General features: G+C 63.1%; 49 protein-coding genes. 20 read left to right on the top strand and 29 right to left on the bottom strand.

Going from position 1 to position 57671, the window contains the following annotated elements; all coding sequences use genetic code 11:
- Nucleotides 1-96: 96 nt before the first annotated feature.
- From Q8K09_RS05005 to glcD, 5 genes are all read right to left on the bottom strand, one after another.
- Nucleotides 97-2274 carry a malate synthase G gene (locus Q8K09_RS05005; protein WP_305253884.1) on the bottom strand — a complete coding sequence of 726 codons (2178 nt, stop codon included), beginning with the start codon at nucleotides 2272-2274 and terminating at the stop codon, nucleotides 97-99.
- A gap of 111 nt (nucleotides 2275-2385) precedes the next feature.
- A complete protein-coding gene (locus Q8K09_RS05000) occupies nucleotides 2386-2787 on the bottom strand; it encodes a heme-binding protein (RefSeq protein WP_305253883.1) in 402 nt (133 codons plus the stop codon).
- Nucleotides 2788-2842: 55 nt separating this feature from the next.
- Nucleotides 2843-4060 carry a glycolate oxidase subunit GlcF gene (gene glcF / locus Q8K09_RS04995; protein ID WP_305253882.1) on the bottom strand — a complete coding sequence of 406 codons (1218 nt, stop codon included), beginning with the start codon at nucleotides 4058-4060 and terminating at the stop codon, nucleotides 2843-2845.
- Nucleotides 4061-5125, bottom strand: a complete 1065-nt coding sequence (gene glcE / locus Q8K09_RS04990) for a glycolate oxidase subunit GlcE (RefSeq protein WP_305253881.1) — start codon at nucleotides 5123-5125, stop codon at nucleotides 4061-4063.
- Entirely contained in the window at nucleotides 5125-6624 is a 1500-nt protein-coding gene (gene glcD, locus Q8K09_RS04985; RefSeq protein ID WP_305253880.1) for a glycolate oxidase subunit GlcD, read from the bottom strand. Before glcD ends, glcE begins: the two co-directional genes overlap by 1 nt.
- A gap of 255 nt (nucleotides 6625-6879) precedes the next feature.
- Between glcD and glcC the strand changes: the two genes are divergently transcribed.
- The 8 genes from glcC to Q8K09_RS04945 all read left to right on the top strand — a co-directional run bounded on the left by glcC (nucleotide 6880) and on the right by Q8K09_RS04945 (nucleotide 14894).
- Nucleotides 6880-7656, top strand: coding sequence for a transcriptional regulator GlcC (glcC, locus tag Q8K09_RS04980; protein WP_305253879.1), 777 nt, complete (start codon nucleotides 6880-6882; stop codon nucleotides 7654-7656).
- 168 nt (nucleotides 7657-7824) lie between these two features.
- Nucleotides 7825-8379 carry a chorismate lyase gene (locus tag Q8K09_RS04975; protein WP_305253878.1) on the top strand — a complete coding sequence of 185 codons (555 nt, stop codon included), beginning with the start codon at nucleotides 7825-7827 and terminating at the stop codon, nucleotides 8377-8379.
- 132 nt (nucleotides 8380-8511) lie between these two features.
- Entirely contained in the window at nucleotides 8512-9405 is an 894-nt protein-coding gene (ubiA, locus tag Q8K09_RS04970; protein ID WP_305253877.1) for a 4-hydroxybenzoate octaprenyltransferase, read from the top strand.
- Between the two features lie 215 nt (nucleotides 9406-9620).
- Complete coding sequence (locus tag Q8K09_RS04965) at nucleotides 9621-11138, top strand: RNA-binding domain-containing protein (protein ID WP_305253876.1); 1518 nt, start codon at nucleotides 9621-9623, stop codon at nucleotides 11136-11138.
- Entirely contained in the window at nucleotides 11135-11302 is a 168-nt protein-coding gene (locus Q8K09_RS04960) for a hypothetical protein (protein ID WP_305253875.1), read from the top strand. The genes Q8K09_RS04965 and Q8K09_RS04960 overlap by 4 nt, the downstream gene beginning before the upstream one ends.
- Before the next feature lie 105 nt (nucleotides 11303-11407).
- A complete protein-coding gene (gene phoB, locus Q8K09_RS04955) occupies nucleotides 11408-12097 on the top strand; it encodes a phosphate regulon transcriptional regulator PhoB (RefSeq protein WP_305253874.1) in 690 nt (229 codons plus the stop codon).
- A 40-nt stretch (nucleotides 12098-12137) separates the two neighbouring features.
- On the top strand, nucleotides 12138-13472 hold the full coding sequence (gene phoR, locus Q8K09_RS04950; protein WP_305253873.1) for a phosphate regulon sensor histidine kinase PhoR: 1335 nt from the start codon (nucleotides 12138-12140) through the stop codon (nucleotides 13470-13472).
- Nucleotides 13473-13553: 81 nt separating this feature from the next.
- Nucleotides 13554-14894: a hemolysin family protein gene (locus Q8K09_RS04945; RefSeq protein ID WP_305253872.1), complete on the top strand. Its 1341-nt coding sequence runs from the start codon at nucleotides 13554-13556 to the stop codon at nucleotides 14892-14894.
- A gap of 6 nt (nucleotides 14895-14900) precedes the next feature.
- On the opposite strand, the gene Q8K09_RS04940 is transcribed toward Q8K09_RS04945, so the two are convergent.
- From Q8K09_RS04940 to doeA, 10 genes are all read right to left on the bottom strand, one after another.
- Entirely contained in the window at nucleotides 14901-15770 is an 870-nt protein-coding gene (locus Q8K09_RS04940) for a DMT family transporter (RefSeq protein ID WP_305253871.1), read from the bottom strand.
- 52 nt (nucleotides 15771-15822) lie between these two features.
- The gene (locus Q8K09_RS04935) at nucleotides 15823-16611 is read right to left on the bottom strand and encodes an aspartate/glutamate racemase family protein (RefSeq protein WP_305253870.1); all 789 of its coding nucleotides are present in this window, start codon (nucleotides 16609-16611) and stop codon (nucleotides 15823-15825) included.
- Nucleotides 16608-17555, bottom strand: coding sequence for a cyclodeaminase (locus Q8K09_RS04930; protein ID WP_305253869.1), 948 nt, complete (start codon nucleotides 17553-17555; stop codon nucleotides 16608-16610). Before Q8K09_RS04930 ends, Q8K09_RS04935 begins: the two co-directional genes overlap by 4 nt.
- Nucleotides 17542-18537: a hydroxyectoine utilization dehydratase EutB gene (eutB, locus tag Q8K09_RS04925; RefSeq protein WP_305253868.1), complete on the bottom strand. Its 996-nt coding sequence runs from the start codon at nucleotides 18535-18537 to the stop codon at nucleotides 17542-17544. Before eutB ends, Q8K09_RS04930 begins: the two co-directional genes overlap by 14 nt.
- 65 nt (nucleotides 18538-18602) lie before the next feature.
- Nucleotides 18603-20009: an aspartate aminotransferase family protein gene (locus Q8K09_RS04920; RefSeq protein ID WP_305253867.1), complete on the bottom strand. Its 1407-nt coding sequence runs from the start codon at nucleotides 20007-20009 to the stop codon at nucleotides 18603-18605.
- Between the two features lie 74 nt (nucleotides 20010-20083).
- Nucleotides 20084-21556: an NAD-dependent succinate-semialdehyde dehydrogenase gene (locus Q8K09_RS04915; protein WP_305253866.1), complete on the bottom strand. Its 1473-nt coding sequence runs from the start codon at nucleotides 21554-21556 to the stop codon at nucleotides 20084-20086.
- Between the two features lie 222 nt (nucleotides 21557-21778).
- The gene (locus Q8K09_RS04910) at nucleotides 21779-22255 is read right to left on the bottom strand and encodes an Lrp/AsnC family transcriptional regulator (protein ID WP_305253865.1); all 477 of its coding nucleotides are present in this window, start codon (nucleotides 22253-22255) and stop codon (nucleotides 21779-21781) included.
- Nucleotides 22256-22485: 230 nt separating this feature from the next.
- Nucleotides 22486-23523, bottom strand: a complete 1038-nt coding sequence (gene dctP, locus Q8K09_RS04905; protein WP_305253864.1) for a TRAP transporter substrate-binding protein DctP — start codon at nucleotides 23521-23523, stop codon at nucleotides 22486-22488.
- Between the two features lie 56 nt (nucleotides 23524-23579).
- A complete protein-coding gene (gene doeB / locus Q8K09_RS04900) occupies nucleotides 23580-24638 on the bottom strand; it encodes a N(2)-acetyl-L-2,4-diaminobutanoate deacetylase DoeB (protein WP_305253863.1) in 1059 nt (352 codons plus the stop codon).
- A gap of 16 nt (nucleotides 24639-24654) precedes the next feature.
- Entirely contained in the window at nucleotides 24655-25842 is a 1188-nt protein-coding gene (gene doeA / locus Q8K09_RS04895) for an ectoine hydrolase DoeA (RefSeq protein ID WP_305253862.1), read from the bottom strand.
- Between the two features lie 360 nt (nucleotides 25843-26202).
- Here doeA and Q8K09_RS04890 point away from each other — a divergent pair, with 360 nt between their 5' ends.
- From Q8K09_RS04890 to Q8K09_RS04880, 3 genes are all read left to right on the top strand, one after another.
- Complete coding sequence (locus tag Q8K09_RS04890) at nucleotides 26203-27603, top strand: PLP-dependent aminotransferase family protein (RefSeq protein WP_305253861.1); 1401 nt, start codon at nucleotides 26203-26205, stop codon at nucleotides 27601-27603.
- A gap of 147 nt (nucleotides 27604-27750) precedes the next feature.
- A complete protein-coding gene (locus Q8K09_RS04885; protein WP_305253860.1) occupies nucleotides 27751-28287 on the top strand; it encodes a TRAP transporter small permease in 537 nt (178 codons plus the stop codon).
- Between the two features lie 17 nt (nucleotides 28288-28304).
- Nucleotides 28305-29582, top strand: coding sequence for a TRAP transporter large permease (locus Q8K09_RS04880; protein WP_305253891.1), 1278 nt, complete (start codon nucleotides 28305-28307; stop codon nucleotides 29580-29582).
- A 165-nt stretch (nucleotides 29583-29747) separates the two neighbouring features.
- On the opposite strand, the gene Q8K09_RS04875 is transcribed toward Q8K09_RS04880, so the two are convergent.
- The 7 genes from Q8K09_RS04875 to Q8K09_RS04845 form a co-directional block, all read right to left on the bottom strand.
- A complete protein-coding gene (locus Q8K09_RS04875; RefSeq protein WP_305253859.1) occupies nucleotides 29748-30644 on the bottom strand; it encodes a peptidoglycan DD-metalloendopeptidase family protein in 897 nt (298 codons plus the stop codon).
- A 189-nt stretch (nucleotides 30645-30833) separates the two neighbouring features.
- On the bottom strand, nucleotides 30834-31751 hold the full coding sequence (locus Q8K09_RS04870; protein WP_305253858.1) for a response regulator: 918 nt from the start codon (nucleotides 31749-31751) through the stop codon (nucleotides 30834-30836).
- A 153-nt stretch (nucleotides 31752-31904) separates the two neighbouring features.
- The gene (phoU, locus tag Q8K09_RS04865; RefSeq protein ID WP_305253857.1) at nucleotides 31905-32636 is read right to left on the bottom strand and encodes a phosphate signaling complex protein PhoU; all 732 of its coding nucleotides are present in this window, start codon (nucleotides 32634-32636) and stop codon (nucleotides 31905-31907) included.
- A 191-nt stretch (nucleotides 32637-32827) separates the two neighbouring features.
- Nucleotides 32828-33661 carry a phosphate ABC transporter ATP-binding protein PstB gene (pstB, locus tag Q8K09_RS04860; RefSeq protein WP_305253856.1) on the bottom strand — a complete coding sequence of 278 codons (834 nt, stop codon included), beginning with the start codon at nucleotides 33659-33661 and terminating at the stop codon, nucleotides 32828-32830.
- Between the two features lie 65 nt (nucleotides 33662-33726).
- Nucleotides 33727-35343, bottom strand: coding sequence for a phosphate ABC transporter permease PstA (gene pstA / locus Q8K09_RS04855; RefSeq protein ID WP_305253890.1), 1617 nt, complete (start codon nucleotides 35341-35343; stop codon nucleotides 33727-33729).
- A gap of 174 nt (nucleotides 35344-35517) precedes the next feature.
- Nucleotides 35518-37803, bottom strand: coding sequence for an ABC transporter permease subunit (locus Q8K09_RS04850; RefSeq protein ID WP_305253855.1), 2286 nt, complete (start codon nucleotides 37801-37803; stop codon nucleotides 35518-35520).
- A gap of 181 nt (nucleotides 37804-37984) precedes the next feature.
- Complete coding sequence (locus Q8K09_RS04845) at nucleotides 37985-38953, bottom strand: phosphate ABC transporter substrate-binding protein PstS family protein (protein ID WP_305253854.1); 969 nt, start codon at nucleotides 38951-38953, stop codon at nucleotides 37985-37987.
- Nucleotides 38954-39214: 261 nt separating this feature from the next.
- Between Q8K09_RS04845 and Q8K09_RS04840 the strand changes: the two genes are divergently transcribed.
- On the top strand, nucleotides 39215-39622 hold the full coding sequence (locus tag Q8K09_RS04840) for an acyl-CoA thioesterase (RefSeq protein ID WP_305253853.1): 408 nt from the start codon (nucleotides 39215-39217) through the stop codon (nucleotides 39620-39622).
- Nucleotides 39623-39812: 190 nt separating this feature from the next.
- On the opposite strand, the gene Q8K09_RS04835 is transcribed toward Q8K09_RS04840, so the two are convergent.
- Nucleotides 39813-40913 carry a TRAP transporter substrate-binding protein gene (locus Q8K09_RS04835; RefSeq protein ID WP_305253852.1) on the bottom strand — a complete coding sequence of 367 codons (1101 nt, stop codon included), beginning with the start codon at nucleotides 40911-40913 and terminating at the stop codon, nucleotides 39813-39815.
- 190 nt (nucleotides 40914-41103) lie between these two features.
- Between Q8K09_RS04835 and Q8K09_RS04830 the strand changes: the two genes are divergently transcribed.
- Nucleotides 41104-41649: a TRAP transporter small permease subunit gene (locus tag Q8K09_RS04830; protein ID WP_305253851.1), complete on the top strand. Its 546-nt coding sequence runs from the start codon at nucleotides 41104-41106 to the stop codon at nucleotides 41647-41649.
- Nucleotides 41642-43018, top strand: a complete 1377-nt coding sequence (locus Q8K09_RS04825) for a TRAP transporter large permease subunit (RefSeq protein ID WP_305253850.1) — start codon at nucleotides 41642-41644, stop codon at nucleotides 43016-43018. The genes Q8K09_RS04830 and Q8K09_RS04825 overlap by 8 nt, the downstream gene beginning before the upstream one ends.
- A 98-nt stretch (nucleotides 43019-43116) precedes the next feature.
- On the opposite strand, the gene Q8K09_RS04820 is transcribed toward Q8K09_RS04825, so the two are convergent.
- The 4 genes from Q8K09_RS04820 to Q8K09_RS04805 all read right to left on the bottom strand — a co-directional run bounded on the left by Q8K09_RS04820 (nucleotide 43117) and on the right by Q8K09_RS04805 (nucleotide 47587).
- Nucleotides 43117-44313 (bottom strand): ABC transporter permease, encoded by a 1197-nt coding sequence (locus tag Q8K09_RS04820; protein ID WP_370869485.1) that lies wholly within the window; start codon nucleotides 44311-44313, stop codon nucleotides 43117-43119.
- Between the two features lie 235 nt (nucleotides 44314-44548).
- Entirely contained in the window at nucleotides 44549-45763 is a 1215-nt protein-coding gene (locus Q8K09_RS04815) for an ABC transporter permease (protein WP_305253848.1), read from the bottom strand.
- Entirely contained in the window at nucleotides 45750-46445 is a 696-nt protein-coding gene (locus Q8K09_RS04810; RefSeq protein ID WP_305253847.1) for an ABC transporter ATP-binding protein, read from the bottom strand. The genes Q8K09_RS04815 and Q8K09_RS04810 overlap by 14 nt, the downstream gene beginning before the upstream one ends.
- Nucleotides 46442-47587: an efflux RND transporter periplasmic adaptor subunit gene (locus Q8K09_RS04805; RefSeq protein ID WP_305253846.1), complete on the bottom strand. Its 1146-nt coding sequence runs from the start codon at nucleotides 47585-47587 to the stop codon at nucleotides 46442-46444. The genes Q8K09_RS04810 and Q8K09_RS04805 overlap by 4 nt, the downstream gene beginning before the upstream one ends.
- A gap of 281 nt (nucleotides 47588-47868) precedes the next feature.
- Between Q8K09_RS04805 and Q8K09_RS04800 the strand changes: the two genes are divergently transcribed.
- Both Q8K09_RS04800 and Q8K09_RS04795 read left to right on the top strand, forming a co-directional pair.
- Nucleotides 47869-48786: a D-hexose-6-phosphate mutarotase gene (locus Q8K09_RS04800; RefSeq protein ID WP_305253845.1), complete on the top strand. Its 918-nt coding sequence runs from the start codon at nucleotides 47869-47871 to the stop codon at nucleotides 48784-48786.
- Between the two features lie 442 nt (nucleotides 48787-49228).
- Entirely contained in the window at nucleotides 49229-49612 is a 384-nt protein-coding gene (locus tag Q8K09_RS04795; protein WP_305253844.1) for a cytochrome c family protein, read from the top strand.
- Between the two features lie 19 nt (nucleotides 49613-49631).
- Here Q8K09_RS04795 and zwf read toward each other — a convergent pair whose 3' ends face one another.
- Complete coding sequence (zwf, locus tag Q8K09_RS04790; RefSeq protein ID WP_305253843.1) at nucleotides 49632-51119, bottom strand: glucose-6-phosphate dehydrogenase; 1488 nt, start codon at nucleotides 51117-51119, stop codon at nucleotides 49632-49634.
- A gap of 111 nt (nucleotides 51120-51230) precedes the next feature.
- Between zwf and hexR the strand changes: the two genes are divergently transcribed.
- Complete coding sequence (hexR, locus tag Q8K09_RS04785) at nucleotides 51231-52097, top strand: transcriptional regulator HexR (protein WP_305253842.1); 867 nt, start codon at nucleotides 51231-51233, stop codon at nucleotides 52095-52097.
- Between the two features lie 746 nt (nucleotides 52098-52843).
- The gene (locus Q8K09_RS04780) at nucleotides 52844-53068 is read left to right on the top strand and encodes a PA3496 family putative envelope integrity protein (protein ID WP_305253841.1); all 225 of its coding nucleotides are present in this window, start codon (nucleotides 52844-52846) and stop codon (nucleotides 53066-53068) included.
- On the opposite strand, the gene Q8K09_RS04775 is transcribed toward Q8K09_RS04780, so the two are convergent.
- Nucleotides 53010-53972: a LysR family transcriptional regulator gene (locus Q8K09_RS04775; protein WP_305253839.1), complete on the bottom strand. Its 963-nt coding sequence runs from the start codon at nucleotides 53970-53972 to the stop codon at nucleotides 53010-53012. The genes Q8K09_RS04780 and Q8K09_RS04775 overlap by 59 nt on opposite strands.
- Nucleotides 53973-54148: 176 nt before the next feature.
- On the opposite strand from Q8K09_RS04775, the gene Q8K09_RS04770 reads away from it, so the two are divergent.
- Entirely contained in the window at nucleotides 54149-55564 is a 1416-nt protein-coding gene (locus Q8K09_RS04770; protein ID WP_305253889.1) for an acetyl-CoA carboxylase biotin carboxylase subunit, read from the top strand.
- A 70-nt stretch (nucleotides 55565-55634) separates the two neighbouring features.
- Entirely contained in the window at nucleotides 55635-57440 is a 1806-nt protein-coding gene (gene oadA, locus Q8K09_RS04765) for a sodium-extruding oxaloacetate decarboxylase subunit alpha (RefSeq protein WP_305253838.1), read from the top strand.
- The last annotated feature ends 231 nt before the right edge of the window (nucleotides 57441-57671 follow it).

The raw sequence follows: 57671 nt of genomic DNA, 5'->3' as shown, positions 1-57671 counted from the left end.
AACCTGTCAGGCCCGCGAACACCGCGCCTGCGGCATTCATGCTCAAAAGCCCCGCACGCTTATGCGTACGGGGCTGAATATAGTTCGTCGAGGGCGTTACGCCTCCTGTTTGAAGCGTAGCCGCCAGGCGTGCAGCAGTGGCTCGGTATAGCCGCTGGGCTGTTCGCGCCCCTTGAACACCAGGTCGCTGGCGGCCTGGAACGCCGCCGAGCCGGCATAGTTGGCCGCCATTGGCCGGTACAGCGGATCACCGGCATTCTGCCCATCGACCACCCTGGCCATGCGCTGCAGGGTTTCTTCAACCTGCGCCCGCTCGACCACGCCGTGGTGCAGCCAGTTGGCAATGTGCTGGCTGGAGATGCGCAAGGTGGCGCGGTCCTCCATCAGGCCGACGTTGTGAATGTCCGGCACCTTGGAGCAACCGACGCCCTGCTCGACCCAGCGCACCACGTAACCGAGGATGCCCTGGCAGTTGTTGTCCAGTTCCTGCTGGATATCTGCCTCGCTCCAGTTGCGTTCGGCTGCCACCGGCACCGTCAGCAGGTCGTTGAGCAGGCGGTCGCGCTCGGCATTGAAATCGATGTTTTCCAGCTCGCGCTGCACCGCCTGCACATCCACCTGGTGATAGTGCAAGGCATGCAATACGGCAGCGGTCGGCGAAGGTACCCAGGCGGTGTTGGCGCCGGCCTTGGGGTGGGCGATTTTCTGTTCGAGCATGTCGGCCATCAGGTCCGGCATGGCCCACATGCCTTTGCCGATCTGTGCCCGGCCGCGCAGGCCGCAGCTGAGACCGACCAGCACGTTGTTGCGCTCGTAGGCCTGAATCCACTTAGTGCTCTTCATGTCGCCCTTGCGCAACATCGGCCCGGCCTCCATGGCCGTGTGCATCTCGTCGCCGGTGCGGTCGAGGAAGCCGGTATTGATGAAGGCCACCCGCGCGTTGGCGGCGGCGATGCAGGCCTCGAGGTTGACGCTGGTGCGCCGCTCCTCGTCCATGATGCCCATCTTCAGGGTGTTGCGCGGCAACCCGAGGAGGTCTTCGATACGGCCGAACAATTGGTCGGCGAAGGCCACTTCAAGCGGGCCGTGCATCTTCGGTTTAACGATATACACGCTGCCACTGCGCGAGTTGCCCTGACGCTTGAGGTCATGCAGGGCGATCAGGCTGGTCATCACCCCATCGAGAATGCCTTCAGGGATCTCGCGGCCTTCACCGTCGAGAATCGCCGGGTTGCTCATCAGATGGCCGACGTTGCGCACGAACAACAACGAACGGCCATGCAGGGTCAGGTTGCTGCCGTCAGCGCCGCTGTACTGGCGGTCCGGATTGAGGCGGCGGGTGATGCGCTTGCCGCCCTTGTCCAGTTCCTCGCTCAGGTCGCCCTTCATCAGGCCCAGCCAGTTGCGGTAGATCAGCACCTTGTCGTCGGCATCCACTGCGGCGACCGAGTCCTCTAAATCAAGGATGGTCGACAGCGCCGCTTCCAGCAGCAGGTCCTTGACCCCGGCGGCATCGGTCTGGCCGATCAGGCTGTTCGGGTCGATCTGGATTTCCACGTGCAGGCCGTGGTTCTTCAGCAGGATAGCGCTGGGCTGCGCCGCCTCGCCCTGGTGGCCGAGGAATTTTTCAGGCTGGCCCAGGCCGCTGTGCGTGCCATTGGCCAGACCGACCTGCAGCTGGCCGGCGACCACCTGGTAGCTGACGGCATCGGCATGCGAACCGCTGGCCAGAGGCGCCGCCTGATCGAGGAAGGCCCGGGCGAAGGCAATCACCTTGGCCCCGCGCACCTGGTTGTAGCCGGGGCCTTTGTGCGCCCCACCCTCCTCGCTGATCGCATCGGTGCCATAGAGCGCGTCATACAACGAGCCCCAGCGGGCGTTGGCGGCGTTCAGCGCGTAGCGCGCGTTCATCACCGGCACCACCAGCTGCGGGCCGGCCTGGCTGCTGATTTCACTGTCAACCTGAGCGGTGCTGGCCTGCACACTGGCCGGCGGCGCCAACAGGTAACCGATGCCGGTAAGAAAGGCGCGGTAGGCAGGCATATCCGTCACCGGCCCCGGGTGGGCGCGGTGCCAGGTATCCAGTTCGCATTGCAAACGATCGCGCTCGGCCAGCAGCGCCCGGTTTTGCGGCGCCAGTTCATGCACCAGGGCATCGAACCCCGTCCAGAACGCCTCGCGCGCCAGCCCAGTGCCCGGCAGCACTTCTTCATCGACGAAACGTTGCAGATTGGCAGCCACTTGCAGGCGCTGGATGTTCACGCGATCGGTCATCTTTGATTCTCCAATTCGGTTTTCGCCTGTCCCGCGGCAACAGCGGCGGGAATCAGGGCGGATTCGATGCTTTACGCTGACGGCTGCCGGGCAACCGCCGCACGAGTGCCTTCAGATCAGGGCGGCAACACCGGCCTTGGCGACCTGGGCGTCCTGATCGGCCTTGACCCCGGACACACCGACCGCACCAATCACCTGGCCATCGACGATCAGCGGCACACCGCCTTCGAGGGAGGTCAGCAACGGTGCGGAGAGGAAGGCGCTGCGCCCACCGTTGACCATGTCTTCGTAACCCTTGGTCTCACGCCGGCCGATGGCCGCACTGCGCGCTTTTTCGCCGGCGATGTAGGCACCGATCGGCGCGCAGCCGTCGAGGCGTTCGAGAGCCAGCGGGTGGCCACCGTCATCGACCACGGCGATGCTCACGGCCCAGTTGTGCTGCTGCGCCTCGGCGCGCGCAGCGGCAAGGATGCGGGCGACGTCGGTTTGACCAAGTACGGCTTTGCTTTGCATGTTCTTTCCTCATGATTGATGGGCGCGTAGTGCGCGAATTCGTGGCCCGTGAAGCTCAGCCCATGGCGTCCTCAACCACTTCGATCCAGTGCCGTACCGGGGTGCGGCCGGCGCCATCGAGGTGGGTCTGGCAGCCGATATTGGCGGTGACAATTACCTGCGGCTTGCCGCTTTCCAGGGCGTCCATCTTGTTGTCGCGCAACTGCCTGGACAGCTGCGGCTGAGTGATCGAGTAGGTGCCGGCCGAACCGCAACACAGGTGCCCGTCGGCCACCGCGGTGAGCTCGAAGCCCAGGCGACTGAGTACGCTTTCGACAGCGCCGCCAAGCTTCTGCGCATGCTGCAGGGTGCACGGGCAATGGAACGCCAGACGCTGCTCGCTATCTACCCCCAGGCCTTCCAGCGGCTCGCCGCGCAGCACTTCGACCAGGTCCTTGGCCAGTTCGCTGACCCGCTTGGCTTTCGCCGCGTAGCTCGGATCGTGTTCGAGCAGGTGGCCGTAATCCTTGACGAAGGCGCCGCAACCGCTGGCGGTCTGCACGATGGCTTCGGCACCCAACTCGATCACCGGCCACCAGGCATCGATATTGCGTCGGGCGCGCTGCAGGCCCTGTTCCTGGGCATTCAGGTGGTAGTCCACGGCGCCGCAGCAGCCGGCTTCACGCACATTGGTGATGCTGATGCCGAGACGATCGAGCACCCGCGCGGTGGCGGCGTTGGTGTTGGGCGACAGGCCCGCCTGCACGCAGCCTTCGAGGATCAGCACCCGACGGCCGTGCTGCACCGGCGGACGCGGCTTGGCTGGGTGGATCTGCCTGGGCAGCTTGGCCTTGAGCGCCGCCGGCAGCAGCGGCCGGAACGCTTCACCGGCCTGAACCAGGGCCTTGAACAGGGCCGGACGCGGCACCAGGGCGCGCAGGCTTTCACGCAGTACGCGCTGGCCCAGCGGACGCGGCACCGCCTGGTCGACCACCGCTCGACCGATATCCAGCAGGTTGTGGTAGTCGACCCCGGACGGGCAGGTGGTTTCGCAGTTGCGGCAGGTCAGGCAGCGGTCCAGGTGCAGCTGGGTCTTGGCGGTGACTGCATTGCCCTCCAGCACCTGCTTGATCAGGTAGATGCGCCCACGCGGGCCATCCAGCTCGTCGCCAAGCAACTGGTAGGTCGGGCAGGTGGCATTGCAGAAGCCGCAATGCACACAGCTGCGCAGGATGCTTTCGGCTTCTTCGCCGCGCGGCAGACGCTTGGCCTGTTCGGTTAAATTCGTCTGCATCTAAACCTCGGCGTACATGCGGCCGGCGTTGAAGAGCCCTTGCGGGTCGAGCTGGGTTTTCAACTGGCGGTGATAGCGCAACAACGGCGCGGACAGAGGCTGAAACGGGGTGTCGCAAACACCCGCAGTGAAGCAGGTGGCATGGCCTCCGGCAGCACTGACAATGCTGCGGATCTGCGCCGCCTCGGCACTCGATTTCAGCCAGCGCTGGGCGCCACCCCAGTCGATCAGCTGATCGCCGGGCACCGCCAGCAGCGGCGTATTGTTGGGCAGCGACAGGCGCCACAGGGGCCGTGGATCGGTGAAGAACTCCAGGTGCTGCTCGTTCAGTTGCTGCCAGTAGGTTGGGTCGAGCAGCTCGCCACCGAGGCTCTGGCGGGCGGCGGCCACCGAGCCTTCGCCGCCTTCCAGGCGCAGGTGCAGGGCGCGACCGTCATGGCTGGCAGCGCTCAGCGGCAGTGGCTGCTGGCCCCACTCGGCGAGCTTGCGCAGCGCGCTTTCAGCGTCCATCGGCAAGCGCAGGCTGAGGCATTGTCGGGGCTTGGGCAGCACCTTGAGCGATACTTCAGTGATCAGCCCCAGGCAACCGAAACTGCCCACCAGCAGGCGCGACAGGTCATAGCCGGCAACGTTCTTCATCACCTCGCCGCCGAAGCGCAGGTGCTTGCCGTGGCCAGTGATCAGGCGCGTACCCAAGACCATGTCACGCACCGAGCCGACCCAGGGCCGGCGCGGCCCGGACAGGCCCGTGGCGACCATGCCGCCGACAGTGGCACCCGCTGCAGCACCCGGCGACTCGCAGGGCAGCATCTGTCCGGCTTCATCCAGCGCCGCCTGCAATTCGGCCAGCGGCGTGCCGGCACGGGCAGTGATCACCAATTCGGTCGGGTCGTAGCTGACGATGCCACGATGAGCGCGGCTGTCGATCACCTCGCCCGCGACCTTGCGCCCGAGAAAAGCTTTGCTGTTAGCGCCCTGGATACGCAGCGCCAGCGAATTATTGAGGGCGTGGTTGACCTGTTCCAGCAACGCCGTGCTGGCATCGAAATCATGCGGCATGACCATCAGAAACGCTCCAGGTCGGGGAAAGGCAGCTTGCCGTGGTGCACATGCATGGCGCCGAACTCGGCGCAGCGATGCAAAGTCGGGATGTTCTTGCCGGGATTGAGCAGGCCCTTGGGATCGAAGGCCGCTTTCACCGCGTGGAACAGGGTCAACTCATCGCTGTTGAACTGGGCGCACATCTGGTTGATCTTCTCGCGGCCGACGCCGTGCTCGCCGGTGATGCTGCCGCCGACTTTCACGCAGAGTTCAAGGATCTTGCCGCCGATGGCTTCGGCGCGCTCCAGCTCGCCGGGCTGATTGGCATCGAACAGGATCAGCGGGTGCATATTGCCGTCGCCGGCGTGAAACACGTTGGCCACGCGCAGGCCATACTCGGCCGACAGGTCGGCGATGCCCTTGAGCACGCCCGGCAACTCGCGGCGTGGAATGGTGCCGTCCATGCAGTAGTAGTCCGGCGAGATGCGCCCGACCGCCGGGAAGGCGTTCTTGCGCCCGGCCCAGAACCTGACCCGCTCGGCCTCATCGCGGGCCAGGCGAACTTCGCTGGCACCGGCCGCCTCCAGCACCGCGCGGACTCGTTCGCAGTCGTCCTGCACGTCGGCTTCGACGCCGTCCAGTTCACACAGCAAGATGGCTTCGGCCTCGACCGGGTAGCCGGCATGGATAAAGTCTTCAACGGCGCGAATCGCGAGGTTGTCCATCATCTCCAGGCCGCCAGGGATGATGCCGGCGGCGATGATGGCGCCGACCGCACGCCCGGCTTTTTCCACCGAATCGAAACTGGCCAGCAGCACCTTGGCCACCTGCGGCTTGGGCAGCAGCTTGACCGTGACCTCGGTGATGATGCCGAGCATGCCTTCCGAGCCGGTGAACAGCGCGAGCAGATCGAAGCCCGGCGCATCCAGGGCATCCGAACCGAGGGTCATGTGCTCGCCCTCGACCGTGAGCACGTCCACCTTGAGCAGGTTGTGCACGGTCAGGCCGTATTTCAGGCAATGCACGCCGCCGGCGTTCTCGGCCACGTTGCCGCCGATCGAACAGGCGATCTGCGAAGACGGGTCCGGCGCGTAATACAGCTCATGGGGCGCGGCGGCCTGGGAAATCGCCAGGTTGCGCACCCCAGGCTGGACCCGGGCAAAGCGCCCGGCCGGATTGACCTCGATAATCTTGTTGAAGCGCGCCATCACCAGCAGGATGCCCTGCTCCAGCGGCAAGGCACCACCGGACAAACCCGTGCCTGCACCGCGCGCCACCACCGGAACACCGCGCTGGTAGCAGAGCTTGAGCAGACGCTCGACCTGCTCGATGCGCTCCGGCAGCACCACCAGCATCGGCGTGGCGGTGTAAGCCGAGAGGCCATCACATTCGTAGGGTTTGAGGTCTTCCTGGGTGTGCAGCACTTCCAGGTCAGGTAACTGCTCGCGCAATGCCGCCAGCAGGGCTGGCTTATCGACGCTGGGCAGCGGGCCGTCGACACGCTCGTCGTACAGAATGCTCATGGCAGGCTCACTCAGTGGTGTAGCGGGTGTAATCGTTATGGCGCGTCCGCACAGCGGCGCGCTGGTTGTGCAGCATGTTTAGTCCCTGGCATCCGGGGCGTCCATCGTCGACCACACTGGTATGACCAGTTTTTAAACACTCACGCGGTGCCACTTATCGAACCAGGCTTTGTCCAGCCTGGCTAACAGGCCTATATTGGTCAGCAGGGTTTCTACAAACCAAAACTGGTCCTACCAGTAACCGAGCGCCCCACAATGGATGCAGAACAGCCCGCAGTACGTCGCCAGGTCAGCGATGTGGTGGCCGAAAAGATTGAACGACTGATCGTCGATGGCGTGCTCAAGGTCGGCCAGGCCCTGCCCTCGGAACGGCGCCTGTGCGAGAAGCTGGGGATCTCCCGCTCGGCACTGCGCGAAGGGCTCAAGGTGCTGCGCGGGCGCGGCATCATCGAGACCGCCCAAGGCCGCGACTCGCGGGTCGCCACGCTGAACGGGCCACGCGATGCCAGCCCGCTGATGCACTTGTTCAGCTCGCAGCCACGCACCCTGTTCGACCTGCTCGAAGTGCGCGCCCTGCTCGAGGCCGAGTCGGCGCGTCTGGCCGCCCTGCGCGGCACCGACGCAGATTTCGTCCTGCTGACCCGGCGTTACGAAGAAATGCTTGCCGCCCACAAGGAGGCACCGAGCGAGGTCGAACCGCGCGAACATGCGCGCCTCGACCATGCCTTTCACCTGGCCATCTGCGAGGCGTCGCACAACCCGGTGCTGCTGCACACCCTGCAGTCGCTGACCGATCTGATGCTCAACTCGGTGTTCGCCTCGGTAAACAACCTCTATCACCGGCCGCTGCAGAAACGCCAGATCGACCGCCAGCATGCGCGCCTCTACCACGCGGTGATCGAGCGCCTGCCGGAACAGGCGCAGCGCGCGGCGCGCGAGCACATCCTCAGCATCCGCGACAACCTCAAGGAGATCGAGCAGGAGGAACAACGCCTGGTGCGCGCGACCATGCGCCTGGAGGGTTGGGCGTAATGGGGCGTATGGGTCAGGCGCGAAGCGGCGTTACCCATCAGCGCATGTCGGCGATGGGTATCGCTACGCTCAACCTGGGCGGCCCCACCCATCCTACGATTCGACTCGGCAAATCGCTGGCGGCACCATGCTAGACTCGCGCGCTTCCGATTCGTGGTGATTTCTGCCGTGCCCCACACCGCCCTCGCCTCTGCGCCACGCTGGCTCACCGCCAGCCAATTGCACCCGGCCCCCGCTGCCGGCGTGGGCGACTGGCTGTTCAATCAAGACTCGCTGACCCGACGCCTGACCGCGCTGTCTGCTGACAGCTTCAGCGTGACCCCGCTGACCGAGGGCTGGCAGCGCCTGCGCCGCGACGAATGCAGCGCCCTTAACGTAGCGGCCGGCAGTCAGGGCTGGGTGCGTGAGGTGTATTTGCGCGGCCACGGCCAACCCTGGGTATTTGCCCGCAGCGTGGCTGCGCGCAGCGCCCTGGAAGGCTCCGGCCTGGCCTTGGAGCAACTCGGCAGCCGCTCGCTCGGCGAACTGCTGTTCAGCGACCGCGCCTTCGAGCGAGGCGAGTTGCAGGCATGTCACTACCCGGCGCCCTGGCTGCCCGAGGAGGTGCGCGCCGAACGCCTGTGGGCGCGCCGCTCCTGTTTCAGTCGCGGCGCCCTTGGGGTGCTGGTGGTCGAAGTGTTTCTACCCGAGTTCTGGCCAGCGGCAGAAATCGCCAGTCCGTAGGGTGGATGGCCACCCCGTGGAAAACCGCGAAGCCGACGCCTCGTCGACAACAAGGTGGATGTAAAAGGCGACATCCACCCGACACGTCCTGCCCCCCGTATAATCCGCACACCCCGCACGGAGACGCGCCCGATGTACACCCGCCTGCTCAAATCGCTGAATCGCCTGCACCCTCGCGCCTGGGACTTCATCCAGTTGATGCGCCTGGAAAAACCCATCGGCATCTACTTGCTGCTGTGGCCGACGCTGTGGGCGCTGTGGGTCGCGGCCGAAGGCGTGCCGAGCGCCAAGCACCTGTTGATCTTCGTCGCCGGGGTGATCCTGATGCGCGCCGCCGGTTGCGTGATCAACGACTACGCCGACCGCAATTTCGACGGCCACGTCAAACGCACCCAGGCGCGGCCCCTGGCCAGTGGCAAGGTGACGCCGCGCGAAGCACTGCTGCTGTTCGCCGCCCTGGTGGCGCTGGCCTTTGTTCTGGTGCTGTTCACCAACACCGCGACCATCTGGCTGTCCTTTGGCGGCCTGGCCCTAGCCGCCTGCTACCCGTTCATGAAGCGCTACACCTTCTACCCGCAGGTGGTGCTCGGCGCGGCATTCTCCTGGGGCATGCCGATGGCCTTCACCGCCGAGACCGGCGGCGTACCGCCGGAGGCATGGCTGCTGTACCTCGCCAACCTGCTGTGGACGGTGGCCTACGACACCTACTACGCCATGGCCGACCGCGACGACGACCTGAAGATCGGGCTCAAATCCACCGCCATCCTGTTCGGCGACGCCGACCGCCTGATCATCGTCATCCTCCAGGGCCTGGCCCTGCTGTGTCTGCTGCTGGCCGGCGCACGCTTTGAACTGGGTCTGTATTTCCACCTCGGCCTGGTCGTGGCGGCAGCCTGCTTCGTCTGGGAATACCACAAGACCCGCAACCGCAAGCCGATGGCCTGCTTCAACGCCTTCCTGCACAACCACTGGGCCGGTTTGGCGATCTTTGTCGGGATCGTGCTGGATTACGCGCTGCGGGGGTAGGCTGGCGTTTTGCCCTGAGTCATCGGCGGGCTACTATCCAGGCTCGCCCGCCCAGTTATGCGAGACAAGGCAGTCCATGACGCCCAATCCCCAGCTCAAGCAGAATCCAGACCATGCCCCAAGGCCAATATGGGCATGAGCAGCGCCGTTTCTCTCGCAGGAGCGAGCCTGCTCCTGCAGGTTTTGTGCTCGTGCACAGCCAGCAAGGTCCGACCATGACGCCCGAACACCTGACGCGCCTGCTACGTGATGGCGAAGGGCTGACGGTCGAGTTCAAGCGCGCCCGCGAGGCGCTCAATCGCGATGTGTATGAGACCATCTGCGCCTTTCTCAACCAGCGTGGCGGCACCCTGGTGCTGGGCGTTGCGGACGATGGCAGCGTCACCGGCATCGCGCCCGAGGCCGTGGCGCAAATCCGCAAGGACCTGGCCAATACCCTGCACAACCCGCAGAAGATCAACCCGCCGATGCCGCTGGTGGCCGAACAGCTGGAGCTGGACGGGCAGACACTGCTGGTGCTCAGCGTGCCGGAAAGCTCCCAGGTGCACAGCTGCAATAACCGGGTATTCAGCCGCAACGAGGATGGCGATTTCGATATCACCGGCCGTTCGCAGCTGCTCGGCGAGCTGTACCTGCGCAAGCAGGTCGGCTACAGCGAGAACCGCATCTTCCCGTTTATTCGCCTGGACGACCTGCGCGGCGACCTGATCGAGCGGGTGCGGCATAACGTGCGCCTGCAACGCAGCGGTCATCCCTGGGCCGAGCTGGACGATCTGGAGCTGCTGAAGAGCGCACGGCTGTACCAGCGCGACTACCAGACCGGGCAGGAGGGGATTTCCCTGGCCGGCGCCCTGCTGTTCGGCCGCGACGAGGTGGTGCTGGGCGTGGTGCCGCACCACCGCACCGACGCCATCTTGCGCGTGCACGACCTGGACCGTTACGACGACCGCGACGATATCCGCAGCAACCTGCTGGAAAGCTACGACCGGCTGATGGCCTTTGTCGGTAAGCATATCGTCGACCCCTTCTACCTGGAGGGCGACCAGCGCGTCAGCTTGCGCGAGCGGATCTTCCGCGAGGTGGTGGCCAATCTGCTGATCCACCGCGAGTACCTCAACCCGTTCCCGGCCAAGCTGATCATCCAGCGCGACCGGGTGACCACGGAAAACAGCAACAACCCCCACGGCATCGGCCTGCTGCGCCCGGACGACTTCGCCCCATCGCCGAAAAACCCGGCGATCGCCCGGGTGTTCCGCGAGATGCAGTGGGCCGAGGAGCTGGGTTCCGGGGTGCGCAACCTGTTCAAGTACGCCCGCGCCTTCGGCGGCCAGGACCCGATTCTCAGCGAGGAGTCGATCTTCCGCGTGACCGTGATGTTGCCGCAGTTAGCCTTGGTCAACGGCGTTTTGCCAGCGCTCACTGGGACCGCGACCGGCTCACAGCCAGAGTCACAGCCAGAGCCAGAGCCAGAGTCACAGCCAGAGTCACAGCCAGAGTCGCTGGAGGCCAAGGTGCTGCGCTGCCTGCTCGGTGGCGCATTGAGCAAAGCGGCGCTTTCGGCCGCGCTCGGGCAAAAACGCATTTCCGGGCCGCTCAACCAGATGGTGCGCCAGCTCCTGGGCGCCGGATTGATCGAATACAGCCTGCCGGACAAACCCAATAGCCGACTGCAAAAATACCGCCTCACGCCCGCCGGGCAGGCGCATCTGAATCAGCAGAACACTTCGTTATGAGCAGCAAGACCCACGCCATCGTCTCCAAAGTCTGGAGTTTCTGTGCCACCCTGCGCGACGCCGCCAACCTGCCGGAACCGGATGACCTGGCCGAGGACATCATCGAGAACATCGAAGCCGGTCTGGCCAGCTTCCGAGAGGTACTCGCTGGCCTGACGCGGTAAACGGCTGCGGCGGCAGGCACCCGCAGCAGCCCACCTGTCATATCACTGCAATAATTCCGTTATCTAATGCCACGCATGACTGTTAAATGACTCGAGGCTGGATCCATGGTTGGCAAGAACATCCTGATCGTCGATGACGAAGCACCGATCCGCGAAATGATTGCAGTAGCCTTGGAAATGGCCGGCTACGAGTGCCTGGAAGCCGAGAATACCCAGCAGGCCCACGCCATCATCGTCGACCGCAAGCCCGACCTGATCCTGCTCGACTGGATGCTCCCCGGCACCAGCGGCATCGAACTGGCGCGCCGCCTCAAGCGCGACGAACTGACCTGCGACATCCCGATCATCATGCTCACTGCCAAGGGCGAGGAGGACAACAAGATCCAGGGCCTGGAAGTCGGTGCCGATGACTACATCACCAAGCCATTCTCGCCGCGCGAACTGGTCGCCCGCCTGAAAGCCGTGTTGCGTCGCGCCGGGCCGAGCGACAGCGAAGGAACCATCGAAGTCGGCGGCCTGCTGCTCGACCCCGTCAGCCACCGCGTGACCATCGACGGCAAGCCCGCCGAAATGGGCCCCACCGAATACCGCCTGCTGCAATTCTTCATGACCCACCAGGAACGCGCCTATACCCGCGGCCAGTTGCTCGACCAGGTCTGGGGCGGCAACGTCTACGTCGAGGAGCGCACCGTTGACGTGCATATCCGCCGCCTGCGCAAGGCGCTCGGTGAGGTCTACGAGAATCTGGTGCAGACCGTGCGCGGCACCGGCTATCGTTTCTCCACTAAAAGCTAGTAGCCCCATACTGGGCTAGGATTGCCGACTGCTCGGCTCAATGGATCGATTGGCGGATGACTCCCACGTGAAACAAAACTGGCGTGGCGCTCTGGTGCGCCGCCTACTGTTGTTAATCGGCGCCTGCCTGCTGCTCGGCCTCATAACGGGCGCGTATGCCTGGGCACTGGCCGCCGGCCTGGCAGCCTACCTGGGCTGGACCCTGAAGCATCTTCTGCGCCTGCATAAATGGCTGGATGAACATAAACCAGGCGAGCAACCACCAGAGAGCGCCGGCTTATGGGGTGAGGTCTTCGACAAGATCTACCACCTGCAACGACGCAATCAGCGGGCCCGCGAGCGCCTGCAGGCAGTCATCGACCGGGTGCAGGAATCTACCGCCGCACTGAACGATGCGGTGATCATGCTCGACAACAAAGGCAACCTGGAGTGGTGGAACCGCGCAGCGGAGACCCTGCTCGGCCTGAAAACCCCACAGGACAGCAGCCAGCCAATCACCAACCTGCTGCGCGATCCGCGCTTCATCGACTACTTCGAGCGCGGCAGCTACCTCGAACCGCTGGAGCTGCCCTCACCGCTCAACGAGCGTCGGCGCCTGCAATTCCATATCACCCAGTACGGCAATGGCGAACACTTGATGCTGGTGCGAGACATCACCCGGTTGTTTCAGCTCGAGCAGATGCGCAAGGACTTCGTCGCCAACGTTTCCCACGAATTGCGCACGCCGCTGACGGTGATCTCCGGTTACCTGGAAACCCTGCTGGACAACGTCGAAGACGTCAATCCGCGCTGGTTGCGCGCGCTGCAGCAAATGCAGCAGCAAGGCGGGCGCATGCAGAACCTGCTCAATGACCTGCTGTTGCTGGCCAAACTGGAAGCCACCGACTACCCCTCAGACAACCAGCCCGTGGCAATCGATCTGCTGCTATTGAGTATACGGAGCGACGCCCAGGCGTTGTCTGGCGAACGCATGCACCGCATCAGCCTGGAGGCCGATCCGCACCTACGCCTCAAGGGCAGTGAAGCAGAGCTGCGCAGCGCCTTTTCCAACCTGGTGTTCAACGCGGTCAAGTACACCCCCAATGAAGGCGAGATTCGCATTCGCTGGTGGGGTGACGAGCAGGGCGCGCACCTCAGCGTGCAGGACAGCGGCCTGGGTATCGAGGCCAGGCACCTGCCACGCCTGACCGAACGCTTCTATCGGGTCGACTCCAGCCGCGCCAGCAACACCGGCGGCACCGGCCTGGGTCTGGCCATCGTCAAACATGTGCTGCTGCGCCATCGCGCCCACCTGGAAATCGCCAGCAAACTGGGCCAGGGCAGCGCCTTCACCTGCCACTTCCCCAACACTCAGGTGGTACGTCGCGGCGGCTAACCGGGCGCCGCGTACACGCAGCCTTGCAAAACCGCTTGCATGGCCCCACCCTCTAGCGGTCATTGGCCTACCGAAACCTTTATGGACCCTTCCACGACGCTCTCCGCCGCTAGTTTTTCTGCCGATTTCGGCCTCCTTCTCATTGCCCTGCTGCTGGTGCTGCTCAACGGCTTCTTCGTCGCCGCCGAGTTCGCCATCGCCCGGCTGCGCGCCACCAAGGTCGAGGCCCTGGCCAGCCAACACGGCTGGCGCGGGCATATCCTGCGCACCGTACACAGCCAGATGGACGCCTACCTGTCGGCCTGCCAACTGGGCATCACCCTGGCCTCCCTAGGCCTGGGCTGGATCGGCGAACCAGCCTTTGCCGAATTGCTCATCCCGCTCCTCGGCGCCATTGGGATCGAGTCCGTCAAACTGGTGCATGGCATCGCCTTCTTCACCGCCTTCGCGATTATTTCCTACCTGCACATCGTGATTGGTGGGCTGGCACCCAAGTCCTGGGCGATCCGCAAACCCGAACTACTGTCGATGTGGACGGCCGCGCCGCTGTACCTGTTCTACTGGCTCATGTACCCGGCGATCTTCCTGCTCAATGCCAGCGCCAACGCCATTCTGCGCATCGCTGGCCAGGGTGAGCCGGGGCCGCACCATGAGCATCATTACAACCGCGACGAACTCAAGCTGATCCTGCATTCCAGCCGCGCCAGCAACCCCAGCGACCAGGACATGCGCGTGCTGGCCTCCGCCGTAGAGCTCGGCGAACTGGAAGTGGTGGACTGGGCCAACTCCCGCGAAGACCTGGTCTATCTGCAACTGCACGCGCCGCTGCACGAGGTGTTCAGCGTGTTCCGCCGGCACAAGTACAGCCGCTACCCGATCTTCGACGAAGCGGCTGGCGAGTTCGTCGGCGTACTACACATCAAGGACCTGCTGCTGCACCTGTCGTTGCTGGAGATGCTGCCTTCGGCGCTGAAACTGGCCGACCTGATGCACCCGATCGAACGGGTCAGTCGGCACATGCCGCTGTCCAACCTGCTCGAGCAGTTCCGCCAGGGCGGCTCGCACTTTGCCCTGGTCGAAGAGGCCGACGGCAAGGTGATTGGCTACCTGACCATGGAGGACGTGCTCGAAGCCCTGGTCGGCGATATCCAGGACGAACACCACAAGACCGAGCGCGGCATCCTCGCCTACCAGCCAGGCAAACTGCTGGTACGCGGCGACACGCCGTTGTTCAAGGTCGAGCGCCTGCTGGGGGTCAACCTCGACCATGTCGAGGCCGAAACCCTGGCCGGGCTGATCTACGAAACCCTAAAACGCATGCCCGAGGAAGAGGAAGTGCTGGAAGTCAGCGGCCTGCGCATCATCGTCAAGAAGATGAAGGGGCCGAAGGTCCTCCTGGCCAAGGTACTCAAGCTGGATTAAAGCGGCTCAGGCAGCAACCGGCGGCGATCCACGCCGCCAACTCAGCAGACTGTGGCCAAGCAGCGCCAGGAGAATGATGCCGCCACCCAGCAATACCTGGGCGCTCGGAGCCTCGTCGAGCAACCACCAGACCCACAACGGTCCCAGCACCACTTCCAGCAGTAGCAACAACCCCACTTCGGTAGCGCTGATCCAGCGCGGGCCGAGCTGAATCAGCATGAACGCCAACGGCAGTAGCACACCAGCCATAAGTGCCAGCACCAGCCACTGCTGCACGGCGAAGCTTGGGGTGCCACCGAACACGAACCCCAGCAGCGACACCAACAGGGCACCGGGGATCAATGCCGGGCTCATGTCCACCGTCGGCTGGCTGCGTGCCAGGGTGAAGTTGCCGGCCAACAAGGTGGCGGCCACCAGTGCCAGCAAGTTACCGGTCAGACTGCTGCCCGGTGACTCATCGACGACGATCAACAGCACGCCACCCAGGCACACCAGTATCGCCAACAGCGTGCGCAGGGCCAGGCGCTCGCCCAGCCAAATCCAGGCCAAGGCTGCGGCGATCAGCGGCGACAGACTGAAGATCAACAAAGTACTGGCCGCCCCAGCCAAGCCCATGGCATGGACGAAACACAGGGTACTGAAGCAGTAGCAAAGCGCACAGCCGACGCCGGTCCAACCGCAGCGGAGAAACGCCCTGGGCAGCTCACCACGATAGCGCCAGGTCAACAGCAGGCCGAGGCCGATCGCCATCAGCAAGCCGCGCCACGCCAGGACTTGCAGGGCATCGCCGGCCAGCCAGCGCAACACCAGGGCATCCGGCGAGATCACCAGCATGCCCAGCGCGGTGAGCAACAAGCCCTTCTGTCTGTCCTGCACTTTTTTGCTTCCTTGAATGACGGGCATTGATGCAGCGCGTGCCCTTAGGCTCTCAGACCAGAAGGCAACTGTCGGCCAGCAGGCTGCCAAAGCCCTGCGGTCGGTGCACGCAGCCAGCCAGTTGCAGGGCATGCCAGAACATCGCCTGGTTGCTGGAGATCACCGGCAGTCCCAGGCTGCGCTCCAACTCACCGAGCATTCCCAGGGTACGCAGGTTGGTGCAGGCGAGAAACAACGCGTCGACCCGCTGACCGCTCAGCAGCTCGCGCGCCGCCTGCTCGATCGCCGCCTCGGGAATGCGCGGGATCTCGGCATCCTCCAGTACGGCGAAGGTGGCGAAGGCCACAACCTGGTGCCCAGCCTGCTCCAGCCCCTGATAGAGCGGGTAGTTGACCTCGCCGATGTAGGGCGTGAGTACCGCAATACGCCGCGCATCTAGACCGCGCAAAGCGGCCTTGACCGCGCTCCAGGGATTAGTCACCGGGATGCCTGGGCGCGCCTGGCTGATCAGCCGGGTTACCTGCTGTTCGCCGATCAACATGCTGCCGGAGGTACAGCCGAATGCCAGCACGTCCAGCGGCAAACCCGGCACCAGCAGCGCGCTGGACTGGGCAAGGCCTTGAGCCAGCCCCCGCAGCCCCTCGGGGGTCACCGAAGGGCTGCAGGGCGTGCGGGTGCTGTACAACTCAATCCGCTCGCCGAGTAGCTGGCGCCATTCGTTTTCCAGCGTGAAATCGCTGGCTAACTGCACCAGGCCCAGCCGCACATGCCCGTCATCGGCTGTCCGCTGGTAGGGGGAAATCCGTTGCAGTTTCTGGAAGTCGGCAAAAGAGGCACTCATGTCAGGCCCCCGAGCAGGCGCGCGGCATAGTTGGCGATTGCAGTGTCCTGCACCCCGGTGCCTGTCAGGTCGCACACCGTGATCTGCTCGGCACTGGTGCGCGCCTGACGGCCGTCGGCGATCAGACGGCCCAGTTCGAATACCTCGCGCTGCAGCCCCGGCGCGTGGTGCAGCTCGCCGAGGGCCTGTGACTGACTGAGGCGATCAACCACCACGACGTCGGCGTTGGCCAGGATGGCCGGCTCCAGCTCGTTCTTGTGCGGGTTGTCCGAGCCCATGGCGGTGACATGCACGCCCCTGGGCAGGTCGCTCCAGCGCAGCACCGGCTCGCGCGCCGGGGTGGTGGTAACCACGATGTCGGCCTGGGCACAGGCACCGGACGCACTGTCATGCACGGTCACCGGCAGGGCGTGATAGGCACGCATGTGAGTGGCATAGACCTCGGCCTTGGCCCGGTCACGGGCATACACATGCACCTCCTGGATCTCGCGCACCAGACACAAGGCGACAACCTGCAGCTCGGCCTGCAGACCGGCGCCGATCACCGCAACGCTGCGGGCCTCGGCGCGAGCCAAGTGCTTGGCGGCGATGGCGCCCGCCAGGGCCGTGCGGATGTCGGTCAGATAACCCTCGTCGAACAGCACCGCCTCGACCAGCCCGGTTCTCGCCGAGAACAGCAGCATCAGGCCATTAAGGCTGGGCAGACCGAGCGCGGGATTATCGAAGAAGCCGGGGCTGATCTTGATCGCGAAACGCGGCCAGCCACGGATGTGTGCGGTCTTCACGTCGACTTCGCCATTGCTTTCGGCAATGTTCATGCTGAGGATCGGTGGCATCTCCACCTCGCCACGACCGAGAGCGGCAAAACCAGCTTCGACCACCTCCAGAGCGGCCTGATCCAGGTTGACCCGCCTGGCAATCTGCTGACGGTTATAGATCTGCATAGGTTGACTCTCCGGCCAGGCGACGGGCCTCGGCAAAGGTTTCATGCGACAGGTTCTGCCCGCTGACCACTATGGCCACGCGCCGCCCCGACAGATCGAGGCGGTGCTGTTCGACGGCGGCGACACCGACGGCAGCAGCGCCCTCCACCAGCATTTTTTCCTCATACAGGAAGTGCAGCATGGCGCGGGCAATCTGTGCCTCGTCGACCTTGTAGCCGCGATCCATATAGCGCTGGGTCATGGCGAAGGTCCAGGCGTTGTCCAGACCGATGCCGCCGCCCAGGCTGTCGGCCAGCGAGTGCACCTCAGGCACCTGTACGGGATGCCCGATGGCGAGGCTTTCCAGCATCGCCGCACCCTGGTTCATGCTCACGCCGATCACTTCGACGGCCGGATTGATGCTCTTCACCGCCAAGCCAATACCGGCAATCAAGCCGCCCCCTGACAAGCCGGCGAAGACAAGATCGATGTCGGGCTGCTCTTCCATGATTTCCAGGCCGCAAGTGCCCTGCCCGGCGATCACCAGCGGGTGGTCGAAGGGCGGAATATAAGCCAGCCCCTGCTCGGTGCTGAGCCGGCGCGCCTCGAGATCGGCATCGTCCTGACAGGTGCCGTGAATGACCAGTTCGGCACCACTGGCGCGCAAGGCCTCAACTTTATTGGCAGGAACCAGGCGCGAGATGCACACGGTGATCGGGACGCTCAGGCGCTGCCCGGCATAGGCCAGGCCGCGGCCGAAGTTACCGGTAGACATGGTCACTACGCCACGCGCGCGCTGCGCAGCATCCAGGCCTAGCAGTGCATTGGTCGCACCACGCAGCTTGAAGGCGCCGGTCGGCTGCAGGTTATCCAGCTTTAGCCAGACCTCGCAGTTCCAGCGCCGCGACAGCGATTCGGAGCGCACCAGTGGGGTACGCAAGGCCAGCCCGGCGATGCGCCGGCGGGCCAGGTAGATATCGTGCAGGGTCAGTTGTTTGCTCATGCTTAAGTCCAGCCTGTGAACGCAGGCGGGGTCGCTTGCTGAGCGACCCCGCATTGACCTGGCGCTTACTTGGCCTGCCAGGCACCGCTGCTGATCAGCTTGTCGGTGACCTTGTTCACCGCGCGTTCCGCACGGGCGACGATGTCGTCCACTTCACCACGAGTAACCACCAGCGGCGGGGCGAAGCCGAGGATGTCGCCATGCGGCATGGCGCGGGCGATCAGGCCCTCTTCCAGGCAAGCGGCGGAGACCATCGGGCCAACCTTCAGACTCGGGTCGAAGTGCTGGCGCTTGGCCCGGTCACTGGAGAACTCCAGGGCGGCGAGCAGGCCGATGCCACGAGCTTCGCCGACCAGCGGGTGCTCGCCGAAGGTGGCCTGCATGCGCTGCTGCAAGTAGGCGCCGGTGTCGCGAGCGTTACCCGTGAGGTCCTCGCGCTCGATGATGTTCAGGTTGGCAATGGCCGCGGCGATACCCATTGGGTGACCGGAATAGGTGTAGCCGTGGCCGATGGCGCCGAACTGGTCGGTGCCCTGCTCCAGCACCTGCCACACGCGCTCGCCGACGATCACCCCGGACAGCGGCTGATAGGCCGAGGTCAGGCCCTTGGCCACGGTGATCAGGTCCGGCTTCATCTCGTAATATTGCGAGCCGAAGTCGACGCCCATGCGCCCGAAACCGCAGACCACCTCATCGGCGATCAAGAGGATGTCGTACTTGTCCAGCACCTTGCGGATTTCGGCCCAGTAGCCCTGCGGTGGCGGCACGATACCGCCAGTGCCAAGCACCGGCTCACCGATCATCGCCGCGACCGTATCCGGGCCTTCGGCGAGGATCATTTCCTCAAGTTTCTCCGCACAATAACGGGAGAAATCCAACTCGCTCATGGCATCGTCGGGGCGACGATAGTAGACCGGCGCGACGGTGTGTTTGATGCGTTCCAGCGGCAGATCGAAGTGGGCGTGGAACACCGGCAAGCCGGTCATCGAGCCGGAGGCGATGCTCGAACCGTGGTAACCGCGGTCGCGGGAGATGACCTTTTTCTTCTCCTTGCGGCCAAGGATATTGTTGTAATACCAGACCAGTTTGAGCTGGGTCTCGTTGGCGTCCGAGCCGGACATGCCGTAGTAGACCTTGCTCATGCCCTGGCCCGCGAGCTTGACGATGCGCTCGGACAGCGTGGCTAGCGCTTCAGTCGTGTGGCCGACATAGGTGTGGTAGTAGGCCAGTTGCTTGGCCTGCTCGTACATCGCCTCGGCCATCTCGGTGCGGCCGTAGCCGATGTTCACGCAGTACAAGCCAGCAAAGCCGTCGATGAATTCGTTGCCCAGCGAATCCTGGATACGAATACCTTTGGCACCGGTGATGATCCGCGCCGGGCTCTCACCGTGAGCGTGCTGCTTGAGGTGGGTTGAGGCGTGAAACACGTTTTGGCGGTCGATCTCGATGACTTTCTGAGTGTCGATGGTCATGGCATTGCCCTCATGTAATTCGTGAATGGTGTTGGTGCGGACCTCAACTGATGACCGCACGAGCGCAGTCGTTTTCAACTGCCGCTGACGCTGGGCAGACCACCCAGGCAGTAATATTTGATCTGGCTGTACTCATCGAGGCCGTGGCGCGAGCCCTCGCGGCCGAGACCGGATTGCTTGACACCACCGAAGGGCACAGCCGGACCGGTCATCTTCACCGAGTTGACGCTGACCATGCCGAACTCCAGGCCGCGCAGCAGCTGCCATACCGGACGCATGTCATAGCCATAGACATAAGCGGCCAGGCCGTACTCGGTGTCGTTGGCCTGATCGATCAGTTGCTCCAGGTTGTCCCACGCCAGCACACCGGCCACCGGGGCAAAGTTCTCTTCCCGGTAGACGCGCATGTCGGCAGTCACATCGGCCAGCAACGTCGGTATGAAGAAGTTGCGTCCCGGTGCCTGAGCCTGGTCACCGACCAGCAGGCGTGCGCCCTTGGCCACGGCGTCATCCACCAGTTCCTGGGCCTTGGCTACCGCCTTGGCGTTGATCAGCGGGCCCTGATTGACACCTCGGAGCAAGCCGTTACCCACTGTCAGCTCAGCCATTCGCCGGGCGAAGGCAGTGAGAAACGCGTCATACAGCGAGCGATGGACGAAGATGCGGTTAGCCGCCAGGCAGTCCTGGCCGGTGGTCTGGAACTTGGCGTCGATGGCGGCCTGAGCCGCCTGCTCGACGTCCATGTCTGGCAGGACGATGAAGGGCGCATTGCCGCCCAGCTCCATCGAGCATTTCTTCACCGTTGCAGCGGCCTGCTGCAACAACAGACGGCCGACCCGGGTCGAGCCGGTGAAGGACAACGCCTTGACCTTGTCGCTGGCGCAGAGCACCTGGGAGACCATTTCCGGCTCGCCGGTGATGACGTTGAACACCCCGGCGGGAAAGCCGGCGCGCTCGGCCAGTTCGGCCAGGGCCAAGGCCGAGAAGGGCGTCTCGCCGGCCGGCTTGACCAATACGCTGCAGCCCACGGCCAACGCCGCGGCAGCCTTGCGGGTGATCATTGCGCAGGGGAAGTTCCACGGTGTGATCAGGGCCACCACCCCGATCGGCTCGCGCAGACTGCCAAGCTGTGCATTGCGGATATGACTGGGAATGGTCTCGCCGTAGGCACGCCGCGCCTCCTCGGCAAACCAACGAATAAACGAGGCCGCGTAATCGATCTCGCCACGCGCTTCGTCGAGCGGTTTGCCCTGCTCCAGGGTCATCAACCGGGCCAGGTCTTCCTTGTTCTCCAGCAGCAGATCGTGCCACTTGTTGAGAATCACACCACGGGCATCCACCGACAGCGCGCGCCAAGCCGGGAAGGCAGCGTGCGCAGCATCAATGGCGTGCCCAATCTGACTGGCGTCGAGCTGGGTGCAACGACCGATGGTTTCTTCGCTGGCCGGGTCGATGACCGCTTCATCGCGCCCCTCGTGACCGGCAATCCATTTGCCGTTGACGTAGGCCAACTGGCGGACCAGGCGTGGATCTTTAAGCATATGCATGGACAGCGTCCCCTCTTCAGGTCTGGTCGCTACGCGTTCGCGGCCAGAGCGTGGTGCGTGTTTACAGCGTCCACTTTAGGGCTTGTCGGGCAGCGGTTTTTTCTCTTCAGCTGCTGGCTGGGCTGTGTTTTTTTTCTTTGCCGGTGGTTTGCCGAGGTTTTTTTCTGTACCTGGGCGCGGCACTAAATGGGCGAACGTCGCGAGAATTACAGCGCCACTCGCTTACTCGTCTTCACTGTCGAGCAATAGCGAAGGTTCGCTGTGTTTGATGGTCTTGGTGACGATGTAGGTGAAGTAGCGCTCGATGCCCAGGTCGGCCATCAGCCAGCGGTCGATCAGGCGCTGATACTGGTCGATGTCACGCGCCATGACCTTGACGATGTAGTCGATACCGCCACCAGTGGCGTAGCATTCGGTGACTTCGGGGCAGTCCTGCATGGCACATTCGAAGCGCTGAAAGGCTTCACGGCTATGCTGCTTGAGGCTGATTTCGACCATCACAGCGGCACGCTTGAACAGGTTCTCGGTATTCAGCAGAGCGCCGTAGCCGCGGATGATGCCGGCTTCTTCGAGGCGTTTGACCCGCTCCCAGCAGGGGCTGATAGACAGGTTGATGGCTTCAGCCAGGCTGGATTTGGTGATCCGCCCGTTGCTCTGCAGGATGCGCAGAATCTTCAGGTCGTATGTGTCCAGGCGCATAAACCGCTCCACGGCGAAAAAAGGCCGTACCCCGGCCAGACGCGGCGAGGTTGATCGGCATAGGTATTGCTGTGCTCAACCTGCAGCATGGGTATCGCTGCGCTCAACCCATCCTACGAGGGTGCGCACCTGTAGGCGTCCCCCTGGCTCCTGCCAAGAGCGGCGATCCGCGCGACATATAACGGAACATCGCTAGAAAAACCGGCGAGCTTACCCGCCGGCAACAGGGGTTACTGCTGTTCCAGCTCGGCGATTTCCTGCTCCAGGGCCTTGAGCGCGGCACCGGCTTCAGGGCCGGCCAGTTGCACCAGCTTCTCGCGCATCGGTTGACTGGCCTCGCGGAAGGCTGCTTGCTCTTCCTCGTTCAGGTGCACCAACTGAATGCCTGGCTTGGCCTGCTTGATCTTCTCCAGACGCTCGTTGTTGTATCGGGCCTGGGTCTCGAAGATGTAAGGCGCCAACTCATTTATGGTCTCGTCGATCAGCGTGCGTTGCTCGGCCGGCAGCCCCTGGTACCAGGATTCGCTGGACAGTACGGCGACGGTGAACTGCTGATGACCCGACCAGGTCATGACATCGTTGACCTCATAGAACTTCATTTCCTCGATGGCGAAGACCGGGTTTTCCTGGCCGTCGATCATCTTCAACTGTAGGGCGCCATAGACCTCGGAATAGGGCAGCGGCGTCGGCACAGCACCAAATGATTTGTAGGTCTCCACCAGCATCGGCGAGGCCATCACACGCATCTTCATGTTGTTGAAGTCGGCCGGCGTGCGCACCACCTTGTTGGTGGTCCAGACCATGTCGCCTTCCGGGTACATGCTCAGCAGGCGCAGGTTGCGGGTCTTCAGCTTGTCGGCGATGGGGCCATAAATGGTCGGGCTCTCAGTGAGCAGCTTGAGGTTGACCTGGTTATCCTGCGACAGCAGGTAAGGCACCGAGAACACCTGCATGCCCGGGGCGGTCGAGCCAAGAATGCCGGTCGAGCCATGAGTGAACTGCAGAACACCGTTGGCCACCAACTCGGTGAGGTCTTCAGACTCGCCCAGGGCGCCGTAGGGATAGACGGTGACGCTGATGTCACCTCCACTCTTCTCCTCCACCAGCTGTTTGAACTTCTGCGCATAGGCGTCCTGGACGCTGCCGCTGATTTCCTCCAGCGCGAACTTCCACTCTTCAGCAGCGGCCGCAAGGCCGGCCTGACTGATCAGGGTCAAACCTATCGCTGCAGCCAGACCCGCTTTTTTCAGTTTGCTTAGTGTGCTCATGGTGAGTTCTCCGCTTGCTGTTATTGTCATGAAATAGCGGCCGAGCCTGCCGGCCTTTAACCTTCTATGATGTCGGCGATCACCGCCAGGGTGTCACCGATGTCTACCAATGCGGGAAAACGTCGGGCGACCAGCAGGCCGTCCCGTTCCGCGCGATACTCCACGGCCGGCGTACCGGTACGTTCAAATGCATGCACCCGCGCCACCAGATCACCTTGCCGCAACCGGTCGCCCAGGCTGCAGGTGAGTTCGAGAATGCCGCGATGGGAGCTCTGCACGTAACAGCTGGCATCCGGCATATCCAGTTGCATCAGCGGCCCGTCCGCCAGCTCCGGTTCACCACCGAGAATCCCGGCGAACTTGAGGAAGTTGCGCACTCCACGGTCAGCCAGCGCCATGGTTTCAGGGGTGCTGGTGCCTCCGCCGCGCAACTCGGTCGTGACGAATACCTTGCCCTGAGCCTCTACCGCCGTGTCGTAGAGCGAGGCGGCGTCCAACTCGAAGAGGATCATGCTGGCGGCGGTGCCAAACAGCCGTGCGCCTTCGATGCACTTGGCTTCCTGCTGCGGATCGGGCAACCGGTGGGCAGCGGCGAACGGCAGGATGTCCAGGGTTTTGCCGCCGGAATGGATGTCCAGGGCGTAGTCGCACAACGGGATCAGGTAGCGCTGGAAGTAATCGGCTATACGCTCGGTCATGCTGCCATTGGGGCTGCCGGGGAACGAACGGTTCATGTTGCCTTTGTCGATCGGCGAGGTGCGACTGCCACTCTGCACCGCCGGGTAGTTCATCGCCGGAACTATGATCACCCGACCACGCACGTCTTCAGCGCGCAACTCATTGGCCAGCTTGAGCAAGCTGGTGATGCCCTCATATTCATCGCCGTGGTTGCCGCCGGTGAGCAGCGCGGTGGGGCCTGCGCCGTTCTTCACCACGCTGATGGGGATCATGATGCAACCCCAGGCCGACTGATCATGTGAGTACGGCAACTTGAGAAAGCCGTGCTGCACACCGTCACGGTCGAAATCAACAGTGGCGCTAAGGGTGGTTGCGCGAACCTCGGCCACGCTCGAACGCGCGCTCGCCTGCAATTCCGCTTCGGGGGAAATATTCATGGTTGCGCTACTCATCTCAGGCTTTCACAAACAACTGGCGCGGGAAGTCGCAGAGGGTTTCTACCCCGCTCTCGGTGATCAGGATGCTCTCGGTGGTCTCCAGCCCCCAGTCGTCCAGCCACAACCCCGGCATGAAGTGGAAGGTCATGCCCGGCTGCAACACCGTAGTGTCGCTCTCGCGCAGGCTCATGGTGCGCTCGCCCCAATCCGGCGGATAACTCAATCCGATCGGATAGCCGCAGCGGTTATCACCGCGGTCATAGCCGTAGCGGCGCAGGGTGCTATTCAGCTCGCGGGCGATGTCGCCGCAGGTATTGCCGGGCTTGGCCATGGCCAAGCCGGCTTCGAGACCGGCGTTGATTGCCTCCTCGGCCTTGCGAAAAGCCGCCGACGGCTCACCCAGATAAAGGGTGCGTGAAAGTGGGCAGTGGTAGCGCTTGTGGCAGCCGGCAATCTCGAAGAAGGTGCCTTCGCCTTTCTTGAAAGGCCGGTCGTCCCACGTCAGGTGCGGCGCCGAGGCATCCTTGCCGGAGGGCAGCATGGGCACGATGGCCGGGTAGTCGCCGTACTTGCCCTCGTGGCCGACACAGGCCACCCGGTAGATCTCGCCCACCAGTACGTTCTTCGGCAAGCCCGGCTCGACCATCTCGATGATCGCCCGGTGCATGTTCTCGACGATCCGCGCAGCCACGCGCATGTACTCGATTTCTTGCGCCGACTTGATCGCTCGGCACCAGTTGACCAGTCCCGTGGCATCCACCAGTTGCGCCTGCGGCAGGCCGCGCTGCAATGCCTGGTGCGACGTAGCGCTGTAGTAGTAGTTGTCCATCTCCACGCCGATCACGCCGCCAGTCAACCCCCGCGCCGGCAACACTTCCTGACACAGGTAGTCGAGTGCGTGGTGCGGCGGGTTCATCACATAGCGGTCACTGTAAGAGGCAATGTTTTCCTCTTCCAGATAGACGGTGCGCCGTGCACCATTGGCGTCGATGCCACGGCCATACCACAGCGGGTCGCCCTGCTGGCCGACCACCACGCATTGCGGCGTATAGAAAGACCAGCCGTCATAGCCGGTGAGCCAGGCCATGTTGGACGGATCATGCACGATCAGGGTCGCGATCCCGCGCTCGGCCATGGCAACACGCACCTTGGCCAGACGCTGGGCGTACTCCTCACGGCTGAAATTCAATGCGATTTCACTCATGACAGCACCTCGAAAATGAACACGGTGGCGTTCAAGCCCATAACGACTCCACAGGTCTTGAGCCGTGGAGCGGTATTCATCCGGCCTGCAGCCGGAGAAATTGCTGGCGACACGCTCCAGCGAATGCGCAGCGGACAGAAACATCAGGGAACACTGGCCCGCCATTGGCGTGGGACGAATGCGCCGACAGCTGCTCCATGCGACCTCCCGGACCCACAGGGATCCGGCATGCGGCCGTGACGACCGCACTACTTATAATTGTACTGATATCTGCTAAAGTAACCGCAACAAGCACAGGTCAATTCCGCATAATCCTCATACTATTATCATTACAATCATCGTCAAGAGATTTATTGTTCTATGACAATTGACCTGAAGCCATTCCTCCGCGCTGGCCAACCCAAGTACCTGGCCATCGGCAACGCCCTCAACGAAGCGATCAACGCTGGCGCTCTGCAGCCGGGCAGCAAGCTGCCAACCCATCGCGAGCTGGCCGAGACCCTCGGGGTTAGTGTGCAAACGGTGAGCAACGCCTACGCCCATGCCGAGAAACAGGGCGCCATCTATGCCCAGGTCGGCAGCGGTACTTTCGTTCGCAGCCGCCATGTCAGCCACGAGTCGGACTACCTGTCCACCGACGAGCATGAGGACCCCAACCGTGGCATCGACCTGTCCACCGCCCACCCGGTGTGCACGGCACGCCACGTCAAGCTTTACCGTGCGGGCCTCGAGCGCCTGGCCCGGGAAGGCCGCGATGATTTCATCACCTCCTTCCACCCGACCCAGGGCCTGACCCAGCACCGTGAAGTGGTCTGCACCTGGTTGGCGCAGCAGAAGATGCCGGCCAACCCCGACCACATGCTGTTCTGCAATGGCGCCGCCCACGCCCTGACCATCGCCATGGCGACGGTGCTCAAACCCGGCGATACAGTGCTCTGCGAGCAAGAAACATGCATGCTCTTGCTCGCCCTGGCGCAAACCCTGCACTTCAATCTCAAAGGCCTGGCTACCGACGATCAGGGCCTGCTGCCCGAGGCGCTGGATGCCGCTTGCCGTCAGGGTGGCGCCAAGGTGCTGTTCTGTACCCCGACCATGAATAATCCGAACAGCGACACCATGAGTCTCGAGCGGCGCCAGGCAATTGCCGAACTGGCCAGGCACTACGACCTGACCGTGGTCGAAGACGATGTCTACGGCGCGCTGCAGCCGGATCGCGCCCCGCCGCTGTCGGCGCTGATTCCCGAACGCAGTTTCTACGCCACCAGCCTGACCAAAGTGACCCTTCCCGGCATGCGCGCCGGCTACCTGGTCGCCCCGCCGCACTTGGTGCAGCAGGCCATCGGCCGACTGCGCAGCACCACTTGGATGGCTACCCTGATGCCTTTCGAGATTGCCAGCTGGTGGATGCAGGACGGCACCCTCGATCGCATGGTCGCCTTCCAGCAGCAGGAGCTGGCAGCACGCCAACTGATGGTCCGCGAAGTGTTGACCGGCTGCAGTTACAAGGCCCACCCCAACGGCATGCACGTGTGGGCCGAACTGCCGGCCCATTGGCAGCCGGAGAAGTTCGCCCGCCGCGCCCGCCAGGAAGGGGTGATGATCTTCCCGGCTGAGCCCTTCCTGGCCAGTGCCGACCGCAGCAACCAGCATGTGCGCATCAGCCTGGGCGCCGAACAGAGCCGCTCGCGCCTGCAGAGCGGCCTGAGCACACTCAATGGCTTGCTCGACGAGACCCCGGCCCCGATGCATTTCGTGTTCTAAAACAAGGCAATCAACAGTACATTTGCCCTATAACAGAGCACATGTACTGATTCAAATAATTAATTGACATGATTTTTGACCAGGGATAAGGTCTGCCCTCCACAACAATAAAAATGTCTGCCGCCGTGGCGCAGACTGGAGGTGGCAATGGCTTGGTTGCATAAGCTGGACTGGCTGCTGGAAAAACTCGAGGCCTTCATCCTCGCCGGCTCGATCATGCTGATGGCGCTGAACTCGGTCGGCAATGTATTCGGCCGCTACCTGTTCAATCAGAGCCTGTACTTCTCCGAGGAGCTCAACCAGTTCCTGATCATCTTCGTGACCTTCATCGGCTGCAGTTATGCCGCACGGCAAAACCGCCACATCAGCATGAGCGCCTTCGTCGAACAACTGACCGGTAAGCCGGCCGCCGCCAGCATGCTGCTGATCAATCTGTTGACTGCCATTCTGCTGCTCTGGCTGACATGGGCGTCAATCGGCTACGTGCAATCGGCCGCGCGTATTGGCCGGGCCTCCTCGGCGCTGCAGGTACCGCTGCATTACATCTACCTGATGATTCCTTTGGGCCTGGGCATGAGCGGCCTGCAGTTCCTGCGCCATGCCTTCATCCAGTTGCAGGTACTGCTCGGCCGCCGCGAGGCACCGCCGCGGCATGTCGATGCCCCTCTCCCGCCACAAGCCTGAGTCCGCACCGCATGGATATGACCACTGCTCTCCTGCTAATCATGCTGATTCTGCTGCTGGCAGGCTTCCCCATGATGACCACCTTGCTGGCCGCCGCTGCAGCTGGCTTCGTGTTCTTCTTCAATATGGGCCCGGAATTCATTATCCAGCAGATGATCGCCGGTATCCGCCCTTCCGCCTTGGTGGCGGTACCCATGTTTATCCTCGCCGCAGACATCATTACCCGCGGGGCCACCGCCAACCGCTTGCTGGACGTGGCCACGGCCTTCGTTGGCCATGTGCGCGGCGGCATGGCGATCACCACCGCGCTGAGTTGTGCGATGTTCGGCGCCTTGTCCGGCTCGACCCAAGCGACCGTAGTCGGGGTGGGCAGCATCATGCGACCGAAGATGCTGCAGCAGGGTTATAAGGACAGCTTCGCCATGGCGCTGATCATCAACGCCTCGGATATCGCCCTGCTGATCCCGCCGAGCATCGGCATGATCATCTATGGCGTAGTCTCAGGCACCTCGGTGGCAGAGCTTTTTATCGCGGGAATCGGCCCAGGTCTGCTGCTGATGCTGCTACTGGTTGGCTACTGCTACTTCTACGCCCGTGTTGCAGGCATTCCCCGCGGCGAGAAATTCAGCTGGAGCGAACGCCTGCGCACCTGCCGCCGCGCCATCTTGCCGCTGCTGCTGCCAGTGATGACTATCGGCGGCATCTACACCGGGGTGTTCAGCCCCACTGAAGCCGCCGCGGTGTCGGTGCTCTATGCGCTGATTCTGGAGGTGCTGATCTTTCGCAGAGTCAAACTCTCCGACCTGTCGAGCATTGCGCTGTCCACAGGGCTGATCACGGCGGTGGTATTTATCCTGGTGGCGGCCGGCTCGGCGTTTTCCTGGGTAATCTCCTTCGCCCAGATCCCACAGCAGATCCTCAGCAGTATTGGCCTGATGCAGGCCTCGCCGACCGAACTGCTGATCATCATTTCGATCGCCTTCTTCATCGGCTGCATGTTCGTCGACCCGATCGTGGTGATGCTGATCCTGGTACCGATCTTCGCCCCTGCCGTGCGCCTGTCCGGCCTGGATCCGGTGCTGGTGGGGATCATCGTCACCCTGCAGGCGGCCATAGGCTCGGCCACGCCGCCCTTCGGCTGCGACATATTCACCGCCATCGCAGTGTTCCGACGACCCTACCTTGAGGTTATCCGCGGCAGTCTGCCGTTCTTCCTGATCCTGCTGCTGATGTCGGTGCTGCTGATCATGTTCCCGCCGATCACCCTGTTCCTGCGTGACCTGGCCTTTCGCTAGCAGGTAATCGAGCTGCAAAGCTGAGCTGGCGGGGCGCGACCGATCAGCCCCCCACACAAAAAGCTACCGCGTATTGATGGATAGCACTGCGCTCAACACTCACCGCCTCAGAACGATGGCCGTGGCTCTTAGGCGCAGCTTATGGTTTGCCGCCGGCAGGTGCGCTCACTCGCCACCCACGGCAAAGTTCGGCAGGCTGTTAACCGGCTGGGCGAAGTCGAAGGGGATGGACTCCAGCGCCAGGCCGACGTTGCGCTGCACCACGAAGTGCAGGTGCGGCCCGGTGCTGTTGCCGGTGTTGCCGGAGCGGGCGATGGGGCTGCCGCTGTTGATGCGCTGGCCTTCGCGCACGCTGACCGAGCCCTGCATCAGGTGCAGGTAGACACCCATGGTGCCGTCGTCATGCAGGATGCGCACATAGTTGCCGGAGGGGTTGGTGCCCCGTCCGCTCTGCTGGTTCTCGGTCTTGACCACCATGCCGCCGCGCGCCGCGACTATCGGCGTGCCCTCGGGCATGGCGATGTCCATGGCATAACGGCCCTTGGGGGTGAAGTGGCTGTACTGGCCATTGGCGCCCTGAGTCAGGCGGAAAGGGCCGCCGCGCCAGGGTAGCGGATAGCTCTGCTGCGTCGGCAACAGGCGCGGGTCACCCATGGCGTAACGCAGTTTCGGCGTATAGCGCAGCGGCTTGCTGGCATCGCGTGCGGTCAGGGTAGCGAGGCGGATCTTGCTGCGCGGCGGTAGCACCCACGTAATGGGTTTACTCGGAACGCCGATGGCGTTGTCGACCTGCTCCAGCGTCAACTCGATCTGCACCGGCGCATACAGGTCGTTGCGGACCAACAGGGTGTCACCGGCAGCGTGCTTTTGAGTTTCCAGCTTCACCTGATTATCCAGGCGCTCGACCATGCGGTCGCGAAAGACGAATACCTGCGCACCTGCGGTCGCTTTATCGGTATAGGTGACCACACCGTTGGCGTCGGTGTATTTGTAGATCGTCAGGGCAGCAGCCTGGCTGGCAACCAGCAGCAGGGCGCAAAAAACTGTCAGGCGAAAAGGCATAGGCTCACAAACTGCGGTGGCTCTCCAGAGCGCTGAGACTAGCAGTGCGGCTGCATGCATGCGAGCGCCAGGGCAACGGAATGTGATCTGACGCATTTGTCACGGCGCTCACGCAGACCGGCGGGCGTCGCTGCGCGCCGAGGCCGCCCTACGCGCCGGGCGGGCGGCCCTGCGCGCCTAGGTGGTTGATCAGGCGCCGGGGACGAAGTGTTTCTGCGCCGTCCCACGGGCGATCAGCCGCGACAGGTAGTCGAGTTTCTGCGGGTCGCTGTCGACGAACTTGAACGTTAGCACCAGCCATTCGCTGTCCGGCTTGGGTTCCAGCGCTGCCACCGCATGCAGGTAGCCATTGAGTCGTGCCACCTCACCGCCTTCACCCTGCTCAAGGTCGAGCACCGCACTTTCCAGCACTTGCGGTAGCAGTTCGGCACGCTTGACCACCAGTTGCGCATCTTTAAGGCTAAGCGCCTTGATCACGCAGTTCATGGTGCCGCCTGGCAGGCGCAACTGGCCCTGGCCACGACCACCCGGCGCCTGCCCCGCCGACTTGGCCGAGGCCGCTGGCGTGGTTTGGGCTACCGGGCGCGGCGCCACGGCCTCTGCCGGAGCCGCCGCAGGCTTGACCACTTGGGCCTGTCCACCGGTCAACGCAGCCAGAGAGTCATTGGCGAAGCCGCCGCTGCTGAGCATTTTCGGCGGTGCGCTGGCCATCAGGGTTTGCAGCTTGCCGGCACGACTCAGGGCCTTTTTGACCTTGGTCACCAACTGTTCGTTGGAAAATGGCTTGCCGATGAAGTCGGAAACGCCGGCCTGGATCGCCTGGACCACGTTGTCCTTGTCACCACGGCTGGTAACCATGATGAACGGTACGGTTTTCAGGTTGTCTTGCTCGCGGCACCAACTGAGCAATTCGAGTCCCGTCATCTCGGGCATTTCCCAATCACAGAGAATCAGGTCGACGCTTTGCCGACTGAGCAACTGCTGGGCCTTGCGCCCATTGATGGCTTCGACGATCTGTACACCGGGGAAATGGTCGCGCAAACCTTTCTTTACCAGATCCCGAATAAAGGTGGCGTCGTCCACCACCAATACGCTGACTTTACTCATCGGCCACTCCTGTTCGAATGGCCCAAGCATAAGCGCGACAACTGGCCAAAGGCTAACCCTAAAGTGGCTATGGGCCGTTTTAGGGTTAGCCGATCAGTCTTACCGCCCAAGGGCGCAGGCAGCCCTGCTGCATTCAGCCCACGAGCGCGGCACTCAACTGTCTTTTCTGATGCCTTCAACTTCTTCCTTCATGCGGGTCAGGCCCATGTGTTTGACGTCGGTACCGCGCACCAGGTAAATCACCAGCTCAGCGATATTGCGGGCGTGGTCGCCGATCCGCTCCAGCGAGCGCAGGGCCCAGATGATGTTGAGCACCCGCGAGATCGAACGCGGGTCTTCCATCATGAAGGTGACCAACTCGCGCAGGGCAGTTTTGTATTCGCGGTCGATGGTCTTGTCGTACTGCGCCACAGACAGCGCCAGGTCGGCATCGAAACGGGCGAAGGCGTCCAGCGCCTCCTGCACCATCCTGCGTACCTGGTCGCCGATGTGCCGCACTTCCACATAGCCGCGCGGCGCTTCGCCTTCTTCACACAACAAGATGGCGCGCTTGGCGATCTTGGTCGCTTCGTCGCCGATACGCTCGAGGTCGATCACCGACTTGGAGATGCTGATGATCAGACGCAGGTCGGAGGCCGCCGGCTGACGACGGGCGAGGATGCGCACGCACTCCTCGTCGATGTTGCGCTCCATCTGGTTGATCTGGTCATCGATCTCGCGCACTTGCTGAGCCAGGCCCGAGTCGGCGTCAATCAACGCGGTGACCGCGTCGTTGACCTGCTTCTCGACCAGCCCGCCCATGGCCAGCAGATGGCTGCGCACACCCTCAAGCTCGGTATTGAACTGCTGGGAGATGTGCTGGGTAAGGTTTTCTTTGTTGATCATTGGTTCGCTCCGCGAAAGCTGCCGGCTTGGGTGGCCCTGGTGCGCACGGCCTAGGCGGCCCCGCACACCCTACACGTTGAGTTCAGCACTAAGGCCCTTGGAAAATGCTCTCTGGCGCGAAGGGCGCGCGCTGACAGTACGAGTAGTACGGCAAGCGCGCCCGACAAAGCCAGGGAGTATTTGCCATGGCCTTAGCCATAGCGGCCGGTGATGTAGTCTTCGGTCTGCTTCATCTCCGGGTTGGTGAACAGCGTATCGGTATCACCGAACTCGATCAGTTTGCCCATGTACATGAAGGCGGTGTAATCCGACACCCGCGCGGCTTGCTGCATGTTGTGGGTAACGATGACGATGGTGTACTTGGATTTCAGTTCGTATATCAGCTCTTCAACCTTGAGGGTGGAGATCGGGTCCAACGCCGAGCAGGGTTCGTCGAGCAGCAACACTTCCGGCTGAACCGCGACGGTACGCGCGATCACCAGGCGCTGCTGCTGACCACCGGACAGGCCAAGGGCCGACTCATGCAGGCGGTCTTTGACCTCGTCCCACAGGGCGGCGCTTTTCAGGCCCCACTCGACTGCCTCGTCGAGCACGCGTTTCTGGTTGATGCCCTGGATGCGCAGGCCGTACACCACGTTCTCGTAGATGCTCTTGGGGAACGGGTTGGGCTTCTGGAACACCATGCCAACGCGACGACGCAACTCGGCAACGTCTTCACCCTTGCGGTAGATGTTGCGCCCGTCGAGGTTGATTTCACCCTCGACGCGGCAACCGTCGACCAGATCGTTCATCCGGTTGAAGGTGCGCAACAGGGTCGACTTGCCGCAACCGGACGGGCCGATAAACGCGGTAACGCGCTGCTTGGGGATGTTCAGCTTGACGTCGAACAGCGCCTGCTTTTCGCCGTAGTACAGGTTCAGACCCGGCACCTGAATCGCCACGGTTTCCCCGGCAATGTTGAGGCTCTGCTTTTCCCGGCCCAGGGCCGTTATATCGATACCGTGTGTGGGTGTTTGGTGCTGCATGGGATGCTCCCTACGCTAACAATTCGTTGATCGTCCCCCGCCGGACAGGCAGAGGACAAAATACTTTAATGATCCAGCGCTTTGTACTTCTCACGTAGGCGGTTACGCATGAACACCGCCGCGAGGTTCAGAATCGCGATCACCAGCACCAGCAGCAACGCCGTGGCGTAAACCAGTGGCCGCGCGGCCTCGACGTTGGGGCTCTGGAAGCCGACGTCATAGATGTGAAAGCCCAAGTGCATGATCTTCTGGTCCAGGTGCAGGTACGGGTAGTTACCGTCCAGCGGCAGACTCGGCGCCAGCTTGACCACGCCCACCAGCATCAGCGGCGCCACTTCCCCGGCGGCACGCGCCACGGCGAGGATCAGGCCGGTCATCATCGCCGGGCTGGCCATCGGCAGCACCACGCGCCACAGGGTTTCGATCTTGGTCGCACCAAGCGCCAGCGAACCTTCACGCAGCGCTCGCGGAATCCGTGCCAGGCCTTCTTCGGTGGCCACAATTACCACTGGCAAGGCGAGCAACGCCAGGGTCAGCGAGGCCCACAACAAGCCCGGCGTACCGAAAGTCGGCGCTGGCGCAGACTCAGGGAAGAACAACCGGTCGATTGAACCACCCAGCACATAAACGAAGAAGCCCAAACCGAACACGCCGTAAACGATTGCCGGCACGCCGGCCAGGTTGTTCACCGCAATACGGACCACCCGGGTCAATGGCCCCTGCTTGGCATACTCGCGCAGGTAGATGGCTGCCACCACGCCGAACGGAGTGACGATCACGGCCATGATCAGGGTCATCATCACGGTGCCGAAGATTGCCGGGAAGATGCCACCCTCGGTGTTGGCCTCACGCGGGTCATCACTGACGAACTCCCACAACTTGACGAAGTAGAAGTTCAGCTTGCCTAGACCGGACATGGCATTCGGCTGATAGGCCCGCACCACCTTGCCCAGACTCAACTCGACCTCGCGGCCATCGGCAGTTCGCACCAAGGCGCTGTCGCGATTGAAGGCCTCGTAGAGCGCCACCAACTGGGTTTCAAGCACCTTGTACTCGGCATCCCAGCGCGCCTGGTCCATATCCAGATCAGCCTGGGCCTGTGCATCCAACTTGCCCTGCAGCTCCAGCTTGCGGGTTTGCAGACGAATGCGTTCAAGCCCGGCATTGATCCGGCCGATGTCTTTCTTCTCCAGGCGCACCACTTGCGTGTGCAGCTCTTCGACTCGCGCCAGACGCTCCTCCAGGGCAGCCCAGGATGCTTCGCCTTCGGCAACCAACTGGCCGTTTTCCTTGACGTTGACCAGGTAGCCGTAGAGGTTGCCCCATTCACGCCGCTCGAATGCGGTGAGGGCTTGCGGGGTACGGTGATTGCTCAACCATTCGCCCACCACCCAGGTGAAGTCAGCGCCGTAAAGATCGCGGTTACCCACCTTGAACAGTTCGCGAGTCATGAACTCGCCACCTTCAGCTACCACCGGCAAACCGGAAGCCGCCAGACGTGCACGGGGGATTTCTTCGATCTTGGTGATCTCGCCGGCCATCACCTTTACTTCCTGGCCAGGCACCAAATATTCGACTTCGACAATATCGGCTGGCCAGAAGTGGGCGAGACCACGGGTGGCGATCACGGCGAGTAGACCGAGGGTCATGATCACGGCGATGGACACCGCGCCAGCATTCATCCAGATCCACGGCGAACCGCTTTTAACCCAGGCTTTAACGGAATTCTTTTTCACAGTGCTACACCTTCACTGAAGTCGCTTGTCGCAACGTGCGCTGAAGCCCTTACCCACCCTGCGAGCACCCTCTCCCCGAAGGAAAGGGCTGTCGGATGGGCCTGCTGCGCAGGCCATGTTTTATAGGGACGCATACTTGACGCGCAGACGCTGGCGCACCAGTTCTGCGAGCGTGTTCATGACAAAGGTGAAGGACAACAGCACCAGCGCCGAGAGGAACAGCACCCGGTAATGCGTACCGCCCACCGCCGACTCGGGCATTTCCACCGCCACGTTGGCCGCCAGGGTGCGCAGGCCCTCGAAGATGTTCATGTCCATGATCGCGGTGTTGCCGGTGGCCATCAGCACGATCATGGTTTCACCGACCGCGCGGCCCATGCCAATCATGACTGCCGAGAAGATACCCGGACTGGCGGTGAGGATGACTACCCCGATCAGGGTCTGCCAAGGCGTTGCACCGAGTGCCAAGGAACCGAAGGTCAGGCTTTTCGGCACGCTGAACACGGCGTCTTCAGCAATCGAGTAGATCGTCGGGATCACCGCAAAGCCCATGGCCAGGCCGACCACCAAGGCGTTACGCTGATCGAAGGCGATCCCTAAGTCGTTGCTCAGCCAGCTGCGCATGTTGCCATCGAACAGCCAGACTTCCAGGTGGCCGCTCATGCTCAACGAGACAATGCCGATCAGCAGGATCACCGGAATCAGCAGCGCCGCTTCCCAGCCATCCGGCACCCGCAGGCGGATCGACTCGGGCAGACGACTCCAGGCGAAACCGGCGAGCAGGATGCCTATCGGGGTAAAGATCAGCAGGCTGAATATCCCCGGCAGATGCCCTTCGACATAAGGCGCGAGGAACAGACCGGCGAAGAAACCGAGGATCACCGTCGGCAGCGCCTCCATCAGCTCGATCACCGGCTTGATCTTGCCGCGCATGGACGGGGCCATGAAGTACGCGGTGTAGATAGCGGCAGCAATCGCCAGCGGTGCTGCCAGCAACATCGCGTAGAACGCGGCTTTCAGGGTACCGAACGCCAGTGGCGCGAGGCTCAGCTTGGGCTCGTTGTCAGTGCTGGCAGACGTCGACTGCCAGACATAGTCCGCCTCGTCGTAGTTTTCGTACCAGACCTTGCCCCACAGCGAACTCCAGGACACTTCCGGGTGCGGGTTGTCGATCAACAGCCGCTGCAACTGCCCTTGCGACTCGACCAGCACACGGTCAGCGCGCGGCGACAAACCGGCAATGGCGGTGCCTTCGGCCATCGGCTCGACCAGCAGGGTGCGGTGTGAAGTACTGTGGAAGAGACCCAGATTGCCTTTGGCATCCAGGGCCATAAAGCCCTTGCGTCGCTCTTCAGGAAGAATCTGGGTGATGGCACTGTCGCCCATCTGGAAGCTGCGGATCGACTTCAGGTACTGCTTGTCATCCTCGTCGCGAACCATGAACCATTGCTGGATACCGCCCTTGCTATCGCCAATCATCAGCGAGATACCGCCGAGCAGACCGGTCGCATTGGTGACGTCGGTGCTGCCATCGCTGAGCAGCTTGTAGCGGCCATTCAGCTCTTTGGTGCGCAAGCTGAAAACGTCCGCCGTAGCGCGGCCGTTGATTACATACAGCCACTGATGCCGCGGGTCGATGATCAAGGCCTTGATCGGCTCGGCGATCTGCGCCAAGGCGATGCGATCCTCGCTGAGGGTCACCTCACCGGTCATCATGTTTTCTTCACGACCGAGGCTCAGCACATGCAGATCGGTACCGGTCGAGCCTGTCAGCAACAAGGTCCCGCCGTTCAGGCTCACACCTATGTGATCCAGCGCGCGGCCTTGCTCATCAAGGCTGATCGCGGCTTCACCGAACGGGTAGTTGACCCGCGGGGTGATGGTTTTTACATCGTCCGGGTAAGTAATCGGGTAGGCATGCTCGAACACCAACACCTGACCGTTGGACAAGCCAAGAGCAACGCGATTGCTGCCGGGCTGATCCAGGCCTACCGAAACCACTTGGCTATCGGCCGGCAGAGGCAGGTCCACAGCGCTTAGCGCAGCCATGCTCTTGGCGTCGAAGAACTGCACCTGGCCACGCGCATCAAGACGCATGGCCACCTGATTCTGCTCCTCCACCGTAAGCAATAATGGCTGGCCAGCCTCGGCCAGCCAAGCCGGCTGCACAGGCTCGCGCGGCTCGATGTCAGCCCCCTGAAACATCGGGAAAACGATGTAGGCCAGGTAGAAGAAGATCAGCATGATGGCGCCAAGCACCGCCATGCCACCAATGGAGACCAACCAGCGGGCCAAGTGATCTTTTAGCGCACGGATGCGCCGCTTGCGCTGCAAGGCCGGGGTATTAAAGTCCAGCCCCAAGGATTTGGGCGAGGCGGTCAGGGTTTCACGAGCCAGGTCATTCATAGTAAGAGCATCTCTGCGCGGCCATGAGCGCGCCGTAAATTCATTCGTGGCACAGGCTGAATAATCTAGCCAAGTTATGTGACAGAAAAGTTACAGCGAGCTGACAAAACAACGCCCGCCTCTCTGTGCGAGAGGCGGGCGCGGCTACAAACCTGGCGTCCCTGCCAGTAGAGCCGGGGACTTAGAGACCCAGTTCTTTCAGGGCTTTCTCAGCCACTTTGCTCGGCAGCGGGATGTAGCCATCCTTGACCACTACTTCCTGACCTTGCTTGGACAGCACCAGCTTGATGAACTCAGCGTCCAGCGGGCTCAGGGCCTTGTTTGGCGCCTTGTTGACATACACATAGAAGAAGCGGGCCAGTGGGAACTTGCCAGCCAGGGCGTTTTCTTCGTTAGCTTCAAAGGCTTCGCCGCCTTTCTTGGACAGCGCGATTGCCTTGACGCTGGAGGTCTTGTAGCCAATACCCGAGTAGCCGATGGCATTCAGGGTGCTGGAGATCGACTGCACCACGGAAGCCGAACCCGGCTGCTCGTTGACGTTAGCCTTGAAGTCGCCTTTACACAGGGCTTCTTCCTTGAAGTAGCCGTAGGTACCCGACACCGAGTTACGACCGAACAGTTGCATCGGCTTGGCGGCCCACTCACCGGTCAGGCCTACATCGCCCCAGGTTTTCACGTCGCTAGCACCGCCACACAGGCGGGTGTTGGAGAAGATCGCGTCGACTTGTTCGATCGACAGGCTCTTGATGGGGTTGTCCTTGTGCACGAATACCGCCAGGGCATCGATGGCAACAGGAACGGCGGTCGGCTTGTAGCCATACTTCTGCTCAAAGGACTGGATTTCGCTGTCCTTCATGGCACGGCTCATCGGGCCCATGGTGGCAGTGCCTTCAGTCATTGCCGGTGGCGCTGTAGAGGAACCAGCAGCCTGGATCTGAATGTTGACGTTCGGGTAGCTCTTTTTGAACTCTTCTGCCCACAAAGTCATCAGGTTGGCCAGCGAGTCAGAACCGACACTGGACAGGTTGCCCGACACACCGGAAGTTTTTTCATAGGTCGGCAGAGCCGGGTCGATAGCGGCGACCGCATTAGCGGTGGCGACGCCAGCGGCGACGAAAGTCATGGCCGCCATCAAACGCTTAAGTTTCATGCCTTGCTCCTAGCAGAATTTAGTGTTGGATTGAACGAGCCCAAGTATCTGCAGCCCCTGTGACCAATCTATGAAAACAATGTGACAGTTAGATGAACGTGCTCGACTTTCACCGGCCACGGGTCACTCGCATTGAAGGCATAGCGCCACGGTCGCCCGTTGACCATTCAGTCGGTATACTCGCCAAACCCGCATCTTTGCGGGCCTGCAGGCCGCTGATAGCAGCCCATAACAACAACCGCGCCGCGAGCCGTACTCGAGATGAACGACGACTTCGAACAGGATGACCCGATACCGCAAGGCGATCTGGCCTTGCAGATCACCGCGCTACCGCGCGAAACCAATGGTTTCGGCGACATCTATGGCGGCTGGCTGGTATCGCAAATGGATTTGGCCGGCACGGCAATGGCCAGCAAGGTCGCCGGGGGCCGCGTGGCAACGGTCGCAATCGATCGTATGGCCTTTCTGGTGCCGGTAGCCGTTGGCGCGCAATTGTCCTTTTACACCCAGGCACTCGAGATCGGCCGCAGCTCGATCCAGATGCTGGTCGAGGTGTGGAGCGACGACCCGCTGTCGAGCGAATGGCGCAAGGTCACCGAGGCGGTCTTCGTCTTCGTCGCCATCGACGGCAGCGGCCGCACCCGCTCAGTACCGGCACGCCGCGGCTAAGAGGCACGTCCCTGTCCCGCGTAGGGTGCGCCGTGCGCACCATCGCCACGCTCATCGGTGCGCACGGCGTACCCTACGACACTGAGGCAACGGACAGAGCCATCGCCGGCGCCCCAGTCGCCCGGCAAAAACCTGAATCCCAGATACGCAAACGCCGGCTCGAGAGCCGGCGTTCTACTTGCGCCAGGAATCAGCCGCGGATGTTGTAGATGTCCTTCTCGTTGCTTTCGGCGTAGTCGTACAGGCGCTGCAGATAGGCCTTCTGCTGCTCCCACACCTTGCTCGCAACCGGGTCGGCAGCAGCGGAGGCGTCAACCACCTCGGCAGCTACTTCCTTCAGTTTGGCCAGCACGTCGTCTGGCAGGCGGCGTACTTCCACGCCCTCGCCTTTGAGTTGCTCCATGGCTTCCATGTTCTTGGCGTTGTAGTCGTCGAGCATGTCGCCGTTCACATCGCGCGCGGCGGCACGAACGATGGCTTGCAAGTCGGCCGGCAGGGTTTCCCAGGCCTTGATGTTGATGTCCAGTTCGAACAGTACGCTCGGCTCCTGCCAGCCCGGGGTGTAGTAATACTTGGCGGCTTTGTGCAGGCCCAGCGCCTGGTCGTTGTAAGGGCCAATCCACTCGGTGGCATCGATGGCGCCGGTCTGCATGGCGGTGAAAATCTCGCCAGCAGGCATATTGACGACGGTGCCACCCATTTTGGTCAGCACTTCGCCGCCCAGGCCAGGGGTACGCATCTTCAGGCCCTTGAAGTCATCGACGCTGTTGATTTCCTTGTTGAACCAGCCAGCAGTCTGCACGCCAGTGTTGCCGCAGGCCATGGGCAGGACGCCAAACGGCTTGTAGACCTCTTCCCACAACTCGATACCGCCGCCCTTGTGCAGCCAGGCATTCATTTCCTGGGCATTGGGGCCAAACGGCAGGGCGCAAAAGAACTGCGCGGCAGGCACTTTGCCTTTCCAGTAATACGGCGCGCCATGGCCCATTTCCGCGGTACCACGGGACACTGCATCGAACACTTCCAGGGCCGGCACCAGCTCGCCTGCGGCGTAGACCTTGACCTTCAGGCGGCCATTGCTCAATTGCTCGACCAGTTTGGAGAAGCGTTCCGCACCCACGCCTACGCCAGGAAAATTCTTCGGCCAGGACGTGACCATCTTCCAGTTGAAAGTCTCACTACTCGCGCCTTCTTGGGGCTTGGCAGCGGTTTCAGCCTCTTTGTTGCAACCAGCCAATGCGGTGGCTGCAAGGCCAACGCCTGCGGCTGCGAGAATTTGACGACGCTTCATGTAATAACTCCTTGTTGTTGTATTAATGGTCTGAGCACTGGGATCGCCAGTATTCAGCTATATGTTGAGTATCACAGGAACCCCCACCTCTCAAGCGTAACGACTACGTACGTAGTACTGCCGGTTGCGACGCCGTGACCCACCCGCCTAGAATCCCCGGGTTTACTGGCCATAACAATAAGGATCTGCCATGTCGAATCATCCCCCTCCCTTGCTCGGCTTAGCGCGACTCATCGACGCCATCAATGCCGGCTTTGGCAAGGCTTGCGCCTGGCTGACCCTGTTCCTGGTTATCGGCACTGCGGCTGTAGTGGTGTTGCGCTATGGCTTCGGCATTGGCGCCACAGCGCTGCAGGAAGCCGTGCTCTACGCCCATGCGCTGGTATTCATGGGCGCCGCGGCCTGGGTACTGCAGTGCAACGGCCACGTGCGCGTGGATATTTTCTATCAGCGGTTCAGTGGCCGCCGCCAAGCCCTGGTGGAAATCCTCGGTAACCTGCTGTTTCTCCTGCCGGTGTGCCTGTTCCTCGGCTGGAGCAGCTGGGATTACGTGGGTAACGCCTGGGCGACCCTGGAAGGCTCGAGCGAGTCCGGCGGCCTGAAATTCGTCTATCTGCAGAAGAGCATCATCCTGGTGCTGGTCGTTACCCTGGTGCTGCAAGGAATCTCCAACTTGATCAAATCCGCCTACATCCTTACCGGCCGCCTGCCTGCTGCGGAGGTGAAGCATGGTTGAGTTAATGGCGATCCTGCTATTTATCAGTATTTGTGCGGCCTTGATGGCGGGCTACCCGGTAGCCTTCACCCTCGGCGGTGTGTCCCTGCTGTTTGCCGGTATCGGCATCGTTACCGGCACCTTCGATGGCAGTTACCTGAACGCCCTGCCCAACCGCCTGTTCGGCATCATGAACAACCAGACCATGCTGGCGGTGCCGCTGTTCGTGTTCATGGGCGTGATGCTGGAAAAGTCGCGGGTCGCTGAAGACCTGCTCGAATCCATGTCACGGCTGTTCGGCACCCTGCGCGGCGGCCTGGCGATTTCCGTGTGCGTGGTCGGCGCGCTGCTGGCGGCATCCACCGGGATCGTCGGCGCAACGGTGGTGACCATGGGCCTGCTGGCCCTGCCGACCATGCTTCGGCGCGGTTACGACCCGGCGATCGCAACCGGCACCCTGGCGGCTACAGGCACCCTGGGGCAGATCATTCCACCGTCGATCGTGCTGGTGTTGCTGGGTGACGTGATGTCCAGCGCCTACCAGCAGGCGCAGTTGAAGATGGGCATCTTCTCGCCGAAGACCGTCTCGGTCGGCGACCTGTTCGTCGGCGCGCTGCTGCCCGGCCTGCTGCTGGTCGGCCTGTATATCCTTTACATCATCGGCGTGGCGATCTTCCAGCCGAAGAAGCTGCCGGCGCTGCCACAGGAAGAACTCGGTCCGATCGAATGGGGCAAGCTGATCAACGCCCTGGTGCCGCCGCTGCTGCTGATCGGCGCGGTGCTCGGCTCGATCCTCGCCGGTTACGCGACACCGACCGAAGCCGCTGCACTCGGTGCGCTAGGCGCCATGGCGCTGGCCTTCTACAAAGGCAAGCTGAACTTCGGTCAGCTGCGCCAAGTGGCTTATGGCACCACCGAAATCAGCGCCATGGTGTTCCTGATCCTGATTGGTGCCTCGCTGTTCTCCCTGGTGTTCCGCGGCTTCGGCGGCGAGACCATGATCGAGGACATCTTCGCCCAGCTGCCGGGCGGGGTACTTGGCGCGTTCTTCCTAGTGATGGTGGTGATCTTCCTGCTCGGCTTTATCCTCGACTTCATCGAGATCACCTTCGTGGTGGTGCCGATCGTCGGCCCGGTATTGCTGGCCATGGGCCTGGACCCGGTGTGGCTCGGCGTGATGATCGCGTTGAACCTGCAAACCTCCTTCCTCACCCCGCCGTTCGGCTTCGCCCTGTTCTACCTGCGCGGCGTCACCCCGCCGTCCATACCGACCAGCACCATCTACAAGGGCGTGGTGCCGTTCATCCTGATCCAGCTGTCCTTGCTGGTGATCGCCTACATATTCCCCGGCCTGATTACCTGGCTGCCGGAACAGGTATACGGCAAGTAGAGCCGCAGCGGACGGGCCTGCAGCCCTAGCCGTTTGATCCCCGCGCACCAACAGCCTTCGGGCATTGGTGCGTACGGCGCACCCTACGCGCATTGCCGCTATTCGCTGCGCAGCGCGTCTACCGGATGCAGGCGCGCGGCACGGCGTGCCGGGGCGATGCCGGCGAACAGGCCGATAAGCGCCGACAGCAGCAGCGCCAGCAGCAGGAAACCAGGCGCCAACTGCAGTGGCAGGGCCGGTAAACTCACATGCAGCCCCACCAGCAGCAACCCCATCAACAGCAAACCGAGCACTCCGCCGGCCAGTGAGAGCAACGCCGCCTCGGCGAGAAACAGCCCCAGCACCTGCCGCGGCGTGGCGCCAATGGCGCGCAACAGGCCGATCTCAGCGGTGCGTTCGCCGACCGTGGTGGTCATGATAGTGAGAATGCCCACCGCCCCCACCAGCAGCGAAATGCCGCCGAGGGCGGCGACGGCGATGGTCAGGGTGCCGAGGATGCGGTCGAGGCTGGCGAGCATGTCGTCCTGGGTGGTCAGGCTGAAGTCTTCGCGGCCGTGGCGCTCGATCAACAGCTGGCGCATCCGCGCGCTCAGCTCCTGCGAGCCGATGCCGGCATTGAACATCACATTGATCTCCATCAGGCCGTCGCGGTTGAACAGGCTCTGCGCCCAGTCCACCGGAATGTAGGCGATGTCGTCGAGGTCGAAGCCGAGCAACTGGCCCTTCTCCTCGATCACCCCGATCACCCGGAAACGTATGCCGCCGACCCTGATCGCCTCGCCCAACGGGCTGGCCTCGCCGAACAGTTCCTGGCGCAGCGTGTGGCCGAGTACCGCATAGGGCGGCGAACGGCCATCGCGGGCCGGCGGCAGAAACTGGCCGAGGGCCAGACGAAAGCGCCAGGCCTCGGCCAACTGATGGCCGCCGCCGATGATGTCGCTGTTGCGGCTCATCACCCCATACTGAATGTCGCCACTGCCCTGGATGATCGGCACCACCGCCTCGACATGCGCCAGTCGCCCGATGGCATCGGCATCGCTCAGGCTCAACGGGCGCACGCTGCTGAGAATGCCGCCCAGGCCGCCGGTCTGGGTCTTGCCCGGGTGCACGGCGATGATCCGTGTGCCGAACTGCGAGAAGTTATCCAGCACATAGACCCGCACCCCTTCGCCGATGGCCGTGAGCAGCGCCACCGCAGCAATGCCGATCGCCACCCCGAGCAGGGTCAGCAGGCTGCGCAACGGCCTGCTGATCAGGGTCGTGGCGGTGAGGTGCAGGCCGTCTTGCCAGCGCATCATGGCCGCGTACCCCGATTGGTGCGCACGGCGCACCCTACCCCGAACCGCGCGCCCGAGTCGGGTGCGCCGCGCGCACCATGGCGTCTTATCTGCACGCGCCCGCGAGGCTTTTGTGCAGTCTGCTGTTCGCGGGCATGCCCCGCTCCTACGGCCGGTATGCGGCGGCTCATCTCCACCCCAGACCATGAGCCCAGCCCGTAGGGTGCGCCGCGCGCACCATGGCGTCTCCTGCTCATGCCCGTGCTCCCGGCGGACGTAGCGCCGCCAAGGGTTCCATGCGCGCCGCCTGGTTGGCCGGCAGCCAGGCGAACAGCAAGGCCGCCAGCAGCGCCAACAGCAGCGAGCCGGCGCTGGCCCACAGCGGCGTCTGCAGGGGTATCTCCCACAGCTGGCGACCGAGCCAGAGCAGCGCCTCGCTCAGGCCCAGGCCGATCAAACCACCGGCCAGGGCCAGCAGCGCCGCCTCGCCGACGAACAGCGCACGCACCTGCCCCGGCCGTGCACCCAGAGCCTTGAGCAGGCCGATCTCGGCGGTGCGCTGGTTCACCGCAATCCAGGTCACGTTCATGATCAGGATGCCGGCCACCAGCAGGCTGATCGCGGCAATCCCGGCCAGGGCCAGGCTGAGGACGTCGAGAATGCCGTCGAACGCCGCCAGCATGCTGTCCTGGCTAATCAGGGTGACGTCCTCCTTGCCCTCGTGGCGGGCCTTGATGGTCTCGAGGATCTGCCGCTTGCCGCTCTGCAGAAACTGCGGCCCGCGCACTTCGGCGAACACCCGGAACAGCCCCTCGCGGTTGAACAACACCTGGGCACTGGCCACCGGGATGATCAGCATCTCGCCGAAGTCCATGCCCAGCGATTCACCGCGCTCGCCGAGAATGCCCACCACCCGAAAGCGCCGGTCGCCGGCGCGCAACCATTCGCCCAGGGCCGGCCCGCTGCCAAACAACTCGCGCCTAAGCGTGAGGCCGATCACGCAGACCGCCTCGGCCTGATCCAATGCCAGCACCGGCAGCGCCTGCCCTTGGGCCACATCGAGCTGGCGGATAGCGAAAAACTCGTGGCTGGTGCCCAGGGTGAGTGCCTCGCGTACCCGGTTGCCGACGCTGACCTCAACCTGCCCGGCCTGCAGCGGCGCCACCCGTCGCACGCTGGGCAGACGGCCGATGGCTTCGGCATCGCCGAGGGTCAGGTCGCGGGTCGCCAGCCCGGTAATCGGTGGCATGCCGCCGGTGGTTTCCTTGCGTCCCGGCAGCACGATCAGGGTGTTGCGCCCGAGCAGGGAGAACTCGCCGATAACGAACTGCCGCGCGCCCTCGGCCAGGCCGGTGAGCAGGTTCACCGCGACCACGCCGATGGCCATGGCCAACAGCAACATCAGGCTGCGCGAGCGGTTACCGCGCAGGGCGCCGAGCATCAACCCGACGCCGTCAGCCGCGCGCATCAATCGGCCCCTGCTGGATGTCGTCGATGATCTGACCGTCGCGCATGCTCAGGCACCGGCGTGCGCGGCCGCCGATGGCGGCATCATGGGTCACCACCAACAGGGTCAGGCCCTCGCCGTTGAGTTCTTCGAGCAGCGCCACCACCTCGGCGCCGGAATGGCTGTCGAGGTTGCCGGTGGGCTCGTCCGCCAGCAGCAGCGCCGGCTGCATGACCATGGCGCGAGCGATGGCCACGCGCTGGCGCTGGCCGCCGGACAATTCGGCCGGGCGATGCTTGACCCGGTCGCCAAGGTTCAACCGCTCGACCAGCCGTGCGCTGCGCCGATGCCGCTCGGCCGGCTCGATACCGGCCAGCAGCATCGGCAACTCGATATTCTCCAGGGCGGTCAGGCGCGGGATCAGGTGATAGGACTGAAAGACAAAACCGATATGCCGGCTGCGCAGTTCGGCGCGGCGATTCTCGTCGAGCGCCGCGGTGGCCTCGCCGTTCAGCCAATACTCGCCGCTGTCCGGCGCATCGAGCAGGCCGAGGATATTCAGCAGGGTCGACTTGCCCGAACCGGACGGGCCCATCACCGCCAGGTACTCGCCGCGGCTGACCTGCAGGTCGACCTGGTCCAGGCCCTTGACCTGCTGATCGCCGAGAATGAAGCAGCGGCTGACCGCACTCAGGCGAATCATGGCGCGACCTCATCTTCGGCCATCACCGCCACGCCATCGACCAGACCGCTCTGCTCCAGGCTGGCGAGAATCCGCTCGCCGTCGGCCAGCCCATCGAGCACCTCGGTCCAGCGCCAGTTGGCCAGCCCGGTGCGCAACTGCACCTCGCGCAGCACCCCGGCCACGGGGTCATAACGCAGCACCCGGCGCCCTTCCAACAGGCTTTCAGTCGGGATGCGCAAGGCCTGCGGGCGCTGTTCGATGATGACTTCCAGATCGGCGCTGTAGCCCGTCAGCAGGGCCAGATCAGTCGGCACAGGATCGAAGCGGGCCTCCACATCGACGGTGCGCGCCTGACGCTCAAGATCGCGGACAAAGGGCGCGATCCGACTGACCTTGCCGGCGAAATGCTCACCGCGAAAAGCGTCCAGGCTAATCCGTACCGGCATGCCCGGCTTGACCCGCGCCGCATCCACCTCATCGATTGGCGCCTCGACATACAGGCAGCTGTCATCGATCAGGTCCACCGCTGGCGGCGTCGGAATGCCCGGTGGCGAGGGCGTGACGAACTCGCCGACCTCGCCGTTGATCTCGGCAATGATCCCGGCGAACGGCGCGCGCAGCGTGGCCTGATCGAGCAGTGCGCGCTGCAGCGCGAGGTTCGCTGCGGTCTCGCGGATCGCCATGGCGGCGGCGTTGCAGGCAAGCGCCGACAGCCGCGCGCGGGTGGCGCTCTGATCGACCCGGTCCGCCGCCACCAGCTGACGCTCTTGCAGGCTTGCCAGACGCTGATGGTCGCGACGCTCCAGATCCGCCTGCAGGCACCGCTGCTGACGCTGGTTAGCCAGGCCGTCGAGACGCGCTTCGACCTCGCGAACGCGGGCCTGTAATTCGTCCTGACGCAGACGCATCAACACCTGACCGGCCTCGACCCGCTGGCCCTCCTCAACCAGGCGCTCGCTGACCTGAGCGCCCAGATTGAACGACAACTGGGTACGGCGGCAGGCCTTGAGCGTACCGGCGCGGGTATTGGCCACTAGGGTCTCGACCGGACCGCGCTCCACCGTGATCAGTCGCACCGGCAGCGGCTGCGGTCGACTCCACCACCAGAACGCCGCCGCAACACCTGATACAAGCGCCACAGCTAACAGAATCTTGCGCATCGCAACCTCCCTTCAGTCCAGGTCAGCCTAGGTCAGGGGCAACCGAGCGACAATGCGCCACGTCAGGGAATCAAGCGGTCTGGCCTTTGCCGGCACAGCGGTTCACACTTTCCACAAGCGCCCACTCGCCAGGAACGCCCAGCCGGGCGCACGGCAGTCCTTGCGGCGGGCCGGTGATGCTTTTGCTCCGCACATATCGCCGGATCGCCGGATCGCCGGGCCGCCGGATCGCCAGCAAGCTGGCTCCTACACAAACGTCGTAACCATCGAAGAGCGCAGCCATGAACGCAACCGAACAACGCCCACTGGTCGAGCGGGTGGAAATCAACCAACTGACCTGCTGGCGCGTGCGCACCGCCAACGCCGAACTGCTGGTCGCGCAACAGGGCGCGCAGGTTCTCAGCTACAAGCGCGATGGCGAGCAACCGCTGATCTGGCTCAGCGAGCAAGCCGAATTCGAGCAAGGCAAAGGCGTGCGCGGTGGGGTGCCGGTGTGCTGGCCCTGGTTCGGCGACCTGCGGCGCAACCCGCCGGCAGTCCAGGCGATGTACCAGGGCGGCAGCCTGGTGCCGGCCCACGGCCTGGTGCGCTCGCTGGACTGGCAACTGCTCGGCATCGACAGCCTGGATGACAGCGTCATCCTCGAATTCGTCTTCAACAGCGTCGAACAGCCGCTGGCGGAATGGCCGCACGCCGCCGAACTCAAACTGCGCATCCGCCTCGACCACCAACTGCACCTCGAACTCGACACGCGCAACCTCGGCGATACGCCTCTGGCCTTCAGCCAGGCGCTGCACACTTACTTCGCCGTCAGCGATATTCGCCAGGTGCACGTCGAAGGTCTAGAGGGCTGCCGCTACATCGACACCCTGGACAACTGGCTGGAACGCCAGCAGAGCGCCACCCTGGATTTTCACGGTGAAACCGACCGTATCTACCTGGACACCCCGACCCAGCTGAGTATTCTCGATCCCGCCTGGCAGCGACGCATCCGGCTGCGCAGCAGTGGCTCGCGCTCGGCGGTGCTGTGGAATCCCTGGGTCGACAAAGCCCGGCGCCTCTCGCAATTCGCCGACGACGCCTGGCAGGGCATGCTCTGTATCGAGCACGCCAACGTCCTCGACGATTGCGTGCTGCTCGCCCCCGGCGCCCAGCACCGACTCAGCGTCAGCCTGTGGAGCGAAGCCTTGCCGGCCTGAGATGGCGCGGTGGTGACGGTTTGATCGCCGCCACCCGCGCCTCGCGCGGCATGACTCGCGAGGCACACATAGACAGGGAAAGCCTGCGCATCAGCCGCATATAAAGAAGGCTGTATCTGAGTTGGCTGTTGTCGACCTGCTTAGCTCTGCAGGAGATCCCCCGTCGCGCAGCAAACTGGGGGCAACGGCGTCTGTCGGTTTGTAGGTACCTGTAGGCGCGGCGGGGACGCCTAGCGCCATGCCCGCGAATCGCGGTCGCGGCCAATAACCACGCATCCCCCACTAATCGACCCGGTTTGCACACATGCGCACAACCGCCGGGAGCCTCGCGCATGCAGAAAAGTACTTTTGTGCCGTGCAATTGCTGCTTTTGTACAAGAGCAGAGCAAAAGCCCTACAAAATATACTGTTTTTGCCTAGCCATCAGAGAGGGAACTACACAATGAAAATGCGCCTGTCACCGTTATTAGCGTTAGCCACTGCACTGACTGCAGCCCCGGTCGCCCTGGCTGTAGAGGGCGGGATGCAGGAAGCTGGGCGCCAGCTGTTCAGCCACCACTGCACGGCGTGCCACTCGCTGGACAGTAGCGAGAATGCCTTCGGCCCCAGCCTGTTCGGCGTAGTCGATCGCCCGGCGGCCTCCGTGCCCCGATTTGCCTACTCGAAAGCCATGGAGACCTCGGGGATCACCTGGAACGAAGACAACCTGCGCAAGTGGATTGCCGACAACGACGCATTGGTTCCCGGCACCCGCATGCGGCACGTCGCCATTAGCGATCCTGCCGAGCAGGATTACCTGATCAGTTTTCTGCGTTCGTTGAAGTAAGCCACCACTCGCTGGCAGCTCACTCCATCCACTTACGCCCCGCCAACTCCAGCAGCAGGTTGGCCTGCTCCGGCCCGCTGCTCCCAGCCGGATAGGGCCGCGGGCTCTGGTGGTGCTGCTGCCAGCCATTGATGATCGGGTCGATCCAGCTCCAGGCCGCTTCGACTTCGTCGCGGCGCATGAACAGTGTCGAGTCGCCTTCGATCACATCCAATAGCAGGCGTTCGTAGGCGTCCCAGCGGCGCTTCTGGCGAAACGCGTGCGCCAGGTTGAGGTCCAGCTCCACAGGTTCCAGGCGCATGCCCTTGCCGGGGTGCTTGGCCATCAGTTGCAGGCTGATGCACTCTTCCGGCTGCAGGCGAATCAGCAAGCGATTGGCCTCGCTGTCGCCCAGCAACTGGTGCGGCACCGGTTTGAACTGGATCAGGATCTCGGAGGTTTTCTTCGCCATACGCTTGCCAGTGCGCAGGTAGAAGGGCACACCGGCCCAACGCCAGTTCTCGACCTCCACCTGTAAGGCGACAAAGGTCTCCGTATCGCTGTCGTTGTCGACATTTTTCTCGAAGTAGTAAGCCGGCACTTCCTGCCCGCCGATCTTGCCGGCCACGTATTGGCCGCGCACCGTTTTGTCGCGTACGTCGAGGCCGGAAATCGGCTTCAGCGCCTCGAGCACCTTGACCTTCTCGTTACGCACCGCCTCGGCATCGAAGCGTACCGGCGCTTCCATGGCCACCAGACACAGCAACTGCAACAAATGGTTCTGGACCATATCGCGCATGGCGCCGGCGTTGTCGTAGTAGGCGCCGCGATTTTCCACGCCGAGGGTCTCGCACACGCTGATCTGCACATGATCGATGTGCCCGGCGCGCCAGACTGGCTCGAACAGGGCGTTGGCGAAACGCAGCGCCATCAGGTTCTGCACGGTTTCCTTACCGAGGTAGTGATCGATGCGGAACACCCGCGACTCGTCGAATACCGCACCGATTGCCGCATTGATCGCCTGCGCCGACGGCAGCGAGCGCCCAATCGGCTTCTCCAGCACGATGCGCGCGTGAGGCCCGGCCAGCCCGGCGATATCAAGGTGCGAGGCGATCGCTTCGAACAGGTCGGGCGCAGTGGCCAGGTAGTAAACCCGTACACGTTCGCCGCCAAGCCCAAGATGCTTGCCCAGGCGGCCAAAGTCGGCGCTCTGACTGGCGTCCATGGCGAAGTAGTCGAGGCGCGCGGCGAAGCTGGCCCACATGTCGTTGTCAAAGTCGGCGCGGGCCACTTGGGCGCGACAGCGGCGTTCGGCGAGGGCCTGGTAAGCGGCGCGGCTGTGGCTGCTGCGCGCCAGGGCGAGAATGCGCATGTCGGCGTGCAGCCGACCGACGCGGTGCAGGTGGTAGAGCGCTGGCAGCAGCTTGTGCAGGGCCAGGTCGCCCGTACCGCCAAAGACCAGCATGTCACAGGGAATGCTCAAAGCGGGAACTCCGACTCGGTTTAGCAGTGCGGGCGCGGCGGCCATGTAGTATAACTACAGGATCACTACACCCGGCGTGCCCCGATCATAACCGAGTCATACTTCGGATGAGCGTCGCACGACCTGTTCGTCAACTTTCAGCCCGAGCCCATGCCCGTGAATTTGTTGCAGCACATCGCCCAGTCGCGTCACTTGTTACGCAAGTCGGAACTCAAGGTGGCCGACCACGTGCTGCTCGACCCGGCCTCGGTGATGCATAGTTCAATGGCCGACCTGGCCCACAGCGTCGGCATCAGCGAACCGACCATCGTACGTTTCTGCCGTGCCATCGGCTGCAGCGGTTTCCAGGACTTGAAGCTGAAACTGGCGCAGAGCCTGGCTGCCGGCGCCAGTTTCGGCCAATTCGCCATCCACGAAGACGACTCGGTCGCCGACTTCAGCCTGAAAATTTTCGACACCACCCTGCACACCCTCATCGAGGTACGCGAGAACCTCGACCCGCAGGCCTTGCAGCGCGCCATCGCCGCCTGTGCCCAGGCCCAGCGCGTGGAGTTTTATGGCTTCGGCGCCTCGGGCGCGGTGGCGGCGGATGCCCAGCACAAGTTCTTCCGTCTGCTGCTCACCGCTGCCGCCTATTCCGACCCGCACATGCAGGCGATGAGTGCGGTGACTCTCAAGCCTACCGATGTGGCCATTTGTATCTCCCAGTCCGGGCGCTCGAAAGATCTGCTGATCACCGCCAACTTAGTGCGTGAAGCCGGCGCGACCCTGATCACCCTATGCCCAAGCCAGACCCCGCTGGCCGACCTGGCCACGGTCAACCTGGCTATCGATGTGCAGGAAGACACCGAAATCTACACCCCGCTGACCTCACGCATCGCCCACCTGGTGGTGATCGACGTGCTGGCAATGGGCGTGGCCATGGCCCGCGGCCCGAGCCTGGTCAACCACCTCAAGAGCGTCAAACGCAGCTTGCGCAGCCTGCGCCTGTCGCCGAAGTCAGTAAAATCCCACGAAGATTAATCGCGGCCGCTATGTTGGGTTACGCCGCAGCCAAGCGGCGGCAATAAGCACCATCCTGCGCAGGCGGCTAACCCAACCTACGAAACCGACCGAAGATTCGTGTCATCGACGTAGGTTGGGTTAGCGGCGCAGACCCTCGTGCGGGCCAGCGACGTATGTGCCGGGCGCCGCGTAACCCAACACAGCGGCAGCACGCACACAGCCCTTATTGGGTTACGCCGCGGCAAAGCGGCAGCAATAAGCACCATCCTGCGCAGGCGGCTAACCCAACCTACGAAACCGACGAAGATTCGTGTCATCGACGTAGGTTGGGTTAGCGGCGCAGACCCTCGTGCGGGTCAGCGACGCATGTGCCGGACGCCGCGTAACCCAACACAGCGCCCGCGAGTACACAGCCCTTGCTGGGTTACGCCGCGGCTAAGCTGCAGCAATAAGCGCAATCCTGCGCAGGCGGCTAACCCAACCTACGAAACCGACCGAAGATTCGTGTCATCGACGTAGGTTGGGTTAGCGGCGCAGACCCTCGTGCGGGCCAGCGACGCATGTGCCGGGCGCCGCGTAACCCAACACAGCGGCAGCACGCACACAGCCCTTATTGGGTTACGCCGCGGCAAAGCGGCAGCAATAAGCACCATCCTGCGCAGGCGGCGCTGGTCGAGGTCATCGCAACTTCATCGCCTTGCCGCCAAAACGTCACATTCCGAGTCGATCCTGTACCTCCCGTTGTTCAGCCAGGGAGACTTGAGATGCCTCGTTATTTGGATGAAGCGCAGTCACACGTCAGCACTGATGCAAAGAATCGCCGCAAGCTGCTCGATCAGCGCCGTATGGAATACCGCCGCGCCATTGAGGACTATGCCGAACACCGCCAGTTGCAGCAGCAATTGACCGATTACCCAGAGCTGATTGCGGCTAACTATATGGCTGCCGCTCAGGCATCGGCTCGGCGAAGCGCTCGGCCAGGGCGTTGATCAGGCTGCGTTGATCGCGCACGAAGGCGAAAAACGCCTGGGCCACCGGTGACAGGTATTTGCCGCGCGGGTGTACCAGGCACCAGCTACGCAGTAATGGCAGCTCGGCCACCGGCAATTCACGCAGCGCGCCGCAGGCCAGCTCACGGCGCACCGCATGGCGTGGCAACAGAGCCACGCCGAGGCCGGCAAGCACGCCTTCAAGCTGACTTTCGGTTGAAGCTAGCTCAAGGGTCTGAACGAAGTGCGCGCGTTTCTGGTGGCAATACGCCTCGATCGCCTGACGCGTACCCGAGCCGCGCTCGCGCACCACAAGCGGCCAGGCGGTGAGGTCTTGCAGGGCCAGTGGCCCCTGGCTGCAAAGTGCGTGCGACGCCGGCGCCACCGCGATGATTGGGTTATTGAGAAACGGCAGAAACTCCAGATTCAGGTCGGTCGGCACCTGCGACATGATCAGCAGGTCATCACGATTAGCGCTTAGCCGCTTGAGCGCCTGGGCGTGGTTGGTGACCACCAGCTGTAAACTGACTTCCGGGTATTGCTGGCGAAAAGCGCCGAAAAGATGCGGCGTGAAGTACTTCGCACTGGATTCCACAGCCAGACTCAGCTGCCCTTGCAGCGAGCCTTGCAGGTCGCCCAGCTGCATATCCAGGCTTTCCAGGCGGCCGAAAATATCCGCGCTGGCCCGCTGCAGGGCTTCGGCGGCATCGGTCAGGTAGAGCTTCTTGCCGACATAATCAAACAGCGGCTGGCCGAGCAACTCTTCCAGCTGGCGAATCTGCAGGCTGACCGCCGGCTGGGTCAGCGCCATGTCTTCGGCGGCGCGACTGTAGGAGCGCTGCTGGCACACGGCGCGAAACACCTGCAGTTGGCGCAGGGTGATGCGCATCAAGGATTTACGCACGGGATACCTCCTCGGCCGAATGAGCCTTGCGGCAGGGCTTTCGACCGAGTGTATAAGCTATAGCTTATAGCCAAGCAAATTATTACTGATTTTGGTTATCCAACGCCCAGGCGTAGGGTGAGCGCGTGGTCGTCACTGACGATTACCTGTCTGTCTACTGGGTCGAGGAAGCACGCGTGATCAAGAAAATCCTGATTGCCAACCGCGGCGAGATCGCCGTCCGTATCGTGCGCGCCTGCGCCGAAATGGGCATCCGCTCGGTGGCCGTCTATTCCGATGCCGACCGCATGGCGCTGCACGTCAAGCGCGCCGACGAGGCCCACAGCATTGGCGCCGATCCACTGGCCGGTTACCTGAACCCGCGCAAGCTGGTCAATCTGGCCGTGGAAACCGGCTGCGACGCGCTGCATCCCGGCTACGGCTTCCTCTCCGAGAACGCGGAACTTGCAGATATCTGCGCCGAACGTGGGATCAAGTTCATCGGCCCGAGCGCCGAAGTAATCCGCCGCATGGGCGACAAGACCGAAGCGCGGCGCAGCATGATCAAGGCCGGCGTGCCGGTCACTCCGGGTACCGAGGGCAACGTGGCGGATATCACCGAGGCGCTGGCCGAGGGCGAGCGTATCGGTTATCCGGTGATGCTCAAGGCCACATCCGGTGGCGGCGGGCGCGGTATTCGCCGCTGCAACAACCGTGAAGAGCTGGAGCAGGCGTTCCCGCGGGTGATTTCCGAGGCGACCAAGGCCTTTGGTTCGGCGGAAGTGTTCCTAGAAAAATGCATCGTCAACCCCAAGCACATCGAGGCGCAAATTCTCGGCGACAGCTTCGGCAACGTGGTGCACCTGTTCGAGCGCGACTGTTCGATCCAGCGGCGCAACCAGAAGCTGATCGAGATCGCCCCCAGCCCGCAACTGACCCCCGAGCAGCGCGCCTACATCGGCGACCTGGCGGTACGCGCCGCGCAGGCAGTGGGCTACGAGAATGCTGGCACCGTGGAGTTCCTCCTCGCCGAGGGTGAGGTGTACTTCATGGAGATGAACACCCGGGTGCAGGTGGAGCACACCATCACCGAAGAAATCACCGGCATAGATATCGTCCGCGAGCAGATCCGCATCGCCTCCGGCCTGCCGCTGTCGGTCAAGCAGGAAGACATCATCCACCGCGGCTTCGCCCTGCAGTTCCGCATCAATGCCGAAGACCCGAAGAACAACTTCCTGCCCAGCTTCGGCAAGATCACCCGCTACTACGCGCCCGGCGGCCCAGGCGTGCGAACCGACACGGCGATCTACACCGGCTACACCATCCCGCCCTACTACGACTCGATGTGCCTGAAGCTGGTGGTCTGGGCCCTGACCTGGGAAGAGGCCATGGACCGCGGCCTGCGTGCGCTGGACGACATGCGCCTGCAGGGCGTGAAGACCACCGCGCCCTATTACCAGGAGATTTTGCGCAACCCGGAATTTCGCAGCGGCCAGTTCAACACCAGCTTCGTCGAAAGCCACCCGGAACTGACCCAGTACTCGATCAAGCGCAAACCCGAAGAGTTGGCCCTGGTTATCGCCGCCGCCATCGCCGCCCACGCCGGGCTCTAACAAATCGCAGGCCGGACCCAGTCCGGCAGTTGCAGCCACGGATCGCCTCCGGGCTTCAGGAGAACCAAAGATGAGCAAGAAAATCCAGGTCACCGACACCATCCTGCGCGACGCCCACCAGTCGCTGCTGGCCACGCGCATGCGGCTGGAGGACATGCTGCCGATCTGCGACAAGCTGGACAAGGTCGGCTACTGGTCGCTGGAAGTCTGGGGCGGCGCGACCTTCGACGCCTGCGTGCGCTTCCTCAAGGAAGACCCCTGGACGCGCCTGCGCGAACTGCGCCAGGCCCTGCCCAACACCCGCCTGCAGATGCTCCTGCGCGGGCAAAACCTGCTCGGCTACCGCCATTACAGCGACGACGTGGTCAGGGCCTTCGTCGCCAAGGCCGCGGCCAATGGCATCGACGTGTTCCGCATCTTTGACGCGATGAACGACGTGCGTAACCTGCGCGTCGCCATCGAGGCGGTGAAGGCCGCCGGTAAACATGCCCAGGGCACCATCGCCTACACCACCAGCCCGGTGCACACGATCGCGGCGTTCGTCGCCCAGGCCAAGGCCATGCAAGCCATGGGCATCGACTCGGTGGCGCTCAAGGACATGGCCGGCCTGCTCACCCCTTACGCTGCCTATGAGCTGGTCAAGGCACTCAAGGCCGAGGTCGACCTGCCGGTGTTTATCCACAGCCATGACACCTCGGGCATGGGCGCGATGTGCCAGCTCAAGGCCGTCGAAGCCGGCGCCGAACATATCGATACCGCCATCTCCAGCTTTGCCTGGGGCACCAGCCATCCGGGCACCGAGTCGATGGTCGCTGCACTCAAGGGCAGCGCATACGACACCGGCCTCGACCTGGAGCTGATCCAGGAAATCGGCCTGTACTTCTATGCCGTGCGCAAGAAGTACCACCAGTTCGAAAGCGAGTTCACCGCGGTGGACACCCGCGTGCAAGTCAACCAGGTGCCGGGCGGGATGATGTCCAACCTGGCCAACCAGCTCAAGGAACAGGGCGCCCTGCATCGCATCAACGAGGTCTTCGCCGAGATTCCCAAGGTTCGTGAAGACCTCGGCTTCCCGCCGCTGGTGACGCCGACCTCGCAGATCGTCGGCACCCAGGCGGTATTCAACGTACTCGCCGGCGAGCGCTACAAGACCATCACCAACGAGGTGAAACTCTATCTGCAGGGCCGCTACGGCCTGGCGCCGGGCAAGATCAACGAGCAGCTGCGCTTCCAGGCCATCGGCAACGAAGACGTGATCGACGTGCGCCCGGCCGACCTGCTCAACCCGGAAATGGCCAAGCTGCGTGAAGAAATCGGCGCTTTGGCCAAATCCGAAGAGGACGTGCTGACCTACGCCATGTTCCCCGACATCGGGCGCAAGTTCCTCGAGGCGCGCGCAGCCGGCACCCTGACCCCGGAACCCCTGCTGCCAATCCCCGCGGCAGGCGGCGTGGCCCCGGCCGGTGGTGAGGGCGTGCCCACCGAGTTCGTCATCGACGTGCATGGCGAAAGCTACCGCGTCGACATCACCGGCGTCGGCGTGAAGACCGACGGCAAGCGCCACTTCTACCTGTCCATCGACGGCATGCCGGAAGAGGTGGTGTTCGAACCGCTCAACCAGTTCGTCGCCGCAGCCGGCGACAAGCGCAAACAAGCCAGCGCCCCAGGTGACGTCAGCACCAGCATGCCGGGCAATATCGTCGATGTACTGGTCAAGCCAGGCGACACGGTCAAAGCCGGCCAGGCGGTACTGATCAGCGAAGCGATGAAAATGGAGACCGAGGTACAAGCGCCCATCGCCGGCACGGTGAAAGCGGTGCATGTGGCCAAGGGCGACCGGATCAACCCGGGCGAAGTACTGATCGAAATCGAGTGACCGCAGGCCCGTGAACACCATCGCAGTATGGGTTCACAAGCGCGGCGCGACTGTTTACCTCTTGGGGGGCCGTGAGGCTCCCTTTTTTTAGGCTATGTACCCGTTATGTGTTGCATGCAGCAATGCCCTGTAGGAGCCAGCTTGCTGGCGATGCTGTTGCATGGGCTTGCTGGCCCGGATCGCCAGCAAGCTGGCTCCTACAGACGCGTCTGCCTTTTTACTGGTCATCTC

The organism is Pseudomonas sp., from assembly GCF_030683065.1.
Classification (GTDB): Bacteria; Pseudomonadota; Gammaproteobacteria; order Pseudomonadales; family Pseudomonadaceae; genus Aquipseudomonas.
This window is presented reverse-complemented; position numbering and strand designations above follow the sequence as displayed.

What these genes read in the sequence shown, in the direction of transcription:
- Q8K09_RS04875 (WP_305253859.1), bottom strand. Translation starts at nt 30,644, where the DNA reads ATGCCTTTTCGCCTGACAGTTTTTTGCGCCCTGCTGCTGGTTGCCAGC.
- zwf (WP_305253843.1), bottom strand. Translation starts at nt 51,119, where the DNA reads ATGGCCGCCGCGCCCGCACTGCTAAACCGAGTCGGAGTTCCCGCTTTG.
- Q8K09_RS04910 (WP_305253865.1), bottom strand. Translation starts at nt 22,255, where the DNA reads ATGCGCCTGGACACATACGACCTGAAGATTCTGCGCATCCTGCAGAGC.
- glcD (WP_305253880.1), bottom strand. Translation starts at nt 6,624, where the DNA reads ATGAGCATTCTGTACGACGAGCGTGTCGACGGCCCGCTGCCCAGCGTC.
- Q8K09_RS04920 (WP_305253867.1), bottom strand. Translation starts at nt 20,009, where the DNA reads ATGACCATCGACACTCAGAAAGTCATCGAGATCGACCGCCAAAACGTG.
- Q8K09_RS04870 (WP_305253858.1), bottom strand. Translation starts at nt 31,751, where the DNA reads ATGAGTAAAGTCAGCGTATTGGTGGTGGACGACGCCACCTTTATTCGG.
- phoR (WP_305253873.1), top strand. Translation starts at nt 12,138, where the DNA reads ATGGATCGATTGGCGGATGACTCCCACGTGAAACAAAACTGGCGTGGC.
- Q8K09_RS04945 (WP_305253872.1), top strand. Translation starts at nt 13,554, where the DNA reads ATGGACCCTTCCACGACGCTCTCCGCCGCTAGTTTTTCTGCCGATTTC.
- glcE (WP_305253881.1), bottom strand. Translation starts at nt 5,125, where the DNA reads ATGGTCATGCCGCATGATTTCGATGCCAGCACGGCGTTGCTGGAACAG.
- Q8K09_RS04850 (WP_305253855.1), bottom strand. Translation starts at nt 37,803, where the DNA reads ATGAATGACCTGGCTCGTGAAACCCTGACCGCCTCGCCCAAATCCTTG.
- Q8K09_RS04845 (WP_305253854.1), bottom strand. Translation starts at nt 38,953, where the DNA reads ATGAAACTTAAGCGTTTGATGGCGGCCATGACTTTCGTCGCCGCTGGC.
- Q8K09_RS04820 (WP_370869485.1), bottom strand. Translation starts at nt 44,313, where the DNA reads ATGCGCTGGCAAGACGGCCTGCACCTCACCGCCACGACCCTGATCAGC.
- Q8K09_RS04795 (WP_305253844.1), top strand. Translation starts at nt 49,229, where the DNA reads ATGAAAATGCGCCTGTCACCGTTATTAGCGTTAGCCACTGCACTGACT.
- Q8K09_RS04930 (WP_305253869.1), bottom strand. Translation starts at nt 17,555, where the DNA reads ATGCAGATCTATAACCGTCAGCAGATTGCCAGGCGGGTCAACCTGGAT.
- doeB (WP_305253863.1), bottom strand. Translation starts at nt 24,638, where the DNA reads ATGAATATTTCCCCCGAAGCGGAATTGCAGGCGAGCGCGCGTTCGAGC.
- dctP (WP_305253864.1), bottom strand. Translation starts at nt 23,523, where the DNA reads ATGAGCACACTAAGCAAACTGAAAAAAGCGGGTCTGGCTGCAGCGATA.
- Q8K09_RS04800 (WP_305253845.1), top strand. Translation starts at nt 47,869, where the DNA reads ATGAACGCAACCGAACAACGCCCACTGGTCGAGCGGGTGGAAATCAAC.
- phoB (WP_305253874.1), top strand. Translation starts at nt 11,408, where the DNA reads ATGGTTGGCAAGAACATCCTGATCGTCGATGACGAAGCACCGATCCGC.
- Q8K09_RS04890 (WP_305253861.1), top strand. Translation starts at nt 26,203, where the DNA reads ATGACAATTGACCTGAAGCCATTCCTCCGCGCTGGCCAACCCAAGTAC.
- pstB (WP_305253856.1), bottom strand. Translation starts at nt 33,661, where the DNA reads ATGCAGCACCAAACACCCACACACGGTATCGATATAACGGCCCTGGGC.
- phoU (WP_305253857.1), bottom strand. Translation starts at nt 32,636, where the DNA reads ATGATCAACAAAGAAAACCTTACCCAGCACATCTCCCAGCAGTTCAAT.
- Q8K09_RS04815 (WP_305253848.1), bottom strand. Translation starts at nt 45,763, where the DNA reads ATGCGCGCGGCTGACGGCGTCGGGTTGATGCTCGGCGCCCTGCGCGGT.
- Q8K09_RS04915 (WP_305253866.1), bottom strand. Translation starts at nt 21,556, where the DNA reads ATGCATATGCTTAAAGATCCACGCCTGGTCCGCCAGTTGGCCTACGTC.
- Q8K09_RS04805 (WP_305253846.1), bottom strand. Translation starts at nt 47,587, where the DNA reads ATGCGCAAGATTCTGTTAGCTGTGGCGCTTGTATCAGGTGTTGCGGCG.
- Q8K09_RS04830 (WP_305253851.1), top strand. Translation starts at nt 41,104, where the DNA reads ATGTCGAATCATCCCCCTCCCTTGCTCGGCTTAGCGCGACTCATCGAC.
- glcF (WP_305253882.1), bottom strand. Translation starts at nt 4,060, where the DNA reads ATGCAGACGAATTTAACCGAACAGGCCAAGCGTCTGCCGCGCGGCGAA.
- Q8K09_RS04880 (WP_305253891.1), top strand. Translation starts at nt 28,305, where the DNA reads ATGACCACTGCTCTCCTGCTAATCATGCTGATTCTGCTGCTGGCAGGC.
- Q8K09_RS04840 (WP_305253853.1), top strand. Translation starts at nt 39,215, where the DNA reads ATGAACGACGACTTCGAACAGGATGACCCGATACCGCAAGGCGATCTG.
- ubiA (WP_305253877.1), top strand. Translation starts at nt 8,512, where the DNA reads ATGTACACCCGCCTGCTCAAATCGCTGAATCGCCTGCACCCTCGCGCC.
- Q8K09_RS04960 (WP_305253875.1), top strand. Translation starts at nt 11,135, where the DNA reads ATGAGCAGCAAGACCCACGCCATCGTCTCCAAAGTCTGGAGTTTCTGT.
- Q8K09_RS04885 (WP_305253860.1), top strand. Translation starts at nt 27,751, where the DNA reads ATGGCTTGGTTGCATAAGCTGGACTGGCTGCTGGAAAAACTCGAGGCC.
- Q8K09_RS04835 (WP_305253852.1), bottom strand. Translation starts at nt 40,913, where the DNA reads ATGAAGCGTCGTCAAATTCTCGCAGCCGCAGGCGTTGGCCTTGCAGCC.
- Q8K09_RS04825 (WP_305253850.1), top strand. Translation starts at nt 41,642, where the DNA reads ATGGTTGAGTTAATGGCGATCCTGCTATTTATCAGTATTTGTGCGGCC.
- oadA (WP_305253838.1), top strand. Translation starts at nt 55,635, where the DNA reads ATGAGCAAGAAAATCCAGGTCACCGACACCATCCTGCGCGACGCCCAC.
- glcC (WP_305253879.1), top strand. Translation starts at nt 6,880, where the DNA reads ATGGATGCAGAACAGCCCGCAGTACGTCGCCAGGTCAGCGATGTGGTG.
- Q8K09_RS04935 (WP_305253870.1), bottom strand. Translation starts at nt 16,611, where the DNA reads ATGAGTGCCTCTTTTGCCGACTTCCAGAAACTGCAACGGATTTCCCCC.
- doeA (WP_305253862.1), bottom strand. Translation starts at nt 25,842, where the DNA reads ATGAGTGAAATCGCATTGAATTTCAGCCGTGAGGAGTACGCCCAGCGT.
- Q8K09_RS05000 (WP_305253883.1), bottom strand. Translation starts at nt 2,787, where the DNA reads ATGCAAAGCAAAGCCGTACTTGGTCAAACCGACGTCGCCCGCATCCTT.
- eutB (WP_305253868.1), bottom strand. Translation starts at nt 18,537, where the DNA reads ATGAGCAAACAACTGACCCTGCACGATATCTACCTGGCCCGCCGGCGC.
- Q8K09_RS04780 (WP_305253841.1), top strand. Translation starts at nt 52,844, where the DNA reads ATGCCTCGTTATTTGGATGAAGCGCAGTCACACGTCAGCACTGATGCA.
- Q8K09_RS04810 (WP_305253847.1), bottom strand. Translation starts at nt 46,445, where the DNA reads ATGATTCGCCTGAGTGCGGTCAGCCGCTGCTTCATTCTCGGCGATCAG.
- Q8K09_RS04965 (WP_305253876.1), top strand. Translation starts at nt 9,621, where the DNA reads ATGACGCCCGAACACCTGACGCGCCTGCTACGTGATGGCGAAGGGCTG.
- pstA (WP_305253890.1), bottom strand. Translation starts at nt 35,343, where the DNA reads ATGAATGCTGGCGCGGTGTCCATCGCCGTGATCATGACCCTCGGTCTA.
- Q8K09_RS05005 (WP_305253884.1), bottom strand. Translation starts at nt 2,274, where the DNA reads ATGACCGATCGCGTGAACATCCAGCGCCTGCAAGTGGCTGCCAATCTG.